The organism is Lacticaseibacillus chiayiensis (assembly GCF_004123795.1).
Lineage (GTDB): Bacteria > Bacillota > Bacilli > Lactobacillales > Lactobacillaceae > Lacticaseibacillus > Lacticaseibacillus chiayiensis.
Map to the genome: position 1 here is coordinate 1 of NZ_MSSM01000032.1, position 42,434 is coordinate 42,434.

46 protein-coding genes, 1 rRNA gene and 1 riboswitch are annotated in these 42,434 nt (G+C 47.0%); of the genes, 28 read left to right on the plus strand and 19 right to left on the minus strand.

Going from position 1 to position 42,434, the window contains the following annotated elements; translation table 11 throughout:
* The first annotated feature begins 391 nt into the window (after positions 1-391).
* A complete protein-coding gene (locus tag BVJ53_RS11715) occupies positions 392-670 on the plus strand; it encodes an AbrB/MazE/SpoVT family DNA-binding domain-containing protein (RefSeq protein ID WP_129302556.1) in 279 nt (92 codons plus the stop codon).
* Between the two features lie 143 nt (positions 671-813).
* A complete protein-coding gene (locus tag BVJ53_RS14995) occupies positions 814-984 on the plus strand; it encodes a hypothetical protein (protein WP_158280544.1) in 171 nt (56 codons plus the stop codon).
* 112 nt (positions 985-1,096) lie between these two features.
* Here the strand turns inward: BVJ53_RS14995 and BVJ53_RS11720 are convergent, their stop codons facing one another.
* Genes BVJ53_RS11720 through BVJ53_RS11730 form a run of 3 tightly spaced genes read right to left on the minus strand, consistent with a single transcriptional unit; the run spans position 1,097 to position 2,886 of the window.
* Positions 1,097-1,810 (minus strand): ABC transporter permease, encoded by a 714-nt coding sequence (locus BVJ53_RS11720; protein WP_129302557.1) that lies wholly within the window; start codon positions 1,808-1,810, stop codon positions 1,097-1,099.
* Complete coding sequence (locus BVJ53_RS11725) at positions 1,803-2,519, minus strand: ATP-binding cassette domain-containing protein (protein WP_129302558.1); 717 nt, start codon at positions 2,517-2,519, stop codon at positions 1,803-1,805. Before BVJ53_RS11725 ends, BVJ53_RS11720 begins: the two co-directional genes overlap by 8 nt.
* The gene (locus BVJ53_RS11730) at positions 2,506-2,886 is read right to left on the minus strand and encodes a GntR family transcriptional regulator (RefSeq protein WP_129302559.1); all 381 of its coding nucleotides are present in this window, start codon (positions 2,884-2,886) and stop codon (positions 2,506-2,508) included. Before BVJ53_RS11730 ends, BVJ53_RS11725 begins: the two co-directional genes overlap by 14 nt.
* 173 nt (positions 2,887-3,059) lie before the next feature.
* Here BVJ53_RS11730 and BVJ53_RS11735 point away from each other — a divergent pair, with 173 nt between their 5' ends.
* A complete protein-coding gene (locus BVJ53_RS11735) occupies positions 3,060-3,914 on the plus strand; it encodes an alpha/beta fold hydrolase (RefSeq protein ID WP_129302560.1) in 855 nt (284 codons plus the stop codon).
* 103 nt (positions 3,915-4,017) lie between these two features.
* Here BVJ53_RS11735 and BVJ53_RS11740 read toward each other — a convergent pair whose 3' ends face one another.
* From BVJ53_RS11740 to BVJ53_RS11780, 10 genes are all read right to left on the minus strand, one after another.
* The gene (locus tag BVJ53_RS11740; protein WP_129302561.1) at positions 4,018-5,046 is read right to left on the minus strand and encodes a helix-turn-helix domain-containing protein; all 1,029 of its coding nucleotides are present in this window, start codon (positions 5,044-5,046) and stop codon (positions 4,018-4,020) included.
* Positions 5,047-5,174: 128 nt separating this feature from the next.
* Positions 5,175-5,912, minus strand: coding sequence for a sulfite exporter TauE/SafE family protein (locus tag BVJ53_RS11745; protein ID WP_129302562.1), 738 nt, complete (start codon positions 5,910-5,912; stop codon positions 5,175-5,177).
* Positions 5,913-6,530: 618 nt separating this feature from the next.
* A complete protein-coding gene (locus BVJ53_RS11750) occupies positions 6,531-7,163 on the minus strand; it encodes a TetR/AcrR family transcriptional regulator (protein WP_129302563.1) in 633 nt (210 codons plus the stop codon).
* On the minus strand, positions 7,160-8,776 hold the full coding sequence (locus BVJ53_RS11755) for an ABC transporter permease (protein WP_129302564.1): 1,617 nt from the start codon (positions 8,774-8,776) through the stop codon (positions 7,160-7,162). Before BVJ53_RS11755 ends, BVJ53_RS11750 begins: the two co-directional genes overlap by 4 nt.
* Positions 8,763-9,680 carry an ABC transporter ATP-binding protein gene (locus BVJ53_RS11760; RefSeq protein WP_129302565.1) on the minus strand — a complete coding sequence of 306 codons (918 nt, stop codon included), beginning with the start codon at positions 9,678-9,680 and terminating at the stop codon, positions 8,763-8,765. The genes BVJ53_RS11755 and BVJ53_RS11760 overlap by 14 nt, the downstream gene beginning before the upstream one ends.
* Positions 9,681-10,016: 336 nt before the next feature.
* Positions 10,017-10,805, minus strand: a complete 789-nt coding sequence (locus tag BVJ53_RS11765; protein ID WP_414467457.1) for an NADPH-dependent oxidoreductase — start codon at positions 10,803-10,805, stop codon at positions 10,017-10,019.
* Between the two features lie 96 nt (positions 10,806-10,901).
* Entirely contained in the window at positions 10,902-11,363 is a 462-nt protein-coding gene (locus tag BVJ53_RS15360; protein ID WP_238150173.1) for a hypothetical protein, read from the minus strand.
* Positions 11,364-11,367: 4 nt separating this feature from the next.
* Complete coding sequence (locus tag BVJ53_RS15365; protein ID WP_238150174.1) at positions 11,368-11,748, minus strand: hypothetical protein; 381 nt, start codon at positions 11,746-11,748, stop codon at positions 11,368-11,370.
* Between the two features lie 2 nt (positions 11,749-11,750).
* Entirely contained in the window at positions 11,751-12,092 is a 342-nt protein-coding gene (locus tag BVJ53_RS11775; RefSeq protein ID WP_129302567.1) for a PadR family transcriptional regulator, read from the minus strand.
* Positions 12,093-12,321: 229 nt separating this feature from the next.
* The gene (locus tag BVJ53_RS11780; RefSeq protein WP_129302568.1) at positions 12,322-12,828 is read right to left on the minus strand and encodes a GNAT family N-acetyltransferase; all 507 of its coding nucleotides are present in this window, start codon (positions 12,826-12,828) and stop codon (positions 12,322-12,324) included.
* 48 nt (positions 12,829-12,876) lie between these two features.
* Between BVJ53_RS11780 and BVJ53_RS11785 the strand changes: the two genes are divergently transcribed.
* The 15 genes from BVJ53_RS11785 (at position 12,877) to citG (ending at position 25,128) form a co-directional block, all read left to right on the plus strand.
* A complete protein-coding gene (locus BVJ53_RS11785) occupies positions 12,877-13,434 on the plus strand; it encodes an RNA 2'-phosphotransferase (RefSeq protein ID WP_129302569.1) in 558 nt (185 codons plus the stop codon).
* Positions 13,435-13,510: 76 nt separating this feature from the next.
* Positions 13,511-13,768 (plus strand): hypothetical protein, encoded by a 258-nt coding sequence (locus BVJ53_RS11790; protein WP_129302570.1) that lies wholly within the window; start codon positions 13,511-13,513, stop codon positions 13,766-13,768.
* Between the two features lie 283 nt (positions 13,769-14,051).
* Entirely contained in the window at positions 14,052-15,401 is a 1,350-nt protein-coding gene (locus BVJ53_RS11795) for a CitMHS family transporter (RefSeq protein WP_129302571.1), read from the plus strand.
* A 344-nt stretch (positions 15,402-15,745) separates the two neighbouring features.
* On the plus strand, positions 15,746-16,078 hold the full coding sequence (locus tag BVJ53_RS11805; RefSeq protein ID WP_129302572.1) for a hypothetical protein: 333 nt from the start codon (positions 15,746-15,748) through the stop codon (positions 16,076-16,078).
* 4 nt (positions 16,079-16,082) lie between these two features.
* Entirely contained in the window at positions 16,083-16,475 is a 393-nt protein-coding gene (locus BVJ53_RS11810; protein WP_129302573.1) for an acetyl-CoA carboxylase biotin carboxyl carrier protein subunit, read from the plus strand.
* A 26-nt stretch (positions 16,476-16,501) separates the two neighbouring features.
* Entirely contained in the window at positions 16,502-17,626 is a 1,125-nt protein-coding gene (locus tag BVJ53_RS11815) for a sodium ion-translocating decarboxylase subunit beta (protein ID WP_039639198.1), read from the plus strand.
* A gap of 54 nt (positions 17,627-17,680) precedes the next feature.
* Complete coding sequence (locus BVJ53_RS11820) at positions 17,681-17,824, plus strand: OadG family protein (protein ID WP_049172589.1); 144 nt, start codon at positions 17,681-17,683, stop codon at positions 17,822-17,824.
* 1 nt (position 17,825) lies between these two features.
* The gene (citC, locus tag BVJ53_RS11825) at positions 17,826-18,830 is read left to right on the plus strand and encodes a [citrate (pro-3S)-lyase] ligase (protein WP_129302574.1); all 1,005 of its coding nucleotides are present in this window, start codon (positions 17,826-17,828) and stop codon (positions 18,828-18,830) included.
* The gene (gene citD, locus BVJ53_RS11830) at positions 18,820-19,125 is read left to right on the plus strand and encodes a citrate lyase acyl carrier protein (RefSeq protein ID WP_129302575.1); all 306 of its coding nucleotides are present in this window, start codon (positions 18,820-18,822) and stop codon (positions 19,123-19,125) included. The genes citC and citD overlap by 11 nt, the downstream gene beginning before the upstream one ends.
* The gene (locus BVJ53_RS11835) at positions 19,113-19,991 is read left to right on the plus strand and encodes an aldolase/citrate lyase family protein (RefSeq protein WP_129302576.1); all 879 of its coding nucleotides are present in this window, start codon (positions 19,113-19,115) and stop codon (positions 19,989-19,991) included. The genes citD and BVJ53_RS11835 overlap by 13 nt, the downstream gene beginning before the upstream one ends.
* The gene (gene citF / locus BVJ53_RS11840) at positions 19,991-21,523 is read left to right on the plus strand and encodes a citrate lyase subunit alpha (RefSeq protein WP_129302577.1); all 1,533 of its coding nucleotides are present in this window, start codon (positions 19,991-19,993) and stop codon (positions 21,521-21,523) included. Before BVJ53_RS11835 ends, citF begins: the two co-directional genes overlap by 1 nt.
* Positions 21,516-22,064, plus strand: a complete 549-nt coding sequence (citX, locus tag BVJ53_RS11845) for a citrate lyase holo-[acyl-carrier protein] synthase (RefSeq protein WP_129302578.1) — start codon at positions 21,516-21,518, stop codon at positions 22,062-22,064. The genes citF and citX overlap by 8 nt, the downstream gene beginning before the upstream one ends.
* The gene (locus tag BVJ53_RS11850) at positions 22,057-23,460 is read left to right on the plus strand and encodes an oxaloacetate decarboxylase subunit alpha (RefSeq protein ID WP_129302579.1); all 1,404 of its coding nucleotides are present in this window, start codon (positions 22,057-22,059) and stop codon (positions 23,458-23,460) included. Before citX ends, BVJ53_RS11850 begins: the two co-directional genes overlap by 8 nt.
* A gap of 128 nt (positions 23,461-23,588) precedes the next feature.
* A complete protein-coding gene (locus tag BVJ53_RS11855) occupies positions 23,589-24,284 on the plus strand; it encodes a GntR family transcriptional regulator (RefSeq protein WP_129302580.1) in 696 nt (231 codons plus the stop codon).
* Positions 24,277-25,128, plus strand: coding sequence for a triphosphoribosyl-dephospho-CoA synthase CitG (gene citG, locus BVJ53_RS11860; protein WP_129302581.1), 852 nt, complete (start codon positions 24,277-24,279; stop codon positions 25,126-25,128). The genes BVJ53_RS11855 and citG overlap by 8 nt, the downstream gene beginning before the upstream one ends.
* Before the next feature lie 70 nt (positions 25,129-25,198).
* Here the strand turns inward: citG and BVJ53_RS11865 are convergent, their stop codons facing one another.
* A complete protein-coding gene (locus BVJ53_RS11865; RefSeq protein WP_129302582.1) occupies positions 25,199-25,597 on the minus strand; it encodes a phage infection protein in 399 nt (132 codons plus the stop codon).
* Positions 25,598-25,816: 219 nt separating this feature from the next.
* Here BVJ53_RS11865 and BVJ53_RS11870 point away from each other — a divergent pair, with 219 nt between their 5' ends.
* Positions 25,817-26,380, plus strand: coding sequence for a hypothetical protein (locus BVJ53_RS11870; RefSeq protein ID WP_129302583.1), 564 nt, complete (start codon positions 25,817-25,819; stop codon positions 26,378-26,380).
* 87 nt (positions 26,381-26,467) lie between these two features.
* Here the strand turns inward: BVJ53_RS11870 and BVJ53_RS11875 are convergent, their stop codons facing one another.
* Positions 26,468-27,277 (minus strand): alpha/beta hydrolase family protein, encoded by an 810-nt coding sequence (locus BVJ53_RS11875; RefSeq protein ID WP_129302584.1) that lies wholly within the window; start codon positions 27,275-27,277, stop codon positions 26,468-26,470.
* Positions 27,278-27,414: 137 nt separating this feature from the next.
* Between BVJ53_RS11875 and BVJ53_RS11880 the strand changes: the two genes are divergently transcribed.
* Positions 27,415-28,275 carry an RluA family pseudouridine synthase gene (locus BVJ53_RS11880; protein ID WP_129302585.1) on the plus strand — a complete coding sequence of 287 codons (861 nt, stop codon included), beginning with the start codon at positions 27,415-27,417 and terminating at the stop codon, positions 28,273-28,275.
* A 111-nt stretch (positions 28,276-28,386) separates the two neighbouring features.
* On the opposite strand, the gene rpmG is transcribed toward BVJ53_RS11880, so the two are convergent.
* The 3 genes from rpmG to BVJ53_RS11895 form a co-directional block, all read right to left on the minus strand.
* A complete protein-coding gene (rpmG, locus tag BVJ53_RS11885) occupies positions 28,387-28,536 on the minus strand; it encodes a 50S ribosomal protein L33 (RefSeq protein WP_003566154.1) in 150 nt (49 codons plus the stop codon).
* Between the two features lie 63 nt (positions 28,537-28,599).
* A complete protein-coding gene (locus BVJ53_RS11890) occupies positions 28,600-29,178 on the minus strand; it encodes a hypothetical protein (protein ID WP_129302586.1) in 579 nt (192 codons plus the stop codon).
* A gap of 242 nt (positions 29,179-29,420) precedes the next feature.
* Positions 29,421-30,452, minus strand: a complete 1,032-nt coding sequence (locus BVJ53_RS11895; RefSeq protein WP_129302587.1) for a DUF916 domain-containing protein — start codon at positions 30,450-30,452, stop codon at positions 29,421-29,423.
* Positions 30,453-30,838: 386 nt separating this feature from the next.
* On the opposite strand from BVJ53_RS11895, the gene BVJ53_RS11900 reads away from it, so the two are divergent.
* The 5 genes from BVJ53_RS11900 (at position 30,839) to BVJ53_RS11920 (ending at position 36,707) form a co-directional block, all read left to right on the plus strand.
* Positions 30,839-31,363, plus strand: a complete 525-nt coding sequence (locus BVJ53_RS11900) for a GNAT family N-acetyltransferase (protein ID WP_129302588.1) — start codon at positions 30,839-30,841, stop codon at positions 31,361-31,363.
* 119 nt (positions 31,364-31,482) lie between these two features.
* A complete protein-coding gene (locus BVJ53_RS11905) occupies positions 31,483-32,031 on the plus strand; it encodes a hypothetical protein (RefSeq protein ID WP_129302589.1) in 549 nt (182 codons plus the stop codon).
* Between the two features lie 362 nt (positions 32,032-32,393).
* On the plus strand, positions 32,394-34,070 hold the full coding sequence (gene alsS / locus BVJ53_RS11910) for an acetolactate synthase AlsS (RefSeq protein WP_129302590.1): 1,677 nt from the start codon (positions 32,394-32,396) through the stop codon (positions 34,068-34,070).
* A 67-nt stretch (positions 34,071-34,137) separates the two neighbouring features.
* Complete coding sequence (gene budA, locus BVJ53_RS11915) at positions 34,138-34,848, plus strand: acetolactate decarboxylase (RefSeq protein ID WP_129302591.1); 711 nt, start codon at positions 34,138-34,140, stop codon at positions 34,846-34,848.
* 59 nt (positions 34,849-34,907) lie between these two features.
* Positions 34,908-35,082, plus strand: a riboswitch (Lysine riboswitch).
* Positions 35,083-35,246: 164 nt separating this feature from the next.
* Positions 35,247-36,707 carry an amino acid permease gene (locus tag BVJ53_RS11920; RefSeq protein ID WP_129302592.1) on the plus strand — a complete coding sequence of 487 codons (1,461 nt, stop codon included), beginning with the start codon at positions 35,247-35,249 and terminating at the stop codon, positions 36,705-36,707.
* A 149-nt stretch (positions 36,708-36,856) separates the two neighbouring features.
* On the opposite strand, the gene BVJ53_RS11925 is transcribed toward BVJ53_RS11920, so the two are convergent.
* The gene (locus BVJ53_RS11925; RefSeq protein WP_129302593.1) at positions 36,857-38,386 is read right to left on the minus strand and encodes a helix-turn-helix domain-containing protein; all 1,530 of its coding nucleotides are present in this window, start codon (positions 38,384-38,386) and stop codon (positions 36,857-36,859) included.
* 244 nt (positions 38,387-38,630) lie between these two features.
* Between BVJ53_RS11925 and BVJ53_RS11930 the strand changes: the two genes are divergently transcribed.
* The 3 genes from BVJ53_RS11930 to BVJ53_RS11940 all read left to right on the plus strand — a co-directional run.
* Positions 38,631-40,208, plus strand: a complete 1,578-nt coding sequence (locus BVJ53_RS11930; protein ID WP_129302594.1) for a helix-turn-helix domain-containing protein — start codon at positions 38,631-38,633, stop codon at positions 40,206-40,208.
* Between the two features lie 485 nt (positions 40,209-40,693).
* Positions 40,694-41,977 carry a serine--tRNA ligase gene (gene serS, locus BVJ53_RS11935; protein ID WP_129302595.1) on the plus strand — a complete coding sequence of 428 codons (1,284 nt, stop codon included), beginning with the start codon at positions 40,694-40,696 and terminating at the stop codon, positions 41,975-41,977.
* A gap of 381 nt (positions 41,978-42,358) precedes the next feature.
* Positions 42,359-42,434: ribosomal RNA gene (locus tag BVJ53_RS11940) — 16S ribosomal RNA — on the plus strand; the annotation flags it as partial.

The following is a 42,434-nucleotide window of genomic DNA, read 5'->3' on the forward strand; positions in this document are numbered from 1 at the left end:
CTCATACCCAAGGGCATCTCGCTCCACCACTTCAGTAAGACGTATATTCACGAAGCTCAGAAGGTTCTTAATGGCAGGCTGCGTAAAAGCTTGGGTTACAGGAGTGCTGCCGACGTCTTCCAGCAATTCAGCCAACCACGGCGAACTGTCCAAACACCGGTCGCAACATTTTGACGAAATTTTCCGGGGGTCCTCTCCCCCAGGACCCCCGGAGGAGAGGCCAACCCCCAAACCCTAAGTTCAAAACCTATAGACCGCTTCTTTCTTCTTGGTCTTCACTGTTGCACTTCATTTGACAATTCGGGTTCATTAAGTGTTTTCGGGCTAGAGTCTTACTTTTTCAATGTGTGCATGATACGATCAACCTAAGAAAAGTAAGGAGAACGCAGCGATGGATACCAATAAACATTTGATCGCAGTTGTAACCGTGTCAAGTAAAGGGCAGATTACAATTCCAGCAAGCGTAAGGAACGAAGAAGGCATTACTGGGGGCACCAAAATTAATCTTTACCGCAATGAAGATAACGAGCTTGTTTTGCACGTTAAGCGTCCGGAACCGAGTACGTTTTGGCAACAGGTGTTAGCCGCGAATAAGAAATTTGGAAAACAGGATTTAGTTAATGATTGGATAGATTTTGGTGAAGATGTGCGAGCGGAGAAAGATATCTAAGTTATCTCAGCCTGCTCCGGTTAGATTGACTGATTGCCTGTCACAACGAATCGATGAATAGCATTGGTGAGAGTTAGCTATTGTCTACCCTGCAATGAGTTAAGCAATTCTGAACAAGCAGGATTATTTAGAGGAGGAAGAAAATGTCTAAATCCGAAAACACCGATGCATTAGCAAGATTCATCGTGTCATTAGGGTCTATGAACGATTATGGCATCACCGTTTATCAGACTAAACTTAAAAGCAATCCGTTAAACCGTTGCGGCAGAACCAAGATGCTATTGCCATTTTTCAAGACGCCATCAAGGGGATGAAGGCTGTTGGCAAAGTGACACTCAACATGGAAAAACGGCGCAATCTCATGCCTGTCGTGAGATTGTGCTGTTTTTTCATGTTTGAAGGCATTATTCAGAGTTAATATCCGACCTACTTAGTCTCAACCCACTTGTCCAACAGGTAGACGTTAAGACTTGAAATGAGCGCGAAGATAACCAGGAATACGCCGAAAATGGCGGCTATGTTGTAGCGGCTAAAAGGCATTAAGAACAGTTGCCATAACTGGTTGAACAGGTAGGAGGCCGTGATAATTACGACCAGATAAATGGCCCATTGTGCGAGACGAATCTGGGTTTCGGGTAAAAAGGCCATGATGGTAACGGAGAGCAGGTGGACCAGACTGACAAATGTCCAAATGAAAAGGCAGGTTAAGCCAAGAATGGTCACGACTTCAGCGACATCCATCCAGATAGACGTTTCCGGCCAATGAATACCATGAGTGGTCACTTCCAGGATAGCGAAAATTAAGCTCTGAACCAGGCAGTAAATGACAAAGTTGCAGATGGTGCTGAATAAATTGGCCATGTATAGCTTCAGGTTGGTAATTGGCACGGAACGATAATAATTGTCGACCCAAGTATGTTCCTGCCTGATGGCGAGTCGAATAAATAAGTAAAGTCCGCCAATAATTAAGTATGGTTGAAACGCATAGTAGAAAAGTTCGATGGAGAAGCGGGCACTGCCGCCAAAATACATTAAAATCGCCGTGATGATGGTTGCAACGATCGTGACGATAACCGTATTAATAACGGTTTGAATTCGCTGACGAATCAAGACTTTTGTCATCGTCCAAGTATTAGTCATCTGTGGCGCTCCCTTCATAGAAGCTTTCATAATAAGCTTCGACACTCATACCGGTTTCTTCGCGGAGTTGCTCCGTATTCCGGTGCGCAACAACGTGTTTGTCTTTTAGCACAACAATTTCGTCGAGAATGTTCACGACATCGTTGACATGGTGATCCGAGATCATGACCGTGGCCGCAGCAGGCTTCCATGCGATCATGTTACTGATAAGGCGTTTGCGCGTCATGCTGTCAATGCCTTCAAACGGTTCATCAAGTAAATAGAGTTGGGTTTGGCGGGACAAGGTAAGGGCGGTCGCAAATTTTTTGCGATTACCTTTGGAGAGCGCACTTAATTTTTGGTGACAGTCCAATTCGTACTTATTGGTGAAATTTTCAAACGCCTTTTCCGAAAAGTCGAGATACATGATGGCGTAATCGGTCGCGATCTGGTGCAACGTGCGGTTGGCGTTCACGCCTTTAAGTGATTCGCTGAAGCTGCTAAGTTGCTTGCGGTCGACGATGCTTTCCGAGGCGCCGATTTGGATGGTACCGGTAAAATTGGTCGCGACGCCGTTTAAGAGCCGCATCAACGTGGTTTTGCCAGCTCCGTTTGCGCCCAGCAACCCAATGAAGTGTCCTTGTTGAACGTTGAGATTGAGATCATCCAGAATGAGGTGGCGATTGCGTTTATAGGTCAGGTGTTCTGCGGAAATCTTATTGGTGGTCATGGTGAGCCTCCTGTTCATCAACATATTGCGCAAAAGCGTCTTTCATTTCCTCGGCGCTAAGATTTAGGTCAGCTAGCTGGCGATATAAGGTGCCGAGTTCAGTGGCAATGACGCGATTTTTCAGTTCAATCAACACCTTAATGTCGTCCGTCACAAAATTGCCGCGGCCGCGCCGGGTGACGAGTACGCCTTCTTGAATCAGTTCACTTAATGCGCGTTGAACCGTGTTGACATTTACCGTTAGCTCGGCAGCCAATTGGCGAACAGCCGGCAACTGGGCGCCGGACTTAAGCCGACCCGTGATAATGGCTTGGTAGAGGTACTGCTTGATTTGCAGATAGATCGGAACTTTATCGTCAAATTCCACGGTGTGCCTCCTTACTAGTGTATTAGTTATCTATTACACTGTATCAATAATGGACATATTTGCCAAGTATCAATAACCATTATTTTAATGGCGCGGGAGGCCTCTAAGTTTCAAAATAGCCGCTTCATGGTACAATGCAAGGCAAGAAGCAGCACAAGAAAGTGAGGCGAAGGATGACGAAAAAATGGGGCAAAGTGATGCTCATCATCGGCATCTTTCTGGTTGTGAGTGGTGGCGCCTGGTGGTGGGTGAACCGCGGCGAGGCGACTTCGACAAAACGCGTGGCCGGGACGTATCAAACGCCGACATTATTTGTTCACGGTTTTGGTGGCGGGTATGGCTCGGAAAAGGATATGATCAATGATCTTAGCAAGCATCCTGGGTATCGCCAGGTTTTGCGGTATACTATGACGAATACCGGTCAGCTTAGTGTTAGCGGATCGTGGTCGCCGAGCGTTCGTCATCCGCTGATAGCCGTTGTGTTCAGTAGCGGGCGGCCAGATGCGACCACGCTGGCCAAGATCCTTAAGCAGTTGAAAAGACGTTATGGTATTCAAAACTTTAATGCGGTTGGCCACTCTGCCGGTTCCGCGGCTTGGGCCGACTGGGCGGTCACCAAAGACAAAAAAGGCGAACCCACCTTGCAACGGCTCGTTACCATTGCCGGCCCGTTCAATGGCTTTCCCGGTATGCCTGGAATGAACAGCGGGCAAGACATTAAGCTGGCGAGCGATTGCCGCCCCAGCGTGATGTCTGATCGCTACAAGCCGATGTATGAAAATCGGCAGTATTTTCCCAAGACAGCGGCGGTTTTGAATCTATTTGGCAATCTGGGAAAAGGATCCGATGGCCGTGTTCCCGTCAATTCCGCTCGTTCACTGCGGTATATCGTGGCAGGCAGAGCCAAAAGCTACACCGAACGCGAAATTACCAACAGCAAGGCGCAACACAGCAAGCTGCATGAACACAATCCGTTGGTTAATCGGTATTTGTATGAATTTTTGAGTACAGGCAAGATTACGAACTGATTAGGGATTAAAACGTTAAAAGGCATTGCCCACAATTTTCGCATGTGGCAATGCCTTTTTGGTTATATATGCTGAGTTTGTTGCAACATTCAAACAAGAACAGCTAATCGGCATACTCCTTAAGCAACTCGTTATATTCAGGGGTATCTTTCAGAAATGCCAGATCGGGATCAAGCACAGTGGTCTGAACGAATTGCTTGCGTGCCTTTGCTGGTGATTCTCGCGGTTTCGGTTGCGGCAGATGCTGGAAAACCTTGGGGAAGGGCTGATCTAAATTGTCAGCAAATTGACGGATAACCGCCACTGCCCGTTTGACATCCTTGGTCGCCTTGGCGAGTTGCAATTCGGTGTCAATAAGGAATGGATTACTCATAGGAAGTACTTGGTTTAGTGCTTTGGCGAGCTTCGCATATTCCTCGGCGGTTGCCAGCTGGTGGTCAGCGATGGCCACCTGGCTTAGCAAGTCGAGTACTTGTCCTAGAGCACCAAAATCACTACCCAATAGTTTCTCGCCTTCAACATAAGCTTCAGATAGCTGACCACGTTTTAACTGCAGTTTAGGCTTTAACGCCCAAGCAGCCACCGTTTCAGTAGGCAACGCAGCAAGTTGCTTTTCAGCCACGTCGAATTGCTCTTCACTGAGATAAAAATTAAACAGGGCCAGTGCGGCAAATTGTGCTTGCGGCAAATCAGAGCTTTGTTCAGCCGACTTGTACAACTGAATAATCCGTTGTTGTACTGGCGGCCAGTCGTCTTTTGGAATCTGAGGCTTCAGTGTGTCCAGAAAAGGTGCCGCCATCATCTGTAATTGTGAAACTGATGGATAGTCGCGCAGTTCCTGATCAATCAGCGCAACGGCGGCTTGCCAACCATCCTTTTGTGCTGTCATGGTTAGCTTGGCTAAAAAGTCTTGAAGAGCTGCTGGATCTAAGTCAGAAGAAAAGTCCAGCAATGTGTTGATATCCGTGCCGAGGTTACGCGCTAACACAGGTAATAAGGTGATGTCAGGATAAGATGTGCCTTTTTCCCACTTGCTCACAGCAGGAGCAGAGACGCCTACTTTTTGTGCGAGTTCTTCTTGCGTTAAACCGGCGGCTAGCCGTTTATTGCGGATTATTTGGCTCAGTTGCATGATGTTCACCCCTCATTTTTTAATGGTCTTTAATTTTATTATGAAGAGGCAAGCAAGTAAAAACAATGGAGGCGTTTTCAATTCTGCTACAATTTTTTTAACTGCTGGTTAAGTCGGTCGCAAATCGGTTACCACACCTGATTGATGGCCATCGCGATTAGCAAAATACCGAGAACCGGGCGCAAGATGGCGGTGAGTAACCGCGGATCAAAGCGGTTCAGAATGCGTGGGGTGATAGCGGCACCTACCAATGACCCAAGCATCAGCAATCCGCCCACTGTCCATGCGATCGTGCCTTGGGTTGCGTGCAGCAGACTGCCAACGATGGATAGGGCAACCAACGCATAAGAGGAAGTGGCGGCTGCATGGGGCATATCCAAACCCATTAGCATCAAGCCGGCCATAATCGGTCCACCTCCGCTTAATCCGGCGATGCCGACCATTAAGCCGCTAATGATGCCCAGTAGATAGGCGAACCAAGTGGGCTGGCCGGTCTTTTTCACGTGATGCGCAAACGATTGCCGCAACATCTGTACGCCAAGCACGACAAAAATAATCGCGATGGCCCATGAATAAATCAGTTCAGGAATATAAGGAGCCGCCAAACTGCCGACAATTGTGGCCGGAACAGCGGTGAGCAGAATCTTATTGCCGGCGTGAAGCCGCATGTTGCCAGTTCGATAGTGACTGTAACAGCCCACGGCGAGTGCCGGAATGGCGGTAAAAAGCGAGGTTGCCGTGGCTGTACTCGGCGACAAATGCGCGACGCCTGTCATAATACCGAGGTAGAAAGCGCCACCGCCGCCACCCATTGTCATAATAAAAGCCCCGACCAAAAAGCCGAGGAGAATCAAAACGATTGTCATGAAATTTCCTCCTAGTGGATACGGCTGTCGTCGCCGAGTACCCACACAGCATGTTTCGCTAAACATGCTTGATAAAATAATTTTTATTAATTGACTCCATATTAGCGCATTTCGCAACTGATTTTCAGCAAAAGTACTGACAGTAAAACTGATTTTCGCGAAATTATCTAATGACGGTTGACCGGAAAGAGGCAAGGACATATTAAGCAATATATGCTGACTTTTGCCTTTGTGTTTGATTGGCTGCGGTTTGCGGCGCTGGGGTTTTTTGATCCATTTGACACTCCCTTAAACGGCATTAGCGAACATACCCGGCTCATCGCGGGTGTAGCCGGTGCCGTCGTGCTCTTAGCCGCGGAGACAACGCCTTGATCAGAAGCCCATTGTCTCAAAGCCGCCTAACAACATCAGGGACAAAGCCCGGTTGCTGTGTTGTTTCCGCTGCTGGGCCCCATTCGGCCTACGGTTGCTCCGCTTTGGCATTAGTATCTTAAGACTTCTTACAAATTGTCCACGGGAAGCAAAAAGCGACCAACATTTCCGTGCCGAAAAGGGATGTGTCGGTCGCATTTTTTATGGTGACGAATTATGGTCCAATCTCTTTCGTAAAACCAACAGTTAGTCTGGTAAAAAGCCGTGTTCGACGATCTTCAACTGGCGATTCATTTGATCAACCACCGCCTGCAAGTCTTCAAAATTGCGGTACTTGCCGGTGGCGATCAGCTGCGTTGTTACCGCAGTTTGTTGGGCGATGAGCGCAGAAATCACACTGAAGATGTCATCGACGGAAATCCCTTGCCGGCGGGGTAATTGTTCGATTTTTTCACGAAAAATTCGATTGGCCTCTGCGGAAATAGCTTGGGTTTCTTGTTGAATCTGGTGCTGCAATGGTTGGGGAAAATGCGGCAAATCTGCGTAGGCCTGCATCATGAGGCGGTATTCGGCGGGAAAGGTTAATTGCAGTTTCATTTCATATTTCACTGCTGTTGACATCATAGCAGCTAAACCCGGGGCGTCTTGCCATTGATGCGGATCCATGTGGGCATAGATACGCTGATAAGCGGTTTTAAAGGTGTCGAGGTATAAGGCTTGTTTATTGCCAAAATAATGAAAAATCAACCCTTTTGAAACGCCAGCAGTGGCGGCGATTTGATCGGTTTTGGTTTTCGCAAAGCCTAATTGTCCGAAGGCATCAGTTGCTGCTTTTAAAATTCGGGTTACTTTTTCGGGATCGGTCACCACTTTTTTCATACGCTCAGATCCTGATGGCGATATCCAACAATACCAATGATGAGGAGGCACACAGCGCTGATAAGCATGACTGCGAGCCACGGCTGCCCCAACGCCTTGATGGGAACATCAGCGATCCAGCCAAAGGGGGTGAAATCACCCGCATGTTTGGGTAATGAAAACAACCCGTGAAAGACTTGCACGATCAGCCCGGCACCCATATAAAGCCAAAAGAGACCGCTTAGTTTTGGCCATAAACCCACTAACGCAATGCCTAACGCGATAAAAGCTAGAACTGCAGGCAGACCGCCGATGAATAGTCGGCCAAGATACTTTAACGGCAACGGCTGGCTCAGAACCGCATTGCCTGTCAAAAACAAGGCGATCAACCCGACAGAAAGTACTAAAATGCCCACAAATAAGGCCCAACAGTTATAACTGGTACTGATCGTGGCTCGCGTAGGCTTTTCTGCATGAATGATGCCAAGATAACCCAGCTGATCATCGTGTTTCAGACGAAACGCAATCTGAACTCCTGCAGTGACCGCTAAAGCAACAAAAATGCCCATATACATTGCCAAAAACGAAAGCACCAAAGTTTGATTAGCGGCGTGGATTTGCTTAACATCTAACAACTGGCGATAAATCGGATTGGTTTTAAGAATATCACCAACGCCACCAAGAACACTACCCATGACGCCGCCGAAAATAATTGCGCCAACCAACCAACCGAACAACAAGCCGCGTTCGGTGCGCCAGATCAGAGCTGGTACCGACCTTAACCACGATGCTGCGGTGGCCCGGCCTTTTCCTTCTGCCAGCACACCGGCACCGAGATCGCGATTTTGGGCAATGGCAATAGCGGCACCATACAACAGGATGCTGCAGACAAGACCCAGAAGCAGCGGTGTGAGCTGATTTTTCGTATAAAAATCAACCTTTTCAAACCAGCCGATCGGGGAGAGCCAGGTCAGTTGCTGGTGGTTAAGATCGGTGACGAGGCGAATGAGATAAGCAGCGGCCAAAAGCATATAGCTTAACATGCTGGCGGTGCGGGTATTGTTGGCCAGCTGGGCGAACAGCAAAGCCAGACTGCCGAAAACCAGATTGGCGATCAGCATGGCAATGGCGAACAATAAATCGCCGGTCATGTCAGTCCCGTCCATGTTGACAGCGAGCAGCGAGGCGAAGTAGGCGGCCGCCATCACAAAGCTGACCAATAGCAGCTCCCAAAAGGCAGCGGTGACATCCGCCGTGCGCCCGACATCGCGCGCCCGGACCATTTCCAGCAAGCCGTTTTCTTCCTGTCCGCGGGTGTCACGAATCATCAACGGCATGATCCACAAAGCTTGTAAAATGATCATGAAAACGACCATCACGCCGGCAAAAATGATGGCAGCGTTGTAAGTGCTAACCTTAGGCGTTGCGCCAAACATCGCTGCCATCCCCGGTGCTTGCAACATTTTGACAATGTCTTTTGAACCAGAGGCACCGTTGATAAAGGCTGCTTCTAATTTTACAGCGCCACTGAGAATCATCATGATGAGGATCACGAGCCAGACAATCGAAAATTTGAGATTTTGTTTGAGGTTGGCCTTTAAAAGATAGCCGGCATGCCGATTATTCTGCCGCATACGACTCACCTTGCTTTCCGTAATAACGCATAAACAGGTCCTCTAACGTCGGTGGTGAAACCCGCAAGTCTAGGATCGAGGCGGTCGCTAAGGACTGCATAATGCGACTCAATTCATCGCGATCGGCCGTAAAGACAGCTTTGGTATGGTCCGCCGCGGCAAATGTCAGGTCGTGAACGCCAGCAACCCGGGCTAAATCATCATTGGCTGTCGTTGTCGTGACTTCGACTTTTAGCCGCGCCAAATGTTGCATCTGGTCCAGATTACCGCTTTCAATGACACTGCCGTCACGAATAATCACGATGGAATCGCACATCCGCTCCACTTCTGACAAAATATGACTCGATAGCAAAACACTTTTACCTGCCTGTTTAAGCTTAAGGACTTCCTGTTGAAAAGTCTGCTCGTTAAGCGGATCAAGACCGGAAGTTGGTTCATCAAAAATATACAGGTCCGCATCTTGCGACAAAGCGGCAATCAGCGCGACTTTTTGGCGATTGCCTTTGGAGTAAGTTCGGGCTTTTTTCGTTGGATCAAACTTGAATCGCTGCATTAAGTCATCGGTTTTCTGGTTATGGTCGCGGCCGTTTAGCCTAAGCAGCAAATCAATAATTTCGCCGCCGGACAGATTCGGCCATAAATAAACATCGCCGGGAATATAAGCAATCTGGGGATGAATGACGGCATCGTCACGCCAGGCATCGTGGCCAAACACAGTGACCGTGCCAGCGGTTTTTTTCAACATGCCTAAAATGATGCGAATTGTTGTCGACTTGCCCGCACCATTTGGCCCTAAAAAGCCAAGTACCTGTCCGGAACTTAACGTGAAGCTGACATTTTTTAACGCCTCAAACTTGCCGAACTTTTTTTGAATATGATTTAGTTCGATGACACTGGTTGCCATGATAGCCTCCTTTGAATGCGATCTTTTTAAAAGATGCTGGCATTCTGCGTGAAAGGTGGTGCTTACGGCTTGTATTTCTGTCGTATTTGCCTTTTCGACTGAAGTATAGTTGCCGTTGACTGACGGGTCAATAGTGAATTGACTGGTTGGTCAATGAATTTTGATAAGTGTAGTCTGAAGCGTCATGATGGACCCATCATGAAAGTGGGAGCTTTCAATTATGGAACCGCCGTCTTTTTTGGATCAAAAAAGACGGCTGCCTGATCATTTCATCAGGCAGCCGACGCGTCGGATGTTTTGTGCGCATTTTAAAATTAAGGATGCAAAAGACAATTTTCAACTTTCAGGGAAAAAGCCCTGACGCCGCATTACCTTGAACAAGTCACCACGTTTGGCCGGCGTGTGCGTGGCTGCGCTGACCGCCAGATCGGTGTATGTTTCTTCGCGTGGATTGCCGTGACGGGTGGCATAGTAATCGTGGACCTTTCGATTGTAAGCAGTCATTGCATCGGGTTCAGGTACCGGTTCGCCATAGCGATTCGTGAACGCGACCAGTGATTTGGGCATGCGTGGCTTTTCATCAGGATGCTCATCTGGTAGTCCGATTGCAAGCCCTAATAAGGGAAACGTGTACTTAGGTAAATGCAGTAAATCGATCAAGGCTTGCGCATCATTTTGAATACTGCCTAGTGTGACGGTGCCTAGGCCGAGACTTTCCGCTGCCACGACCATGTTTTGCAGCGCCAAGGTGGCATCCGCGCTTGCCTGCAAGAACTTATCCATGCGTCCGAGATGATCAAGCGGTTGCTGCGCCGCTTTGGTTAAGGCAGCGACGCGATGTAAATCGGCAACGAAAATAAACAGTTCGCCTGGGCCGTTCAGATAAGTTTGCGTACTCATCGCTGCGATTTTAGCGCGAATCTTCGGATCGAGAATATGAATGACAGAAAATAGCTGCAAATACATCGAACTTGCGGTGTGCTGGGCAACATCCAGCAAGGTCTGAATGGTTTGATGGCTAAGATGTTGGGGTTTAAACCGCCGAATGGAGCGATGATGAAGCTGACGGCGAATGGTTTCGTTTTGAATCAAAAAAGTCACTCCTTCAATCAATGCGTATGACATCTATTGTAGCTGAATGTTGTGGTGACGGAATGACTTAATGAAAAAAGATGTGGAAGCAAGCGTTTGGCATGGCAGATTTTGTGAGCAAAGCACTTTTTAATGACGATGCCGTCGTTCTCCCAGCCACCAAATTAACACGCCGATGCCAACTCCCAAGAGGATCACGACAACATAAAACAACCATTGCCACTGGCCGAAGTCGATCTTGGTTCTGAAGAAGGAACGTGTGGCTCGCAAATAGACAAGCAAACCGAGAATGAGTATAAACAAGCTGAAATAGTAAATTGGGCGCTCAAGTTCATTGAGGTGATGGATAAACGGCAAAATTACCGCAATGATCAACCCTAAAATAATGACGGTGAACGAAGTATGGGCAGAGAGACGGATTTGCCATCTGGTTTTGAGAAACAACAAGACGCTGACCATGATGCCAAACAGTATCACACCGAGAATGATAATTGCGGTTAACTGAAAACGTGATGGCTTGGCAAAAGCGTGGTTGCCGACATACCAAAGCCCACCCCACACGCTGACAATCACGATGCCGGAAGCCAGCAACAAACTACCGGCATCGAAGGTTACGTTTGGATAAGTCAGATGCGGCAGCCAAAAAAATAAAGATCATCATAGCCGCCAATTTTAAGTTAAACCAGATAAAATTGCCGATGCGCAGGGGAATTGTCTTTAGTAGTTCAGTTGCTGTCTGTTTGGGGTCATGACCAAAATAAGTCATGGCATCTGTTCCATCATTTTGAGCATCAATGAGGTCTTGGAGAATACCTAGCAAACTTTCTTCTAATTGATAATCGTCACGAAACAAATTTTTGCCACGCATGTAAACGACTAAATCCTCATAGTAGTCGCGGTTGGCTTTTATCAATTGTTTACGCAACTGATTGTTTTCAGCTGCCAATTTATTGACAGCTTCCTTGCGTTTTTTCATGGCTACTCCTCCTCAGGTTGGTTCGCAATGATTTGATCAACATGACTTTTGAGTTCTTGCCACTGCAAGATGAATGTTTGTTTGGCTTTTTCGCCTTCTGCCGTAATGGCGTAATACTTGCGACTCGGTCCGTCCGGCGATGGGCGCATGTGACTCGTCAGGAGTCCTTTCTTTTCCATCGTCATTAGCAGGGGATAAATCGTCCCCTTAGGAACATTTTCGAAGCCAAAAAGATTAAGTGATTCGCTGATGGCATAGCCGTATCGTTCTTTGCGCGCGAGTAAAATGAGCAGGCACCCTTGTAAAATGCCTTTCAGCATCTGGCTATTATCGTCTCTCGCCATCAATATCATCCTTTTCGACTAATGTGTTTTACACACTAGTAGCTTAAACCGAAATGACTAGTGCGTAAAGCAAAATAGTCTTTGCCAATCACCGCGACTATAATTTTCATTTTTCCTTTGGGAGAAGTGTATACTTCTGATTTTAATATGAGATAAGGATTCACTTGTAGCGCGAGAATCGAGTGTGACAAGAGCCAAGCGTCAGTATTGAATGGCCAGCCACCTTACCTCACGAACCACTCACTGGTGCTACAGATTTTGTCATGTTAAACCAAACTTCGCCAGCGTGAGTGGACGCCGCCTTTCCGTCATTGTGGAAGCCGGCATGTTCATAAAAAGGGATGAGGCGCTGAAGGCAGGTTAAGGTAATGGCGATGCGTTTTTGCTCACGCGCAACATCCGTCATTTTAGCTAAGAGTTGGTGGCCAATACCGTGATGTTGCAGATCAGGCGCAACTGCGAGACTCAGAATCGCAATGTACGGCGCAGCTGCCGAGTTAGGCTGGCTGGTAACAAATAAATCGTCAGTAATGGTTGACTGTGAAGTGGCCGGGCCAACAATATAACCCGCGATCGTTTGGTCTGTCCGCGCTACAATGAATGTGTCAGGATAATGAATGATGCGGGCTGCCATGTTAGAACGACTGGCAGCCTCTTGTGGTGTGAAACCAGCACGCTCGATTCGCATAATGGGGTCTAAATCAGTTAAGTTGGCTGTAGAAAAATGCAGTTTCAACGTCACGCCTTCTTTTCATCATAAATTTTAAAAATGAGGTGATCGTGAATGGACAAGCAATTAGTTAAGATCAGCAAGACGTTAAGCCTGATCTTGCGACATCATCCGGAAAAGATCGGTGTCAAACTGGATCGTTATGGGCGCACGGATTTGGAAACGTTGCTTCGGCAATTCAATGCCCATTACCGGATGCATCTTGATCGCCAGGTGCTTGATGACATTATGACACAAAGCGATAAGCAGCGGTTTGCAATTGAGGGAAGCACCATCAGAGCGGTATACGGCCATAGTGTTCCGGTCTTGCCTTTGATGCCGGCGCGGCGTCCACCCATCTGGTTATATCATGGTACGTCACATCAAGCCGCTGCTGTGATTGACGTTGAAGGACTTAAGCCAATGGACCGCGATTTTGTTCATCTTTCCGAAAATCCGAAAATGGCATGGCAGGTCGGCGTGCGGCATGACCCACATCCGGTTATTTATCGGGTAGCCGCGCAATCGGCAGCCGATGCCGGCCAAACTTTTTATCCGACAGGGAGTCAGGTTTGGCTGGTTCAAGCAGTTCCCCCGGCATTTTTAACCCGAACATCATCGCCAACACCGTGACGAAGACCCGCTTTTTACCGCAAACGTTCGTTTTTTTATGTTAGTATTAGGCATACTTAAAAAAGGAGGCTCTATCATGAAAGCTGATGCACCTGACGATTTACGGTTAAATCCAAAACAGTTTGCCAATCTTGTTGTGGGGTCACACCAAGTACCGGATGATAAAGACCCAGAAGCCATTGTGAAGCGGAAGTTAACGCTTTATCTCACTGCTTATTATTTAGCAGAGCGGTTTAATGAGCTCCAGCAGGAGACATTGGATCACGCTCCGTCACGAGAAAACTTTCACCAACTTCTGAAAAAGTTGGAAAAAGAACGTTTTCAGGATTGGTAGACTAACACAGAAAAGCGTCTCTGTATTAGTCTATTGTGAAATAAATATCAATTGAAAAGCGTTCTTTTTCAATCGTTACACTATTTTTATTCAAAAACGCCTACACTGACTTAAATCCGAATTTTAAGCCAATGAAGGCGTTTTCTTTTGTCTAAAAATTTAGCTTGCCCTTAACCGTACAATTGTTCTTTTGGTGTTCTAAAGAAGCAAAATCAGCCTTTTCGTGACATAAATCACGTATCATGTGGATAGCAACAAAAACTTATGAAAAGAGGTTGGGACTATGTTACTCACCGTCATTGCTTACGCCATGATTATTGTTTTCATGTACGTCATCATGACCAAGAAGCTTTCACCATTCACTTCTTTAGTGATGATCCCGCTGCTGTTTGCAATTATTGCAATGGTGGCTGGCGTGGCGAAGAAAGGGACAATCGGCGATTTTGTGTTGAAGGGTCTGACGACGACCGCTAACACAGGGATCATGCTCTTATTCGCTATTCTGTATTTTTCCATTATGCTCGACGCCGGTCTGTTCGATCCGATTACAGCCCGGATGATCAAGATTGCGAAAGGTGACCCGATGAAGGTGCTGATGGCAACCGCCATTGTTGCGATGGCCGTCTCACTTAATGGAGATGGGACCACGACGACTTTGATCTGCTGCTCGGCATTTATTCCGATCTATAAGAAGCTCAACATGAATATGATGAACCTTGGTGTTTTGATTATTTTGCAAAATACCATCATGAACTTGCTGCCTTGGGGTGGACCGACTGCTCGAGCAATGGCAGTTTTGAAGGTTGATGCCGATATTTTGACGTATTTATTGCCAGGCATGATTCTGGCCTTGGCTTATGTTGTTTTCTACGTTGCACCGCATATGGGCCGCGCCGAACGGAAACGCTTGGGTGTTCGGGAATTAACCGATGAAGAAATCGATGAGATGACGTCAGTGGTTGATCCTGAAGTTTCCGAAATTCGCCGTCCAAATATGTTTGTCTTTAACGGCATTTTGACCATCGTGTTGATTGCCTGGTTGGTGGCAAGTTCCTTTATTAAAGTCATCGCGATGCCGCCACTGCTGTTATTCCTTGTGGGCACCTGTATCGCATTAATGGCTAACTATCCTAAGTTAGGCGATCAAAGCAAACGAATCGGTGCAAACGGTGGCGATGCTGTGCAAGTGGTTATTCTGGTTTTTGCTGCTGGGGTCTTCATGGGCTTGTTCCAAGGAACCGGGATGGCCGAAGCACTTGCCAAGAGTTTCACCACGATCATTCCAAGTTCCATGGCTGGGTTCTGGGGGCTGGTTATTGCGTTGATTTCCGCACCAGGGACATTCTTCTTAAGTAACGACGGATTCTACTTTGGGGTTATGCCAGTGTTGGCAACTGCAGGGCGCGCTTATGGCTTCACCAATATGCAGATGGCGCTGGCTTCCTTAATGGGACAGGCATTCCACTTGCTTTCGCCATTAGTTGCTTTCATTTATTTGTTGCTCCGACTCACCGGTTTGGACATGGGTAAGTGGCAACGCGAAGCTGGCAAATACGCATTAGGTATTTTCGTAATCTTCGTGGTGACGGTTATGCTCTTCGGGCATGTGCCGTTCTATTTACCACAAAAATAAGCAACAATTGAAAAAGACACCGAAAAGCCAATCGCGATTGGCTTTTCCCCGTATTATAAGGTTGATAAGAACCCAATGATGCATGACGATAACGCGTTCACCGGCGCAGAAGTCTGCATGTAAGGACCTCGGTCGCAATGGCCTAAGCCCGGGCCATCACGCCCAAGGCCACTTACATTCCGACTTCTACCCGCGCCGGTTCACGCTCACATTAACGCGTTCACCGGCGCAGAAGTCTGCATGTAAGGACCCCGGTCGCAATGGCCAAAGCCCGGGCCATCACGCCCGAGGCCACTTACATTCCGACTTCTACCCGCGCCGGTTCACGCTCAGGAGGTGTAGAGATGTTTAAATGGTTGTTTCATCGGCAAAAGCAGCCGCAAGTATCGGTTGAGTCAACACCGACTAAATCGGCTGATGCTGCTGGATCGACACTCGCGACACAATGGGAAGAAGTACCCAATTATCTGGAAGTTGATCCAGCTAACGAATTAGCTGCCAGTTTGATCGCTGCTGCGGTTACTGCAGACACTGCACCTGATGCCAAACTCGTGCTTAAACATTTATATGTTGAAAATCCCGAGGCCAAACGGGTTGGCCTGATTGCCAGCGCGATTGCGGCGGGTGATGGTCATGGGCATTATGTGGTCAAGTCAATTAAGAAAAAGGTGGACTGAAAAGATGTTGAGAAAATTCAAGATCACGATCGATGGGAAAACCTATCTGGTCGAAATGGAAGAAATCGGCGGTACGCCAGCGGCACCTGCCGCACCAGCAACACCGGTGGCTCCGGCTGCGCCAAGTGCGCCAGCGCCTGAACCTGCTCCAGCACCTGCTGCTCCCGTTGCCCCAAGTGGTGACGGTGAAGTCGTGACAGCGCCAATGCCTGGTACCGTCACCAAGATTCTGGTCAAAGTCGGTGATGCTGTCACCGAAAACCAACCGCTGATGATTCTCGAAGCCATGAAAATGGAAAACGAAATTGTGGCACCCAAAGCCGGTACCGTTGGTGAGATCATTGGAACGCTCAATCAAAACGTTAACTCTGGGGATGGACTGATCAGTATTATTTAACAAATAAAGAGAAAGGAAGTGAAGGTATGGAAGCGCTCATTCACGGAATCACGACCATTACGCTAGGCCAAATTGCAATGATGCTGATCGGTGCGCTCTTGATGTATCTGGGTATTAAGAAAGAATACGAACCAACATTATTGGTTCCGATGGGACTGGGCGCCATTTTGGTGAATTTCCCCGGAACCGGTGTTTTAACCCAGGTCGTTGGCGGCACTAAGACGGAAGGGGTATTGGATGTTCTGTTCAAAGCCGGCATCAACACCGAACTTTTCCCATTACTGATTTTCATTGGGATCGGCGCCATGATCGATTTTGGCCCGCTGCTGCAGAATCCATTTATGTTACTTTTCGGTGCAGCCGCTCAATTCGGTATTTTCGCTACTGTCTTCGTTGCCGTTTTCTTCGGTTTCAACATTAAAGAGGCGGCGTCAATCGGGATCATCGGTGCGGCAGATGGCCCAACATCCATTTTCGTTTCTAACCAACTAGCACCGAATTTACTAGGGGCTATTACCGTGGCGGCATATTCGTACATGGCGTTGGTGCCGATCATTCAACCGATGGCAATCAAAGCAGTTACGACGAAGCATGAACGTCGCATTCGAATGACTTATCGTGCAGAAGGGGTTTCCAAGACAACCAAAATCCTGTTCCCGATTATCATCACTATCATCGCGGGTTTTATTGCCCCGATTTCTCTACCATTGGTTGGGTTCCTGATGTTTGGTAATCTGCTAAGAGAATGTGGCGTGTTAGATCGATTGTCTAATACCGCTCAAAACGAACTGGTCAACATCGTTTCGATTCTGTTAGGATTGACGATTTCCGTTAAATTACAAGCAGATCAATTCCTGAATATTCAAACATTGATGATCATTGCATTTGGCCTCTTCGCCTTCATTATGGATTCTGTTGGCGGCGTTCTTTTCGCAAAACTGCTGAATCTGTTCCGCAAAGAGAAGATTAACCCGATGATCGGCGCGGCAGGCATCTCGGCATTTCCAATGTCAAGCCGGGTCATTCAGAAGATGGCGACCGATGAAGATCCGCAGAACTTTGTATTGATGTATGCCGTTGGGGCAAATGTTTCCGGTCAAATTGGTTCGGTTATTGCTGGCGGTCTCTTGCTGTCATTCTTTGGTGCTTAACATCAATGCACCTGTCAGTTGCGAAGTCTGAACACCCTTGGGAGGTTTTGCGTTATGAAATTTGATCCGACTGCTGTTGAACAGGCTGGTGAATTAATGCTGGTAGGTATGGGCGGCGTGTTTATTGTTTTATTCATCATCTACATCGTCGCCAAACTATTGCTTAAATTTGCCCCAGCCAAAAAAGCGGCAAAATAAAGTGGCGACATTAAAGCGTATTTGGTTCGATTTGAACCCACAAGCTGCTACAGCTTGGCACACGTTGCTAGCTGATGCCGGATTGACACCGGATCGCCAAGTCGATTATACGGTCGGCATCTTTGATGGTGACGATTTACTGGCGACAGGATCACTGTCAGGCAATATTATCAAAGAAGTGGCAGTTTCGCCGACAGTCCAGCATGAGAATCTATTGGCGCAAATTATTCAGGCCTTGCTTGATCGGCTAGATGATGAAGCCATCACGCATAGCTTTGTTTATACCAAGCCAAGCACGCTAAAGTTTTTTCAATCACTAGGATTTAAACAGTTGGCGTCCACTGATTCTGTGGTTTTATTAGAACGAGGCTATCCTAACTTTGACGATTATACGAAGCTGCTGGAAGAATCCCGCCAATCTGGAAAGCCTGTTGCGGCCATCGTGATGAATGCCAATCCGGTCACTCGCGGGCACGCTTATTTAATTGAACAAGCTGCCAAAAGTAATGCGGTTGTTTACGTCTTTGTCTTGTCAGCTGAACGATCAATGTTTACGGCAACAGAGCGTTTGGCCTTGGTTAAAAAAGTGGCAGCACGTTGGTCCAACGTCGTGGTTCTGCCAACTCAGGACTACATGGTTTCCAGTACCACGTTTCCAAGTTACTTTCTCAAGGATCGAGCGGACGCAGCGATTGCAACCGCTCAGGCAGGACTAGACGCGGCACTTTTTAAACAACGCATTGCCCCGATTCTTGGCATCAGTCGGCGATATGTTGGTGAAGAACCGCTTTCGCCAGTCACGGCGATTTACAATCAGCAGTTGGCAGCAACTTTTGCTGACGACATCGAATTAATCGTGGTGCCGCGTTTGATAATCGATGGTACGGTTGTGAGCGCAACCCGCGTCCGCACCGCTATTGCCCAGCATGACTGGGTCACTGTCGAACGTCTGGTTTATCCCGAAGTTTATACAGAAATAAAGGAGCGATCAACTCATGAAAATTAATCATCCCGCAACTGCAGGGACATTGGAGTCAAGCGATATTCAAATCACACTGACGCCTGCCGATAGCGGCACCACGATTCAACTGCAAAGTAGCGTTGAAAAGCAGTTTGGCGAACAAATCCGTGCCGTGATCGCGGCAACCTTGACAAAACTGGGTATCGAAGAAGTTGCGGTAGAAGCCAATGACAAAGGTGCTTTGGATTGCACCATCAAAGCACGAACCATTGCAGCAGCGTACCGTGCAGCAGACAACAAGACATTTGACTGGGAGGAGATCAACGCATGGATAAATTAAGAAGAACCATGATGTTTGTCCCAGGGGCTAACCCGGGAATGTTACGCGATGCCCCCATTTACGGTGCGGATGCCATCATGTTTGATCTTGAAGATGCCGTTTCATTAAAAGAAAAAGATACGGCCCGGATGTTGGTATACTCAGCTTTGAAAACTTTTGATTATAGCAGTGTTGAAACGGTTGTCCGGGTCAATGCACTTGATGCTGGTGGCGATCAAGATATCGAAGCCATGGTACTCGGCGGCATTAATGTGATCCGGTTGCCAAAGACAGAAACCGCGCAGGATATTCGCGATGTGGATGCTGTGATCACGGCAGTTGAAGAAAAATATGGTATTCAAGTCGGTACCACGCGCATGATGGCCGCAATTGAATCCGCGGAAGGCGTTCTGAACGCGCGTGAGATTGCGCAGGCATCGTCACGAATGATCGGCATTGCGCTTGGTGCCGAGGACTATCTAACCAGTCAGCACACGCATCGTTCTGCTGACGGGGCAGAGCTTTCTTTTGCCCGCAACTATATTTTGCATGCGGCCAGGGAAGCTGGTATCGCGGCGATTGACACGGTTTATACGCAAGTCGATAACGAGGAAGGCTTGCGCCATGAAACCGAATTAATCAAACAACTCGGATTTGACGGTAAATCAGTTATCAATCCGCGGCAAATTCCAGTGATTAACAGTGTTTTCGCTCCGGCTTTGGCTGAAGTTCAGAAGGCACGCGAGATTGTCGCTGGTTTGAAGGAAGCCGAAGCTAAAGGTGCCGGCGTTGTCTCTGTCAATGGTCAGATGGTTGATAAACCGGTTGTAGAACGGGCTCAATATACGATTGCGCTCGCTAAGGCATCAGGAATGGAGGTAGACTGATGGTCAAGAATAAGCTTAATCGTGAGATCCCGACGCCGTATGCCGATCAGTATGGCGTTTATGGTGGCGAGTTTGCCAACATTCGGCTTTACAATGAACATGCCAGGCATATCAAGCCGGTGAAGCCCGATCATAGTAAATTAGTTGCTTCGATTCACGATGCCATTGTGGCCACTGGTTTAAAAGACGGCATGACCATTTCATTCCATCACCATTTTCGCGAAGGCGATTATGTGATGAACATGGTCATGGCAGAAATTGCCAAAATGGGGATCAAGAATCTTTCGATTGCCCCGAGTTCGATTGCCAATGTGCACGAACCGCTTATTGAACACATCAAAAATGGCGTTGTCACCAACATCACCAGTTCTGGCCTGCGTGACAAAGTTGGTGCTGCTATTTCCAATGGTATCATGGAAAATCCAGTTGTGATTCGTTCCCATGGCGGTCGGGCGCGGGCAATTGCACGCGGCGATATTCATATTGACGTGGCTTTCCTTGGCGCACCAAGCAGTGATGAATATGGCAACGTTAATGGGACGAAAGGCAAAGCAACTTGCGGATCCTTAGGCTATGCCATGATTGATGCCAAGTATGCTGATCAAGTCGTTGCGATTACCGATAGTTTGGTACCTTACCCAAATACACCGATTAGTATTCCCCAAACCGATGTTGACTATGTGGTTCAGGTGGATGCCATCGGTGATCCAACTGGAATTGCCAAAGGGGCGACCCGCTTTACCAAGAATCCTAAAGAATTAAAAATTGCGGAATATGCCGCAGAAGTGATTACCAAGTCTGCTTACTTTAAAAATGGTTTCTCTTTCCAGACCGGCACAGGCGGCTCTTCATTGGCCGTCGCCCGCTTCTTGCGTGAAGCGATGCTGAAACAAGACATCAAGGCAAGTTTTGCACTGGGTGGCATTACCAATTCCATGGTCGAACTCTTAAAAGAAGGACTTGTTGAAAAGGTCATTGACGTCCAAGATTTTGATCATCCTTCAGCAGTCTCGCTTGGGGAAAACGCCGATCATTACGAAATCGATGCTAACATGTATGCTTCACCATTGAGCAAAGGTGCCGTGATCAACCAGCTTGACATCGCGATTTTATCAGCACTGGAAATTGATACCGATTTTAACGTCAACGTCATCACAGGATCTGACGGCATTATTCGGGGAGCATCAGGCGGTCACAGTGACACAAGTGCTGCCTGCAAAATGAGTATGGTTATTGCGCCACTGGTTCGCGGTCGGATTCCAACGATTGTCGAAAATGTCAACACGGTGGTGACACCAGGCGCCAGCGTTGATGTTGTCGTCACTGAAGTCGGTGTGGCCATCAACCCAGCGCGACCGGACTTAATCGAGATGTTCAAACATTTGAAAGTGCCACAATTTTCAATTGAAACGCTTAAAGAAATGGCGTACACGATCACGGGAACGCCGGAGCCGATTCAATATGGTGACAAGGTCGTTGCGTTGATCGAATATCGTGATGGTACCTTGATTGATGTGGTCCACAATGTTTAAGTTCTCGGTTTTGGACGGCCCACAGGTTGATCTCGAGCAAATGCTTGCAGCTAAAGATGCCAGAATCGTCAAGGAACGGGAATGGCTAACCGTTCATTCCCAAACCGTTTTGCTGCATGTGACTTTGCGGATTCCGGGACCGGTTAAGACTGGTCGGCGAGTGGTCACAGTCTTTTCGGCGGCGATTCAAGCGCTGGAGGATCAACTGGATGAAGCAGTACTGGAAAGCCAAATCGACACCTTGGCAACCGGACCTGAAGCTTATTTGGCGGTTCGGCTGTCACCGATCACCTTGAAGCGACTCATGGTTGGCTTTGAGAAGCAACAGTGTTTTTGTGATCTGCTAGATCTTGACGTGATGACGTTAAAAGACGGACAGCTGCATCAGATTTCGCGCGCTGATCTTGACTTGCCGCCGCGCGCCTGCTTGGTTTGTGGCGAGGATGCCAAGTCCTGTGCCCGATCACGTCGCCACGGGCTGCCTGAAGTTCAAGAAGTGGTCGAAGCAATCATAAAGGAGGGGTGGACCACACATGGCTAAACAAAAAGTCCAATTTATGGAAACCGTGTTGCGTGATGGCCAGCAGAGTCTGATCGCCACACGGATGCCGTTAAGTGACATTCTGCCAATTTTGGGTAAAATGGATGCTGCCGGTTATCATTCGTTAGAAATGTGGGGTGGGGCCACTTTTGATGCCTGCCTCCGTTACTTGAACGAAGATCCATGGGAACGTCTGCGAAAGATTCGTAAAGCTGTGAAACACACTAAGCTGCAGATGTTACTGCGCGGCCAAAATTTACTTGGCTATAAAAATTACGCCGATGATGTCGTCATCGATTTTGTCACAAAGTCGGTTGAAAACGGCATTGATATTATTCGGATCTTTGATGCCTTAAATGACACGCGTAACTTAAAGACTGCACTTGAAGCAACCAAAAACGCCGGTGGTCACGCGCAGCTAGCGATTAGTTATACAACCAGCGAGTTTCACACGGTTGATTATTTCATTAAATTAGCCAAAGAAATGGCAGACATGGGTGCCGATTCGATTGCGATCAAAGATATGGCGGGCATTCTGACGCCACAAAAAGCTTTTGATCTCGTGACCGGCATTAAACAGGAGATTACGGTGCCGCTTGAAGTGCATACGCATGCAACCGCGGGCATGGCCGAAATGACTTATCTTGAATCCGTGCGCGCAGGAGCCGACATCATTGATACCGCCGTTTCCCCATTTGCCGGTGGTACCAGTCAGCCAGCGACCGAATCGATGCTGGTAGCGATGCAGGACTTGGGTTATCCAACCGATGTCAAGCTCGATATTGTCAGTGACATTGCCAGTTACTTTGCACCGATTCGGGATCGATTCCGTGAGTCAGGCCAGCTCAATCCGCGCGTCAAGGACGTTGAGCCGAAGTCGTTGATTTACCAAGTGCCAGGTGGGATGCTATCCAACCTGCTTGCCCAGTTGAAAGATCAAGGTCAGGAAGCTTTATACGGGGACGTTTTAAAAGAAGTGCCTCGTGTCCGCGGCGATTTAGGGTACCCGCCGCTAGTGACGCCATTATCACAAATGGTTGGCACCCAGAGCCTAATGAATGTTATGACTGGTGAGCGTTATAAGTTAATTCCAAAAGAAATCAAGGATTATGTTCGCGGTCTCTATGGTCGCCCACCCGTACCGATCTCTCCGGAAATGACTAAAAAAATTATCGGTGATGCATCGATCGTGACCACGCGTCCAGCTGATTTAATTGAGTCGCAGATGCCGGCATTCCGCAAAGCGATTGCCAAGTATGCTCATTCGGAAGAAGACGTATTAAGTTACGCCTTGTTTCCGGATCAGGCCAAAGACTTTTTAGGCCGGCGCGAAGATCCATTTTACGATGTTCCGGTTCAGAAGATCGATTTGACATTTGATCCTACCCATAATTGAGTTTCATGAGCTGTGTCATTTAGCGGATGAAACGATTTTCGTTAGAAGAAATATGGGTCAAGCCGTTAACCGACTAGTTAACGGCTTTTTTTGGTATAATGGCCCACAGGACAAGGGGGGAACGAACGATGAATGAAGTGGTGCCTGCCGTTAAGAAAAATTTGGATCTATCACAGAACCGGCCGATTAAAGAAGCGGTTTACGAAGCGTTGAGAAAAACCATCCTGCTAGGTGAAATACCCAGCGGTGAACGGATTAACGAGAAGAATCTATCCGAAAATCTCAACATTAGCCGCACACCTATTCGCTATGCGCTTGAGCGTCTGGATGAAGAGGACCTGGTCGAACGCAAAACCGGTATTGGGGTTGTTGTGAAGGGTATTTCAATTAATGATGCTTATGAGATTTTTGACATTCGCAAGGAGTTGGATGTTTTAGCCATTCGTGAAGCCATGCGCCTGATGACGCCTGATCAATTTAAGCAGATGCGGGCGCTTTTGGAGGAGACGGATCGTCTAAACGATGCTGGACGGGTGTCTGAAGTCATGGCGAAGTTTACGGAATTTAACAACTTTATTTATGATGCGAGTCATAGGCTGCGGCTGAAAATGATTGTTAATCAGCTACAGAATTATTTGATTTATTTTCGCGATATTAGTATTAATGGTGATGATCGTCGTAATTTGGCGATTCAGGAACATTGGTTGCTTTATCGTGGTATGTTAAACCGGGATGATGATCAGATCAAGCTCATTACTCGGGAACATCTCGAGCATTCATTGCAATATATTCTAAAAGTCATGAAGGCCAAACACATTGAATGAACAACGTATCGCTCAAGCCGCAGTGAATAGTTTACATGCTGAAGTGCTGCTTGCTCCCAAGCCGGGGTTGGTTGATCCCGAGTCTAACGGAGCTCATCGGGATATGGATGTCACAACATTTGAAGCCAGCATTGACGCGTTGGCACCTTATTTCACACAATACCTGCATGCTGGTCTGGCAGCCAAAACAGTGCCGCAACTTTATCAGACATTGCGGGCAATTGGCATTGACGCGGAAAATGCCATGTTGACGGCAACACACGGCGTCAATACACATCGTGGCGCCAATTTTTCCTTTGGCTTTTTATTGGGGGCACTTGGTTGGTTGTTGCAGCAGAACACTTTGCAGGAGGTGGTGGCCGCTGAATTTGCGCCGCTTTTTCCGGCAGTGGCGCAGGTCGCACAAGGCGTTGCCGGTGATTTTCGTCATTTGGGTGACAAAGCGCAGCTGAGCCATGGCGAAGCTTTATATGTGAAACATGGCGTCACAGGAGTGCGTGGTGAGGCTTTAGCAGGTTACCCAACCATTCGTGAGATCATGTTGCCATATCTGCAAAAAACGACAACACAAGGCGATTTGCGTTACTTGCGCTTGATGGTGCATTTGATGGCTCAAGTTGAAGATGCTAATCTTTTGCATCGCGGCGGTCTGGCTGGGTTGCGATTTGTCCAGAATGCGGCAAAGGCGTTGCTGTATGTTTCCGATATGCGGTTGCCCAATGCCTTACGTACCTTGAATGCCGAAATGATCACCCTGAATCTGAGCCCGGGTGGTACGGCTGATTATCTGAGTCTGGCATACTTTTTTGATGCTTTGTCGCTCTTGGGCACTCGGACGGCTTGACCAAGGAAACATGCTATTGAACGAGAAGTTGACGAACGGCATCTGCCCTATTAGCAGGTGCTTTTTTGATTCAAACCGGAAAAGGAATCAGATCAATATGCCGGATCATGTCGATACTGATGTTTTGACCGTCAACATTGACCACATCACTGTCGCTTAGTCCGGCTACTTTACCTGTAATTGGCGGCAACATCTGGCCATTTGGCGTTTGCAAATCAAGCTGAAGGGTGACGGATTGGCCTTCAGCATAGGCGCGCAGTAAAATCATGCGAACATAAGGCTGCTCTTGTAAAGAAAGCGGCGGGTAGGTCACACTTTCGGCTTTAGCCTGCTTTTTTAGCGCTGCGGTATGGTCGGAAAGGTAATAGCCCTGCCACTTGCGCATGCCGCGGTCGATATACCGATTGGCAAAAAAATCATCAACCAATGCCGCAAACTTTTGCTTGCCGATTTTGTCTTCATACGTCATTCAGACCACCTCAAAGCAATTTTACGAACGTGTGTTTGCTTTTGCAAGTTAATTGAATGCCTTTTGTTAAGTTACAAAAAGATGACATCTCAAAGCCTTGAAAATATTAAGATTTGTTTGTTTTGACATCTTTTTGTAATATTAGGGATGGCCTGCATGCTAGACTGAACATGTTGAAAGAAGCAACATACTGACCAGACTTGAGCGGGAGTGATTGACATGAAGAAATGGATGATGATAGCAGCAGCCTTGTTGACATTTGGCGGACTTTCCGGCGCCGCGTTTTATCAGCATCAAGTCAGTGCTAAAAGTGAGGTAAGAACGGCAGATGCCGAGACGATTTCAACAAAAGCAGCGCCGCGTCAATCGCTAACGAGCCAGGCTAGTATCGAAGCAAGTACACCAACAAGTGAAAGTGAAACCGGTGTGACGGCCCCAGCCCAAACGGATGTCGTCGCCACGGATGCCAGCACGCCAACTGATGCTGCCAATACGTCTAGTGCCGCAACTTCTTCGACAACCAGTCAGCCCACGGTTAAAGCGCCGTTTTATATTGGCACATGGCATAACGAACATGTAACACTCACGATTACCGGTGACCAGATGACCATTACCCAAGCTGGTGTGAAGACAACTTCAGGTTACACGGCAACGCCAAAAGGGAACGGTGTTATTTTAACGCCGACTGATGTTGCTGCAGACGCCATTTATTTGGTGCCAGTAACTAACGGGATCCAGTGGATTGCGCCGGGAGCAACAGCGCCACTGATACTCCGTCCTTAAAGTTAAGTAAGAAAACATAAAAAATCGTCTCTAATGTCAATGAGTAACATTGGAGACGATTTTAATATTTAACCGAAAAGTGAACGCTTAATCGGTTGCTTTATTGAGCGTTTTATCTTCAACGCTAGTAAAGAGATGATGATCAAAGAAGCCCTTAGTTTCAGGTAACGCAAAGCTGGTGTAGTCGCGGGCATGACCGGTCCCAGGTACCACATGCAATGTGATGTCCCGGCCAAACATAGCCGCTTGTTGCACGAAATGTAAGGCACTTGGCAGCGGCATTAGCTCGTCTGCAGAGTTAAAGAGTAATGTCGGTCCAAGTTGGTCAGTCAGGTGATTCGTCGGATTGACCGCCGTTAACAAACGCGGATCTAAACCACCAAGATAAGTTTGGATAAAGTATTTGTAAAATGAATCGTGAATTTCATGAATCTCGGTAAGACCAAATTCACTTTTGGCATCAACCGAGGCTTTCACCATTTGATTTTTTTGTACCCAATTGGCAAAATCAACAACCGGTGACCACGCGACTACGGGATAGCCGGAAGATAGGCTGTTTTGCAAAACCATGGTACCACCTGAACTGGCACCTAAGATGCCCAGACGTTTACGATCAAAGTCATAGGGGGAAGCAAGCAGCCAGTCGACAAAATGATCGAAATCGTTTTGCGCTGTCGGATATAAAAACTTCGGTGCTAGGCGAAAATTGGGAATCGCCACGAGATAACCGGCGTCGGCGAGATATTCGCCTAAATCATCTTCATTTTTCTTATCCCCACGAAACCAACCGCCACCGTGAGCGTACACGATTGCCGCACCATTGGCGTCCTCCGGTACATAAAGATCGGCGGGTAAATCGTGGGCCTCATCGTAAATCACATCTTTTTCTACTTGCATATTTGCCTGTTCCTCCTTATTCTTGTACCTTAGTTATACTCTAACCATAGTCCCAAAAGCCGTTTGAATGCAAACTTTCCAAAAAATTCGTTCGGCTTTAAGACACAGGAATGCTGTTAATGACGAAGGGAAGACCCATGCGATATACATTTGATGTGAAAGCAAGCGCGACCACCACTGTTAAACGTTTACTGGCCAAGCAAGGGGTCAGTCATCGCTTATTCAAAAAGATGGTGAGTGATCGACTTCTTTGGGTGGACGGGCAGGCGGTCGGTAATACAGCAGTCAACGCTGGGCAAGTCGTGCGTTTTGCGATCCCAACGACTAAAATGGTTACGCCGGAGAAGGTGCGTCTTCATGTATTATATGAAGACGCAAATTGGCTAATCGTAGCCAAGCCGGCCAACGTAACCAGTGTTCCTGGCCCACATGCACCGGATCATAGCTTGTTAAATCGGATTGTGTGGTACTTGCAGCAACAGAGCATCACAGAACCACAACCAGCCATCATAACGCGGTTGGATCGTGATACGATTGGCCTTGTTCTGGCGGCCAAACATCCTTACGCTCAAGGCCGTTTCGATCAGGCCCAACACGCTACTCTGGAAAAACATTATGTTGCTGTTGTGAGTGGGCAGCTCGCAAAATCAGAAGGCTCGATTGACGCTCGGATCGGTTTGGGTTCGGATGGGATTCACCGAATCATTACCAATGACGGTCAGTCTGCCCTAACCAGGTATAAGGTGTTGAAAAGGGCGACCAACACCCTTGTTGATGTGCAATTGCTAACGGGCCGAACCCACCAGATTCGGGTCCATTTTGCCAGCCTCGGCCATCCGTTAGTCGGCGATCGGCTTTATGGTCAACCAAGTGCTTTGATTGACCATCAGGCGTTACAGGCCACACGCTTAAGCTTTATTGACCCATTTTCCAAAAAGCAAATTCATGCGGTGCTGCCGATCCCGCCTTTGTTTGAGACATTATTAAGCGAAAAATGATGCCTAACAAATTGCCACCCGATCGGCATGGGGGTCAGCGTTCAAAAAAAGTACCTTCTTGCCGGTAATCTCGGTAAGAAGGTACTTTTTTGATGTTTGGCGGTTTATAGCCTACTTAACTTCAGTAAAGACCACACGTTTGCGCAGCTTTGGTGAATACTTCTTGAGTTGCAGACGATCAGGCGTGTTCCGCTTGTTCTTGGAAGTCAAATAGATACGTTCGCCGGTTTCATTGTTACCTAAGATGATATTATTCCGCATCTTTCAGCACCTCGCTTTTTTCATGATTTAACCTGTCAAGCATACAGGATTGACAGGGCAAAATCAAGGCTGAACCGTAAAGGCGGCAAACGGCGTCACGCCATGGGCTTTGGCAATTTCAGCCACGCCATCGGGATCAGCTGTCGTTAACCCGGGTAAATCAATGGCGTCACTTTGACCAGTGTCGGCTTGCACAACTTGGAAAAGCGGCTCAGCCGGGTAAACCAGCAGTTGGGTGGCCGTTTTGACATCCTGTGTGTCTTGGTGCAGTAATGGCACATTTTGCAATGAACTCAGCAATGCTTGGTTAGCTTCGAGGAAGTTGGTGAGCGTGTTCCAACTGTCAAGAATCGCAATTGGCGGTTCCAGCGGCGTTAAATAAGCGGCAAACCGGCGCAAATCATCTTCCCATTTGCGCACGGAACTTTCAGCGAACGTGGTCTGATCTAATTGTTGAACCAAAAGTTGCGGAACCGACTCGGTCTTGACCGAATCCGGCATGGCCGTGATACGCGCAGTCAGATCGCTAATGCAGCGGTAAGCCTGTTTAACATCCGCCAAAAACTTTAAAATATCCGAACCGCCCGCATCTTCATAAGCGGTTTGAAATTCATTGCCAAGCATTCGGTTATTTGACGACATGGAAAACCCCTCCTTTTGCGCCGGCGAACGTGTTATGGCGATTCCACAAACAAAACCGCGACAGTTTTGCAAAATATCCAACAATAAGCGGCCTTACGAGTACGTTCTTGGCGTTACCATGTTCCAATAATGCGGTAGTCGGTGCAACCAGCCTAGGCAATCGCCAAAATTATGACGTCTTGAGACCGGTGCCTGTGCGCTACCTTCATCATAAGCCAAAGAAGCGGTAACAGCACGCTTTTCTACTGATTTTGCTTGTGTCGAATAATAGTCCAGCGCCAAATACCCAGAATCATGATGAGCAATCCGGTGGCGATACCAGCAATTATCCAAGGCAGTACTGAACTATTTTGCGACGCAGCAGGGGTCTGCGGCCGGGAAACGATGGTATTGCCCGGCAAATGGCCATTGTACCGAAAGTTAACCTGCTTGTTCCAAGTATACGAACCGGATTTTGCCGTCCACTTTAAAGTATAAAAGCCAGCCTGCAATTGCTTACCATTTAACGGAATACTTTGCGTGAAGCGGGAATGTGGCGCAACAGCCAAGCCGGCAAAATGTCCGGTCAGCACTGCGTTGTTCCCGCCTGTTGGGAATAACGCATAATCGGTGGCAATTTTGCCAAACTGATTGCTTGAAGGATTATGGATGTTGGCGTTCACCACCGGATAATGGTTGGCAGTCCCGATACTGGCTTTCGTGAGCTCCAACCTTGGCGGATTAGGGGTCTTCAGATCCTGCCGTAAAATCAGCGGGATACCAATTGCAAACTGATCCGTGAACCGGACACCGCCATTTGATGACATCGTTGCCGTGCCGCCTTTTTGCAAAACATAAAAGCCGCCAGAGATAATGCCGATAAAATGCGCAGATGGTGCCTGCAAATGATAGGTGACCACTTGATTGCTTTTCGCAGCAATGGTGGCTGATTCGGGTCCCTTAATCAACGTATTCAGCCGGATAGCATTTTGATCCAGCGGTGGCCGGCTTTGATCGAAGGCAATCATGCCGCTATTGGTGGTGTAAGCAGGATTGGCAGCGAGCGTATACGTTTGTGTTTCATCAGTTTGATTGGCGATCCGCAGTTGTAAGTCTTCTTGCTGACCGGGTTGAACCTCCAAGTCAAAATAACCGGTGATTGCCTGACGCTGATTAGCCGGTAAGATCGGCGTCACAGTGAACGTGGGCGAAACATCGGCGTTGATCACTCGAAGTGGCCAGATAAAAGCCATAAATAAGAAAAGTAACAAACTGTTACGTACAATCTTTTTCATGTGTCCTCACCCTTTGTCTGTGATATGTAGGTGGCAATAGGTGCCACCAAGTGCGATCACATTTATCGCTGACTGTCAGACATGGGTGAGGTTTGCTAGTAAATCGGACGTCGCCTTGTCTGATTGTTATATCGATTATTTCGGATAACAATTTTATTTTACCGATAAGAGGTGTTTAGCCCTCATAAAATGCTTGTTCATGGTTGCGTGAGGACATGGGTTGTAGCAGCCGAGACTTGTCTTCGCGTCACGAATACTCGATAATATGAAAAGATAAATAGTTACCGCCGAAGAAAATGCGGGCTTCAATCCAATTGAAAAGGACGTTCATCTCACTGAATGGAAAAATTTTTCCACTAAATGAGACGAGCATCGGAGGAGAGGGAATGTTACAAGGACCACGGGTGACAGTTCGCCCTTTTGTGCTGACAGATACAGATGATTATTTTGCTTACGCTAGACTCAAACAGGTGACCATGGCTGCGGGGATGGCACCGCTGCTAACGCGGGAGGCGGCGGCCAAACATGTCCAACGCTTTGCCCGCGAGCAACAGGATTTGGCATTGGTTTACCAAGGACAGGTGATTGGCAACATTGGCGTCTATCCTCGAGTCTTATCGCTTGAAACGGGGGATGACATGACGCGTGAGATCGGGTATATTCTTAATCCGGATTTTTGGCATCAGGGGTTCATGCGCGAAGGGTTACAACTTGTTATTGCTGACCAATTTAATCATGCCATCAAGGCTATTTGGGCAGGCGTTTTCCCTGACAATCAGGCATCTATTCATTTATTAAAAAGATTAGGCTTTGTTTTTCAGTTCGAGGTGCCATTGCCACGAGGGTTAACCGAGCACCAGCCGCGCGATGAACAGTACTTTCGACTGTTGCCGAAACAGTTTGAAAAATGAGGACTTTCTTTAACCAATTTTTGAAAGCCGAGTGAATTCAGCTCGGTTTTTTTCTTTTGTGTAGGCATCGGATTGAAAAATGCTATAATGAAAACGAGTAATAGTCTGGAGGTTTCAAAATGACTGTGCAAACAGAGTACCAGCAGGCCTATAAAAAGCGGCTTGCAGCAATCGAAGCCGATCCCCAGCTCACCGTGCTGTCCAGCATGAATCGGCCGCAGGATCCGACGCAAAAGAAAGTGAGCCAATATATTGTGTTCACTGACTTTAAATCCGATGAACAAAAACAAAAAACGAACTCGATCTATGTCTACACGCCATTTGAAAATGTTGATAAGTACGGGCATTCAAAAGCGGATTATCAAGCACAGCTCCTGTTTGAAACCAATCGCTGGGATAATGTGATGCATATCACCGTTTTGGAGACACTTGGTTCTGAAAGTCGGCTGGCTTTTTACGATTTTGAAAATCTGGGCCTAGCACAATTGGCGTTAAAAGCGTTTCTAAATCTGGCAATGAAAGCCGATATTGGGTTGGTCGACGGTACCATCAGTTCCTTTGACAAGGTCAATTTAGCCAAGTTGCGCCATATTTTCACGAAATTCAGCTTCAATATGAAAATGACGGATCCGAAGACCGGTATCGGCAAAATTAGCCGTACCATGTAATCGTAAGGAATCTGATATTTTGGAAATTTATTAGTAGAACGCATCGTCTATCAGGGCGGTGCGTTTTTGTATGAGCGGATGCCGTTCTGGTTCGAAAGTAACCTGCAAGAAAAAGTCAGCTCAACGCTTTATGAGCAATTTTTAATCAAAGCTTATGGACTTCGTTTAAAATCAAGATGATATCAAAAAAACATCAGCTAGGCGAATTTCAACTGGCTCGACCAATTTTAGGATTGATACAGATTTATGGAAAATATGCTACAGAATATTTTTGTTTCATCAGTGTTTTTCAAGAAAATTAGGCTTGAAAAGGAACACAAAAAGCGTATTATGAAACACATCAATAATGAGGAAGTGGCGAAATGGCAGAAGAGAAGCGCTATGGCGCAGATTTAATTGTCGAAAGTCTGGCAAATCATGGGATTGATTATGTTTTCGGTATCCCTGGCGCTAAAATCGACCGGGTTTTTGAAACATTGGAACATCCTAAATCACAAAAGAGTCCGCAATTAATCGTGGCGCGGCATGAACAGAACGCTGCCTTTATGGCTGCCGGGATTGGGCGTTTGACTGGCAAACCCGGCGTTGTATTGACAACCTCTGGACCTGGTGCATCAAACTTGGCAACCGGCTTGGTGACGGCAACCGCTGAAGGCGACCCGGTTTTGGCTTTGTCTGGTCAAGTCAAGCGGGCAGATCTGTTGCGTAGTTCCCATCAAAGCATGCGCAATGCCGATCTTTTTGCACCGATTACCAAGTATGCCGCTGAAGTGCAGGATCCCGACAATGTCAGCGAAATCATTGCAAATGCCTATCAAGCCGCAGAATCTGGCAAGCAGGGTGCAAGTTTCGTGTCGATTCCTCAAGACGTCACCGATTCACCGGTGAATTCGGAACCGATTAAGCCGTTGGTGGCACCGAAGTTAGGGCCGGCGAGTCCCAGTGATATGACTTACCTGGCACATGCTATTAAAGAGGCGTCGCTGCCAGTCTTGTTGTTGGGGATGCGTGCGTCTTCCAGCGATGTGACGGCAGAAATTCGCGAATTGCTGTCAGTCACCGAGTTGCCAGTGGTTGAAACTTTCCAAGGTGCAGGCATCATCTCTCACCGACAAATTGACAATTTCTTTGGGCGGGTGGGTCTGTTCCGCAATCAGCCAGGCGACATGTTGCTGCAGCACAGTGACCTAGTCATTGCGATAGGCTATGATCCGGTTGAATACGAACCACGTAACTGGAATGCGGATGGTAAGTCACGCATCATCGTGATTGACGATGTGCCAGCGGAAATCGATCACAACTTCCAACCGGAAACCGAGCTGATCGGTGATATTTCCCAGACACTCGATATTTTGGTGCCTTTATTGCGTGGGTACCAAGTGGCTCCTGAAAGCAAGAAATACCTCACGGAACTGCAGGGAAAACTGCAGGAAAGTGACGTTCCGCCAGCGCTGGCTGATCAAAAAGTACTACATCCACTCAGTATCGTGGCGGCTTTACAAAAACGCGTGACAGATGACATGACAGTTGCTGTGGACGTTGGCAGTCACTATATCTGGATGGCCCGCCATTTTCGGAGTTACGAGCCGCGGCATTTGCTGTTTTCCAACGGGATGCAGACGCTAGGAGTTGCCTTACCTTGGGCGATTGCGGCTACTTTGGTACGCCCGGGCAAAAAGGCAGTTTCAGTGTCAGGTGACGGTGGTTTTCTTTTCTCTGGCCAAGAGCTAGAAACAGCAGTCCGTTTGAAGGCTGATTTGGTTCACATTATTTGGAACGATGGTCACTATGATATGGTAAAATTCCAGGAAGAGATGAAATATGGTCAGGCTGCAGGTGTCGACTTTGGCCCAGTAGATTTTGTGAAGTATGCGGAGGCTTTTGGTGCCAAAGGTCTGCGGGTTAATAAGCCGAGCGAACTTGGCAAAGTGTTAGATGAAGCGTTCGCGACTAAAGGGCCAGTGCTGGTTGACATTCCGGTCGATTATTCCGACAATGCGGAACTTGGCGCCGCCATGCTTCCTGACCAGATTTATTAATCGTTGGTAGCAGGTTGGCTCAAAGCAGCAGCGCGCTTGAAGCCTGCGCAAAGGGAGGGTCTTCTTTTTGGAAACGAATCGATTGTATCAACATGGGACACTGGCAATGTTAGTGCCTGGTTTATTTGCCGGAACACAGACGATAGAAGCGTTGCTGCAACACGGTGACACTGGTATTGGGACGTTGACCGGACTTGATGGCGAGTTGATTATTCAAGCTGGCAAAGTTTATCAGGTTAGCGCACAAGGAACCGTTCGTGAAGTTGCAGCGGATGAGAAGGTGCCGTTTGCTAATGTTCATTATCAAGACGATGTTTCGGCCGGAAAGCTTCAGGGGTTGGATCTAAATGGGTTTCAGAAAGCGGCCCTTGATCGGTTAAAAACCAGCAATCTTTTTGCGGCAGTTCGGGTCGAAGGCACCTTTACGCAAATGCACACGCGCGCTGTGTTGCCGCAGCAACCACCTTATCCAACTTTGACGGAAACGGCTTCGGGTCAGAAAGAATTCCACGCTGAAAACATCAAAGGCACCCTCATTGGTTACTTTTCGCCTGATCTTTATGCTGGAGCAGTGTCGCCTGGGTTCCATCTGCATTTTCTGTCCGCCGATCATCACATGGGTGGGCACATTCTCGGGTTTGAACTCGACAGTGGCGAATTATTTTTACAAAAATTTAGTGACTTTCAGTTACACCTGCCAACTGATGATGAACCGTTCCTAAAGCAGCACTTTGACACGGCTAGTCTAATCGATGACATCCGCAAAGCTGAAAATTGAGTTAAAACCGGGTGAGAGCCGGTTGTTGTTCATAACCAGACATGATAACGTTAACCATAATTAAGATTAGAGGTCGCACCGATCATCAGTCGCAACGACAATGGCCTGAACGCCAGACGCGTGGTTGTCAAAGGGAAAGGTGCCGAAATACCGACTTAGTTCAGTAAGGCGGTGTTGGGCCAGTAGATAACATCTGCTGGACTGTCGCGACTATCGCGGGGCGCTAACAAATCGGATCACGTTTATTCATGACGAGAAGCAGAATAGGCCGATGGGTTAGTTAATCACTAATCCATCGGCTTTTTTGAGCGTGAGCCGGCACGTTTAGGAGTTGGCGTGTAAGCGACCATCACAACCCAGCATTTAACAACTAACCCATTCAGCAAAGGAGTACATTTGTGGCACAGTCAGAAACGAATCAGGTAAAACGAGAACTCAAAACCAGGCATCTTTCAATGATTGCCCTTGGCGGCAGCATTGGCACCGGACTTTTTGTCGCTAGCGGTAGCGCGATCGCAACTGCCGGCCCGGGCGGAGCTATCGCAGCATATATTGGTATCGGGGTAATGGTATTCTTTCTGATGACCAGTTTAGGTGAAATGGCCACTTATGTACCGGTATCTGGTTCCTTTTCAGAGTATGCTAGCCGGTTTGTTGATCCAGCGTTTGGTTTCGCCTTAGGTTGGAACTATTGGTTCAATTGGGCAATCACTGTCGCCGTTGATGTTTCGACAACAGCCATTGTCATGCACTTTTGGCTGCCGGATGTACCGGGCTGGCTGTTTTCACTGGGCTTCTTGACGCTCATTTTTACGATTAATCTTATTTCTGTTAAGTCGTTCGGTGAAACCGAATATTGGCTGTCATTAATCAAAGTGATCACTGTGTTGGTCTTTTTGGTCGTCGGGGTGTTGACCATTCTGGGGATTATGGGCGGGCATAGACCCATCGGCTTTAAAAATTATACAATCGGGGCGGCGCCTTTTGTTGGTGGTTTACCGGCAACGTTGGCGGTTTTCGTGGTCGCCGGCTTTTCTTTTCAAGGCACCGAACTAATCGGGATTACAGCCGGCGAAAGTGCCACGCCGGAAACTAGCATTCCCAAGGCGATTAAGCAAGTGTTTTGGCGGATCTTACTGTTTTACATTCTCTCTATTGCCGTCATTGCCGCCATCATTCCTTATACCAGTCCGAATTTATTAGGCGCCAGTGTCGATCAGGTAGCGATTTCGCCATTTACGCTGGTATTTGATCGAATTGGCCTCGCCGGAGCAGCTAGTGTGATGAATGCCGTGATTCTGACATCAGTTTTATCGTCTGCCAATTCCGGCATGTATGCTTCAACTCGAATGTTATGGGCCATGGGCGGATCAGGATTTGCGCCGCGCGTTTTTCAAAAAACGAATACACGAGGCATTCCGATTGCAGCATTATTATTAACAACGATGGTCGGCGCTTTGACATTTTTAACCAGCATTATGGGGCCACATGTTTATCAACTGCTGGTTGCGGCATCCGGTCTGACCGGATTTCTGGCGTGGCTTGGAATTGCGGTGTCGCATTTTCGCTTCCGCCGTGCGTTTGTCAAGCAAGGACATGATATTCATGAGTTAAAATATCATGCAAAATGGTTCCCAGTTGGCCCGATTTTGGCGATTATTATGAGTTTGATTGTGATTGTGGGTCAGGATCTGCAGGCAGTGCAACATTTTGCTTGGGGGCGCCTGCTGATTTCCTACATGTCAATCCCGCTATTTATTGTTTTATTTGTCTGGTACAAGGTCAAGTATAAGACCAAACTGATTCCGCTTGAAAGCGTTGATCTTTCACCGCACCGCGAGCATCGAACGAACCAGTAGTTGCGAATAAGGATGAATCCGATCAGCTTTTTGAATACGGCGTTTTTCGTTAAAATTATGAGTACGTGCGAAATTAAATCGGCTCTAAAACGCAGTAATTTGCGCTCTAGAGCCGAGTTTTGATAGTTAACTGGCAAAAAGGTAGGAGACTAAGCAGGTGGATCGGCGTGGTTGTCTGATAACGAGGCATCGGTTTTCTTTAAGTACAAACGGCGAATCAACAAATACAGTTGGAAGATGGCGTCATCGCTGTCTTCAGCTGTCCAACTAATAATGTGCCCATGAAAATCGGCAGGAGCAGCGGCTTTCATGGCCTGCTCATTATCGACGCTTGTAATGACAAGGTCGGCTGTTTTAAAAACGGATTGTTCCGGCAACAAGTGGACCATTGGTAAATCGGATAAAAAGTTGATGAGGTGGCGGTTCAGCAGATTATGATCAAGATAGGCCAATCTGACGCGAACGGTAGGCATCTCGGCAAAATAGCGCAGATAAGGGGTCAACAAATAGTAAAGTGTCCGTAAAAATAGATGCTGCTGACCAAGAAAATGCCGATAAGCAGGTGTATCAGGCAGGGTGGCAATAAATTCTTCAAGCCGTTGATAAAGATTAGTCTTGGTATAATTCAATGCACGGGGATTGAAAAAGTCGACTAAATGCATAAAGTCGCCGCCCAGCATTTCATTGTTCAATGCGATTCGGGTTAGATTGAGGATTAAGCCTTGTTCGTGCTGAAGATCAAAGACTGTGTGGTGACGAATATGATCACCTAAAAAGGCCAAAAGTCGTTTAACAAAATCGGCAGCAATCGTCTTTTGGTTAAGAACGTAATGAATGAAGTTTTTATCGGCCAGCGTGTCAGGCAAGAAGGTAATCGTTCGATGTTGCTGAAAATAAAAGAAGTCATTTTCGGCTTTCATAAATTGCTTATTGTATGCCGGAAACATTTCTCGCGTATAAACGGTATGTTGGAAAGGAGGATAATCGTTGAAAATCCGGTCAAACGGTTCGTTACAGGTAATGAAATGGTTGCCGCTTATCCGCACCCGACAGATTGCCCAAAAGAGGATCTCTTCAAGGATATCGACCGGATTGGTTTTAGCATTAGGCAAGGCCATGTATTCCTTGACAATCTGTTGCTCGTCCAAAACTTTAAATGGCCAGTCAACACCATGATAGCCAAGCCAGTAAAAGTCAAACAGAAACAACCTGATTCGGCTTTCTTTACCAATGAAGCATAGGTCGCTAAAGGACAACTTTATCTGGAACCGTTCGAGCAATGAACGCAAGGCAGCGGTTTTACGCACCAATGTCGAGCGACTGATGAAATGTGCGCGGCAAAATTGCTCGGTAGAAGGATGATTTGCCTGAACAATGTAGTCGACAAATTGAAACGCAATCGCATGCTTTAGCAAATAAAGATGATAATCATCAACTGTCACGTCAATTTCCATTAGAAGGTTGATTTGTTTACGTTTAAGTTTTTCCGGGTGGGCAGTTAATTCAGTTAAATCGCGAAAGAGTTCCTGCAGGATGTTGTAACCTTGCTGATAGGAAAGGTCTAGGTGCCGACTGAGGGTATTAATGGTATAAGTTTGGACATTACTATCCTTGATAGCTGAAAACATTTGGTATTTTTGGAAATCAGCGCGGTCAAGAAAAGTCTGTTCGTAAAGCATCGTGATCCCCCAATCTGAAGACAATTTGGTTCGCTTCAATGTCAATTATAACAAAAAATGACAAGTATGACGTTTTATTAGTGAACTATTGAACTTTAAACGTGCGTAAAACTATCTTTTAGGATGATAAACTGCTATAAAAATGGTATAGACAAGCCTTACGCCGAGCTTGAAAACTGACGCGTTATGTTCGATGAAGTATAATCATGAAAAATGGGGAAATTATCTGAAGTAGGGAGATTTTATGAAAGACAATCATGATATTTTTTTGTCAATGTCTGACGCTGAGAAACTGGGATTGTTCCGCACGATTATCGAAGTACGAGAAGCGCAGACACCAGTTACGGCGAAATTAGCAGCTTATCGTAACCATCGGAACTTGGTAAGTGAGGTTAATCTCAAACAGATAGCAGCGCTTACGAACCGCAATTATGGCAGCGTCTATAATACTTATAATGGCTTGATCAGTTCACTACAGGCTATGCTCGGCCGGCACCATAGTTCAGTGAAAACATTATTTGCGGTGCCAGTTGACGAATTTCGCTATCATCTTGTTACTCAATCACATCCATACAAATTTTTAGATGCTGTCTTATATCAACGGTACGAGAACCTTGATGATTTTTTGAAAGCCAGTGATAGCTCTAAAGCCACGGTTTTGCGCCATTTAAAGGCGATTCGAGGTTATGCGCGGCAAAGCGGGGTGCAGTTCTCGTATGAAACACTATCATTTACTGGCCCGGAATTAAACATCCGGCTGTTTATGACAATTGATTATTGGTTGGCAACCAATGGCGTGGCGTGGCCTTTTGAAAATTTGTCACACCAGCAAGCAGGTCAGATTCTAGATGGCTTACTGGTCGTCTTTGATGGCGGTAAGGTCAACACCATCACGCGTGAGTTATTAATGTACTATGTGGCGATTTCCCATCAGCGCATTTTAAACGGCCACATTTTGTTGCATGCCGCGCAATCAGAGGTGTTGCATTACCCGGTTCCCAATCTGTTCAGCGACGCAGCCTCGCGATTGCTGGATAAATCAAAACGACTTCAGCATTTGACCACTCAGCAGCAACAGAGCGAAAGTGACGCGCTTTATTTTCTGTTTAATTTTGTACCGCTATATATTATTACGGATGAGCAAGTTGAAAAGCGGATGATTGAGCGCTACAACAACTACAATCCCGAAATTTATCAGTTGATCAGCGGATTTTTCGAGCGTTTTCCATACAGCTTCAAGCGTGATATTCACTTGCCTGATGATAATTACCGTTTGCTATTCGTCAATATGCTGAGTGTGACGGTGAGTGTGCTGGCGTTTAATAAGGATTTTACGACCAGTTTGTTAGCCGAGTTCAGTTCAAACATTCAGCAAACCAAGGATGATCCTGCTTTTTATCAACAGGTTAAGGTTACACTTAACGAGGTGATTGGACGCAAGAAGCTGTCATCGTTTCAAAGTTGCCAGGAAGTTTTGACAGAGGCATTCTATCGCAGTTTGCATCAAATTGTGGTTCAATTTCAACCGCGCAAAAAGGTATTGGTTGCTCCGTTTATCGAACAAACAATGACCGGCTATATTGATTTACTGGCGTTTTTGCATGCTATTCCGTTTGTTGAGTTAGCGTCGTCTGATGTTAATCTCAAGGATGTTGATCTGGTCATCACGACTTCGGTAGGGCTCATTAAAGACAATGTTGGTAAAACGCAGATTTTCCCGTGGCACATTAATGTCACCAATGACCACTACGGCCAGCTTTATAGTTTGTTACGTGAACTTTGGGATGAAAAGATGCTCAAAGAAGCGCGTTTTATTTACTAGAAGCCAACAGTAATCTGCGCAAATAGTTAGATCGCGGGTATATTTGGCATAAAAATGCAAAAGTATTCTTGTATTCCTCGTCAAGATGCGGTATTTTGTCAATGTATAGTAAACACGTCTGAAGCGCCTAAGTGGATGTTTTAGAGAGTCAGCGGTTGGTGCAAGTTGACAACCATCCTTATTCCAGCGCATGAGTGGGTAGTGACGAGCTGCACGGAAGCCGACCGTTATCGGTTAAGAGGGTGGCGTTATATGCCAAACTTGGGTGGTACCGCGGAAAGAAGCCTTTCGTCCCATTGGAGATGAAGGGCTTTTTTTGTTGAACGTGAACCAGCCCGGGTAAAAACGGAGTCTAAGCCACCTTGATCGTGATGGCGGTCTTTGCCGTTGCGACGTAGCTCCTTACGCGCAGGCTCTGCGCCGGCAGACGCGGTAAGGCAAACTTTGACGTGTCGGATTCACCAAAACAATGAGGGAGGGAAAGTATGTTAGATTTGAAACTGATTCGCCAAAAGCCTGAATGGGCGAAGAAGAAACTAGCGGCGCGTGCAATTAAGGGCGAAGAAATTGACGAGCTGCTGTCTTTGGATGAGAAGCGGAGAAAAGTGACGGTGCAAACCGAGGAACTAAAAGCACAGCGAAATGAAGTTTCCGGTAAAATCGCCATCATGAAGCGCAATAAAGAAAACACAGATGACCAAATTGCGGCGATGCGCGAAGTCGGCCAGAAAATCAGTGCTCTAGACAAAGAATTAGCTGCACTTAATGATAAGGTGACTTATATTCTCGTGCGTTTGCCGAATTTTCCGGCAGATGATGTACCAATGTCGCTGAACGAAGATGACTCACGAGAAGAGTACAAGTGGGGCAACATTCCAAGTTTTGAATTTGAACCAAAGCATCACTGGGACATTGGTGAGAACCTGGGCATTTTAGATTTCGAACGGGCTGCCAAGGTTTCAGGTAGTCGGTTTGTTTACTATAAAGGGGCAGGTGCCCGTCTGGAGCGTGCCGTTTACAATTTCTTTTTAGATGAACATCAAAAAGAAGGCTATGAAGAAATTATTCCGCCTTATTTGGTTAACAACGATTCCATGTTTGGCACTGGCCAGTTTCCTAAGTTTACCGATGCCACTTACACCATCACCAATGATGGCGAGCCATTAACCATGATTCCAACGGCTGAAGTTCCACTAGTCAACTATTATCGTGGCGACATTATCGATGCGGATAAACTGCCAATCAATTTTACTGCCTTAACTCCGGCGTTTCGGTCTGAAGCCGGTAGCGCCGGCCGTGACACCCGCGGCTTGATCCGCATGCACCAATTTAACAAGGTCGAGATGGTGAAGTTTTGTAAACCAGAAGATTCCTGGAAAGAATTAACCAATTTGATTCATGATGCTGAGGATCTTTTGCGTAAACTGGGGTTGCCTTATCATGTCATCACATTAGCTAGCAACGACGCCAGCTTTACCAGCGCCAAGACAAATGATCTGGAAGTTTGGTTCCCGGCTCAGGATCGCTATCGGGAAATCTCAAGCTGCAGCAACTGCACCGACTTTCAAGCGCGGCGTGCCCAGATTCGGTATCGAGACGACGAAGGTAAATTACAGTTTGTCCACACACTCAATGGCTCAGGACTTGCAGTTGGAAGAACGGTAGCTGCCATTCTTGAAAACTACCAGCAAGCAGACGGAACAGTTAAGATCCCTGATGTGTTGGTTCCATACATGCACGGACAAACAGTGATTAAGCAAGAAGATTAATTGAAGAATTGCATGTTTATGCAGCGAATTGTTAATAATTCGCTGCATTTTTGATTGAACGTTCGGTCTTAAATTTCTTAGTAAAACCTCATTTAAAAAGTGTTGACGGCGTTCAACAAAGTTGCTATTATATTCTTCGTTGCCGAATTAATAGCACATCAAGACATTCAACAAATGCATGTTTATTCAAAAAATTGTTGACATGATTTGCATGTCATGATAATCTATCAAAGTTGTCTTTTGACAAGTCGTCCTTTGAAAACTGAACAAAGTTTCGTTTAAATGTGCAGGGTCCTTGATACTCCGGTATCGAGGCAAAAAGTAACATTTGCGAAGTCAATTCGCTAGAACAAAAAATCGAGCTATTCGAACAGCTCATATTTATATGAGAGTTTGATCCTGGCTCAGGATGAACGCTGGCGGCGTGCCTAATACATGCAAGTCGAACGAGTTTTGG

Excerpts from the sequence above, each read along its gene's own strand:
- BVJ53_RS11715 (WP_129302556.1), top strand. The coding sequence starts at position 392 with ATGGATACCAATAAACATTTGATCGCAGTTGTAACCGTGTCAAGTAAA.
- BVJ53_RS14995 (WP_158280544.1), top strand. The coding sequence starts at position 814 with ATGTCTAAATCCGAAAACACCGATGCATTAGCAAGATTCATCGTGTCA.
- BVJ53_RS11720 (WP_129302557.1), bottom strand. The coding sequence starts at position 1,810 with ATGACTAATACTTGGACGATGACAAAAGTCTTGATTCGTCAGCGAATT.
- BVJ53_RS11725 (WP_129302558.1), bottom strand. The coding sequence starts at position 2,519 with ATGACCACCAATAAGATTTCCGCAGAACACCTGACCTATAAACGCAAT.
- BVJ53_RS11735 (WP_129302560.1), top strand. The coding sequence starts at position 3,060 with ATGACGAAAAAATGGGGCAAAGTGATGCTCATCATCGGCATCTTTCTG.
- BVJ53_RS11740 (WP_129302561.1), bottom strand. The coding sequence starts at position 5,046 with ATGCAACTGAGCCAAATAATCCGCAATAAACGGCTAGCCGCCGGTTTA.
- BVJ53_RS11745 (WP_129302562.1), bottom strand. The coding sequence starts at position 5,912 with ATGACAATCGTTTTGATTCTCCTCGGCTTTTTGGTCGGGGCTTTTATT.
- BVJ53_RS11750 (WP_129302563.1), bottom strand. The coding sequence starts at position 7,163 with ATGAAAAAAGTGGTGACCGATCCCGAAAAAGTAACCCGAATTTTAAAA.
- BVJ53_RS11755 (WP_129302564.1), bottom strand. The coding sequence starts at position 8,776 with ATGCGGCAGAATAATCGGCATGCCGGCTATCTTTTAAAGGCCAACCTC.
- BVJ53_RS11760 (WP_129302565.1), bottom strand. The coding sequence starts at position 9,680 with ATGGCAACCAGTGTCATCGAACTAAATCATATTCAAAAAAAGTTCGGC.
- BVJ53_RS11765 (WP_414467457.1), bottom strand. The coding sequence starts at position 10,805 with ATGTCATACGCATTGATTGAAGGAGTGACTTTTTTGATTCAAAACGAA.
- BVJ53_RS15365 (WP_238150174.1), bottom strand. The coding sequence starts at position 11,748 with ATGAAAAAACGCAAGGAAGCTGTCAATAAATTGGCAGCTGAAAACAAT.
- BVJ53_RS11775 (WP_129302567.1), bottom strand. The coding sequence starts at position 12,092 with ATGGCGAGAGACGATAATAGCCAGATGCTGAAAGGCATTTTACAAGGG.
- BVJ53_RS11785 (WP_129302569.1), top strand. The coding sequence starts at position 12,877 with ATGGACAAGCAATTAGTTAAGATCAGCAAGACGTTAAGCCTGATCTTG.
- BVJ53_RS11790 (WP_129302570.1), top strand. The coding sequence starts at position 13,511 with ATGAAAGCTGATGCACCTGACGATTTACGGTTAAATCCAAAACAGTTT.
- BVJ53_RS11795 (WP_129302571.1), top strand. The coding sequence starts at position 14,052 with ATGTTACTCACCGTCATTGCTTACGCCATGATTATTGTTTTCATGTAC.
- BVJ53_RS11805 (WP_129302572.1), top strand. The coding sequence starts at position 15,746 with ATGTTTAAATGGTTGTTTCATCGGCAAAAGCAGCCGCAAGTATCGGTT.
- BVJ53_RS11810 (WP_129302573.1), top strand. The coding sequence starts at position 16,083 with ATGTTGAGAAAATTCAAGATCACGATCGATGGGAAAACCTATCTGGTC.
- BVJ53_RS11815 (WP_039639198.1), top strand. The coding sequence starts at position 16,502 with ATGGAAGCGCTCATTCACGGAATCACGACCATTACGCTAGGCCAAATT.
- BVJ53_RS11820 (WP_049172589.1), top strand. The coding sequence starts at position 17,681 with ATGAAATTTGATCCGACTGCTGTTGAACAGGCTGGTGAATTAATGCTG.
- citD (WP_129302575.1), top strand. The coding sequence starts at position 18,820 with ATGAAAATTAATCATCCCGCAACTGCAGGGACATTGGAGTCAAGCGAT.
- BVJ53_RS11835 (WP_129302576.1), top strand. The coding sequence starts at position 19,113 with ATGGATAAATTAAGAAGAACCATGATGTTTGTCCCAGGGGCTAACCCG.
- citF (WP_129302577.1), top strand. The coding sequence starts at position 19,991 with ATGGTCAAGAATAAGCTTAATCGTGAGATCCCGACGCCGTATGCCGAT.
- citX (WP_129302578.1), top strand. The coding sequence starts at position 21,516 with ATGTTTAAGTTCTCGGTTTTGGACGGCCCACAGGTTGATCTCGAGCAA.
- BVJ53_RS11850 (WP_129302579.1), top strand. The coding sequence starts at position 22,057 with ATGGCTAAACAAAAAGTCCAATTTATGGAAACCGTGTTGCGTGATGGC.
- BVJ53_RS11855 (WP_129302580.1), top strand. The coding sequence starts at position 23,589 with ATGAATGAAGTGGTGCCTGCCGTTAAGAAAAATTTGGATCTATCACAG.
- BVJ53_RS11865 (WP_129302582.1), bottom strand. The coding sequence starts at position 25,597 with ATGACGTATGAAGACAAAATCGGCAAGCAAAAGTTTGCGGCATTGGTT.
- BVJ53_RS11870 (WP_129302583.1), top strand. The coding sequence starts at position 25,817 with ATGAAGAAATGGATGATGATAGCAGCAGCCTTGTTGACATTTGGCGGA.
- BVJ53_RS11875 (WP_129302584.1), bottom strand. The coding sequence starts at position 27,277 with ATGCAAGTAGAAAAAGATGTGATTTACGATGAGGCCCACGATTTACCC.
- BVJ53_RS11880 (WP_129302585.1), top strand. The coding sequence starts at position 27,415 with ATGCGATATACATTTGATGTGAAAGCAAGCGCGACCACCACTGTTAAA.
- rpmG (WP_003566154.1), bottom strand. The coding sequence starts at position 28,536 with ATGCGGAATAATATCATCTTAGGTAACAATGAAACCGGCGAACGTATC.
- BVJ53_RS11890 (WP_129302586.1), bottom strand. The coding sequence starts at position 29,178 with ATGTCGTCAAATAACCGAATGCTTGGCAATGAATTTCAAACCGCTTAT.
- BVJ53_RS11895 (WP_129302587.1), bottom strand. The coding sequence starts at position 30,452 with ATGAAAAAGATTGTACGTAACAGTTTGTTACTTTTCTTATTTATGGCT.
- BVJ53_RS11900 (WP_129302588.1), top strand. The coding sequence starts at position 30,839 with ATGTTACAAGGACCACGGGTGACAGTTCGCCCTTTTGTGCTGACAGAT.
- BVJ53_RS11905 (WP_129302589.1), top strand. The coding sequence starts at position 31,483 with ATGACTGTGCAAACAGAGTACCAGCAGGCCTATAAAAAGCGGCTTGCA.
- alsS (WP_129302590.1), top strand. The coding sequence starts at position 32,394 with ATGGCAGAAGAGAAGCGCTATGGCGCAGATTTAATTGTCGAAAGTCTG.
- BVJ53_RS11925 (WP_129302593.1), bottom strand. The coding sequence starts at position 38,386 with ATGCTTTACGAACAGACTTTTCTTGACCGCGCTGATTTCCAAAAATAC.
- BVJ53_RS11930 (WP_129302594.1), top strand. The coding sequence starts at position 38,631 with ATGAAAGACAATCATGATATTTTTTTGTCAATGTCTGACGCTGAGAAA.
- serS (WP_129302595.1), top strand. The coding sequence starts at position 40,694 with ATGTTAGATTTGAAACTGATTCGCCAAAAGCCTGAATGGGCGAAGAAG.